This is a genomic window from Kitasatospora sp. NPDC088134, from assembly GCF_044741705.1.
GTDB lineage: Bacteria > Actinomycetota > Actinomycetes > Streptomycetales > Streptomycetaceae > Kitasatospora.
The window spans coordinates 285,450-339,784 of sequence record NZ_JBIUTD010000007.1; the positions used below are offsets into that span (position 1 = coordinate 285,450).

Below are 54,335 nucleotides of genomic sequence, written 5' to 3' on the forward strand. Positions count from 1 at the left end.
GGCGGCCACTGCCTGCTGCGTCACACCGCGCACCACGCCGCACGCCACGCCGCACGTCCGTCCCACCGGGGCGGGCCCACTCCGGCGGCGGGCCGATTGCGCAGGTCACGGCGGTCCGGGCGGCGCGCGGGGGCGGGTTCCGGACAGCGTCGCAGGTCACACTCCCCCGGCGGCCGATCACCCCGTACGATGCTGGCGGGCACCCCTGGGGTGTCCGCTGCCAGCGACGGCACAGCGGAGGAAGTCCGGTGCGAATCCGGTGCGGTCCCGCCACTGTGACCGCGGCTCAGTGAGCCGCGGGAGCCAGGAACTCCGGCCGTCCTCCACTGCCCGGGGCGAGGACCCCGAGGAAGGTCCGACCCGTGCGCTGTCGCATGTCCGGCCCCGGCCGGTCGCCCGGGGGCCCCGCGCCCGCCGGGCCCGTTCGCGTTCCCGGCGCCCGTCGCGGCGCCCGCCCGACCGGCGTTTTCCCGCCGCACTCGCCGCATCTGCCGCACCTGCCGTCCCCGCCCGCCGAGACGCCCGGGAGGGCCTCCGCATGATCCTGCTGCTGTCCACGTCCGACACCGACCTGCTGAGCGCCCGCGCCTCCGACGGCCCGGTGCCGTTCCGGCTGGGCAACCCGGCCCGGCTGTCGCCGGAGGAACTGCCCGAACTGCTGGCGGGCACCGAGCTGGTGGTGGTGCGTCTGCTGGGCGGCCGCCGGGCCTGGCAGGAAGGGCTGGACGCGCTGCTCGCGGGGCCCCGTCCGGTGGTGGTGCTGACGGGCGAGCAGGCGCCGGACGCGCAGCTGATGGAGCTGTCGACCGTCCCGGCGGGCATCGCCGCGGAGGCGCACGCGTACCTGGCGCACGGCGGCCCGGCGAACCTGGCGGAGCTGGGCGCGTTCCTGTCCGACACGGTGCTGCTGACCGGCCACGGCTTCGCGCCGCCCGCCTCCGCCCCGGCCTGGGGGCCGCTGGAGCGCGCGGCGCGGGACGGCGACGGCACCGGCCCGACCGTCGCGGTGCTGTACTACCGGGCGCACCACATGAGCGGCAACACCGCGTTCGTGGAGACGCTGTGCCGGGCGATCGAGGACCAGGGCGCGCGGGCCCGCGCCTACTTCTGCGCCTCGCTGCGCGGCGCCGAGCCGGAGCTGCTGGCGGAGCTGGGCGCGGCCGACGCGATCGTCACGACGGTACTGGCGGCGGGTGGCACCCGCCCGGCCGACGCGCAGGCCGGCGGGGACGAGGAGGCGTGGGACGCGGGCGCGTTGGCGGCACTGGACCGGCCGATCCTGCAGGCGCTCTGCCTGACCTGGTCGCGGGAGAAGTGGGCGGGCAGCGACGACGGCCTGTCGCCGCTGGACACCGCGACGCAGATCGCGGTGCCGGAGTTCGACGGCCGGCTGATCACCGTCCCGTTCTCCTTCAAGGAGGTCGACGAGGACGGGCTGACGGTGTACGCGGCGGACCCGGAGCGGGCGGCCCGGGTCGCGGGCATCGCGGTGCGGCACGCCCGGCTGCGGCACACCCCGGCGGCCGAGCGCCGCCTCGCCCTGGTGCTGTCGGCGTACCCGACCAAGCACGCCCGGGTCGGCAACGCGGTGGGCCTGGACACCCCGGCCTCGGCGATCCGGCTGCTGGAGCGGCTGCGCGCCGAGGGCATGGACCTGGGCGACAGCCTGCCGGGCCTGGACACGCAGGTCGAGGACGGGCAGCACGAGGGCGACGCGCTGATCCGGGCGCTGATCGACGCGGGCGGCTACGACCAGGCGTGGCTGACGGAGGACCAGCTGTCCCGCAACCCGGTGCGCATCCCGGCGGCGGACTACCGGCGCTGGTACGCGACGCTGCCGGCGGCGCTGCGCGAGCAGGTCGAGGAGCACTGGGGCCCGGCGCCGGGCGAGCTGTACGTGGACCGTTCGCACAACCCGGACGGCGACATCGTGCTGGCGGCGGTGCGTTCGGGCAACCTGCTGGTGCTGATCCAGCCGCCGCGCGGGTTCGGCGAGAACCCGGTGGCGATCTACCACGACCCGGACCTGCCGCCGAGCCACCACTACCTGGCGGCGTACCGGTGGATCGCGGCCGCGCGGCAGGACGGCGGCTTCGGCGCGCACGCGGTGGTGCACCTGGGCAAGCACGGCAACCTGGAGTGGCTGCCGGGCAAGACGGCGGCGCTGTCGGCGGAGTGCGGCCCGGACGCCGCGCTCGGCGACCTCCCGCTCGTCTACCCGTTCCTGGTGAACGACCCGGGCGAGGGCACCCAGGCCAAGCGCCGGGCGCACGCCACCCTGGTCGACCACCTGGTGCCGCCGATGGCGCGGGCCGACTCCTACGGCGACATCGCGCGCCTGGAGCAGCTGCTCGACGAGCACTCGAACATCGCGGCGATGGACCCGGCGAAGCTCCCGGCGATCCGGGCGCAGATCTGGACGCTGATCCAGGCCGCGAAGCTGGACCACGACCTGGGCCTGGACGAGCGGCCCGAGGACGACGGCTTCGACGACTTCCTGCTGCACGTCGACGGCTGGCTGTGCGAGATCAAGGACGCGCAGATCCGCGACGGCCTGCACGTGCTCGGGCAGGCCCCGACGGGGGCGGACCGGGTCAACATCGTGCTGGCGATCCTGCGGGCCCGGCAGATCTGGGGCGGCGTCAGCGCGCTGCCGGGCCTGCGCGAGGCGCTGGGCCTGGACGAGTCGGCGCCGACCCTGGGCGCGGCGGACGCGGCGGAGGAGCAGGCCCGGGCGCTGGTCGAGGCGATGGAGGCGAAGGACTGGGACCCGGCGGCGGTTGCCGGGGTCGCGGCCGACTTCCCGCCCGCCGTCGCCGAGGTGCTGACCTTCGCCGCGACCCAGCTGGTGCCCCGACTGGCGTCCACCACCGACGAGTTGGACGCAGTGCTGCACGCCCTGCAGGGCGGTTTCGTCCCGGCCGGGCCGTCGGGCTCGCCGCTGCGCGGCCTGGTGAACGTGCTGCCGACGGGGCGGAACTTCTACTCGGTGGACCCGAAGGCCGTCCCGTCCAAGCTGGCCTGGGAGACCGGGCAGGCGCTGGCCGCGTCCCTGGTCGAGCGCTACCGGGCCGACAACGACGGCCAGTTCCCGCCCTCGGTGGGCCTGTCGCTGTGGGGCACCTCGGCGATGCGCACCGCGGGCGACGACATCGCGGAGGCGCTGGCGCTGCTCGGCGTCCGGCCGGTGTGGGACGACGCCTCGCGCCGGGTCACCGGCCTGGAGTCGATCCCCCTCGCGGAGCTGGGCCGGCCCCGGATCGACGTGACGCTGCGGATCTCCGGCTTCTTCCGGGACGCCTTCCCGCACGTGGTGGCGCTGCTGGACGACGCGGTGCGGCTGGCGGCCCGCCAGGAGGAGCCGGACGCCGACAACTTCGTCCGGGCCCACGTGCGGGCCGACCTGGCCGAGCACGGCGACGAACGCCGGGCCACCGTCCGGGTGTTCGGCTCCCGCCCGGGCACCTACGGCGCGGGCCTGCTCCAGCTGATCGACAGCCGGGACTGGCGCACCGACGCGGACCTGGCCGAGGTGTACACGGTGTGGGGCGGCTACGCGTACGGCCGCGACCTGGACGGGCGGCCCGCCCGGGAGGAGATGGAAACCGCTTACCGGCGGATCACGGTGGCGGCGAAGAACACCGACACCCGCGAGCACGACATCGCCGACTCGGACGACTACTTCCAGTACCACGGCGGCATGGTGGCCACGGTGCGCGCCCTGACGGGCCGCAACCCGGAGGCGTACATCGGCGACTCGACCCGCCCGGAGACGGTCCGCACCCGCACCCTGACCGAGGAGGCGGCCCGGGTCTTCCGCGCCCGGGTGGTCAACCCGCGCTGGGTCGCGGCGATGCGCCGGCACGGCTACAAGGGCGCGTTCGAGATGGCCGCGACCGTCGACTACCTGTTCGGCTACGACGCGACGACGGGCGTGGTCGCGGACTGGATGTACGAGAAGCTGACCCAGGAGTACGTGCTCGACCCGGTGAACCGGGAGTTCTTCGCCGAGGCCAACCCGTGGGCGCTGCACGGCATCGCCGAGCGCCTGCTGGAGGCGGCGGGCCGCGGCCTGTGGGCGGAGCCGGACGCGGCGCTGCTGGACGAGCTGCGCCAGGTGTTCCTGGAGACGGAGGGCGAGCTGGAGGGCGAGTGACCCCGGGCCCGGGGGCGGCCACGGCCCGCCCCCGGACGTGCGGCGGCCACGGCCCGCTCCCCGGGCCCGGGTTGTGGCGGGCGGGTGTCGGCCGGGCGAAGGCTCGGCGGCGTTGACATGCCGGTGGCCGGATAGGAGTGCCTCCGGCCCCGCCCGGGCGGACAATCTCCGCATGAGCCTGCGAAACGCCCTCTCCCGTCCGGCCCGTTACGGCGCGCTGCTCGCGGGCGCGCTGCCCGTCCTGACCTTCCCCGGCGCGGGCCTGGCCGGGCTGGCCTGGGCGGCGCTGGTGCCGGGGCTGCTGGCGATGCGGGCGGCGGGTTCGGCGCGCGAGGCGGCGGTGCGCGGCTGGTGGTTCGGCGCCGGGTTCATCCTGACCGGCATGTACTGGCTGGTGCCGTCGATCGGTCCGGCGCTGCCGCTGCTGGCGGTGGTGTTCGGCGTGCTGCTGGCGCCGTTCGGCCTGGCCGCGCACCGGCTGCTGGCCGGGGAGCCGACGCCCCGTCGGGCGGCGGCGGCGCTGCTGGTGCTGCCCGCGGTGTGGGTGAGCGCGGAGTTCGCCCGGTCCTGGCACGCGCTGGGCGGGCCGTGGGCGCTGCTGGGGGCCTCGCAGTGGGAGCATCCGGCGGTGCTGGGGCTGGCCTCGGTCGGCGGGGTGTGGCTGGTGAGTTGGGCGCTGGTGGCGGTCAACACGGCGCTGGTGCTGCTGGTGGGTGCGCGCCGGGTCCGGGTGCGGCTGCTGGCGGGGGCGACGGCGGCGGTGTCGGTGCTGGCGGGGCCGCTGCTGTTCGCGGTGCAGGCGGCGCCCGCGACGTCGGGGTCGGCGTCGGTGGCGCTGGTGCAGGCGGGGCAGACCGCGGACGAGCGGGCCCGGCTGGAGGCGAACGTGCGGATCACCCGGTCGCTGGCGGGCCGCCCGGTGGACCTGGTGGTGTGGGGCGAGAGCTCGACCACGGCGGACCTGGACCGGGAGGGCGCGACGGTGGACCGGCTGGCGGCGCTGTCCCGCGCGACGGGCGCGCAGCTGCTGGTCGGCGAGGACGCCCGGAAGGCGGACGGGCGGATCTCCAAGGACGCGGTGCTGGTGGACCCTTCGGGCGTGCTGGCGCGGTACCGGAAGATCCGGCTGGTGCCGTTCGGCGAGTACATTCCGCTGCGGCCGCTGCTGGGCTGGATCGCGGGGGTGAGCGCGGCGGCGGGCGAGAACCGGGTGCCGGGCAGTGCGGTGCACCTGCTGCCGGTGGTCGGGCGGGACGGGCGGCCGCTGCCGGTGGGGACGCTGATCTGCTTCGAGTCGGCGTTCCCGGACATGTCGCGGGTGGCGGCCCGTCAGGGCGCGGAGCTGATCGTCTACCAGTCCTCGACGTCGACCTTCCAGTCGACCTGGGCGCCGGCCCAGCACGCCTCGCTGGGGGCGCTCCGGGCGGCGGAGACCGGCCGGCCGGTGGTGCAGGCGGCGCTGACGGGCGAGTCGGTGGCGTACGACCCGCAGGGGCGGCGGCTGGCCCGGATGACCACGGGCGGGTCGGGGGCGCTGACGGTGGAGCTGCCGCTGGCGGTGCCCTCGGCGCGGACCTGGTACGTGCGGCTGGGCGACTGGGTGCCGCTGACGGCGGTCGCGGTGGCGCTCGGCGCGCTGGCGGCGGGCGCGGGGCCGCGGCTGCGGGAGCGGCGCCGTCCGGACGCGCCCGCGGCGGCGCCCGAGCTGCCGTCGGCGCGGGTCTGACGTTCCGTCACAGGGGGGCGTGGATGCCGAGCACCGCGCCGGCCGGGTCGTGCAGGACGGCGAGGCGCGGGCCGTCGGGGACGTCGGTGGGCGGCAGGGTGACGGTGGCGCCGAGCAGGGCGGCGCGTTCGGTGCTGAGGTCGACGTCGACGACCGTGAAGTAGGGCATCCAGTACGGCGGGGTGTCGGCGGGGAACTGGTCGGCCATGTCCGTCATGCCGCCGAAGTCCCGTCCGCCCAGGCCGAATTGGGTGTACGTCTCGCCGGGGGCGACGCTCCAGCCGAACAGCCGGGCGTAGAACGCGGCGACGGTGCGCGGGTCGCGGGCGGCGAGTTCGACCCAGCCGAGCGCGCCGGGTTCGTCGCGCCGGTCGAGGCGCCGGGCGGTGGGCGACCGGACCTCGAACGCGGCGCCGCCGGGGTCGGCGAGGACGGCGGACCGGCCAGGGGCGGGCAGGGCGGCCGGCGGGCGGAGCAGGGCGCCGCCGGCCGCGACGGCCTCCGCGGCGGCGGCGTCGACGTCGGGGACGTGGAAGCCGAGCGTCCAGGCGGCGGGGCGTCCCGGGTCGGCGGGCGGGGCGAGGGCGGCGACCAGGTCCTCGCCGAGGTGCATCCCGGTCCGGCCTCCAGCCCCCTCCTCCCGCTCGGCCCGCCAGCCGAAGAGTTCGTGGTAGAAGGACTTCGCGACGACCGGGTCGGCGGTGGCGAGCTCGACCCAGCAGGGCGCCCCGGGGACGGCTTCGGTGGTCTTCACGGGCGGGTCGCCTCCAGGGTCGGTCGGGCCTCGGCACCCTCCAGCCTGCCGGGATACCGGCGGGTATCCCCGGGACTGGTGGGCCGAACGGGACGGCCGGGGCAACCGGGACGGTGGTTGTTCAAATTGGAACCACGGTGTAGCGTCGGGCGGGCACGATCCGGTTCGAATTTGAACGACCCGCAGGAGCGGGACGCCCCGACCACGTGACCGGACCGCAGGCGACACCCCCTCGCGGCCCCCGGAGGACCCGACATGACGACGCAGCCCGCCACCGCCCCGACGCAGCCCGCCACCGTGCGCTCCCGGGTCCGCATCCCGCTGACCTTCGCCGACGGCTACCGCGTCGAGGCCGACGTGCACACCTTCCACGGCCTGGCCGACGGCGCCGAACACCTCGCCCTCGCCCTCGGCGACCCCACCGCGTCCGCCGCCCCGCTGGTCCGCCTGCACTCCGAGTGCCTGACCGGCGACGTCTTCGGCTCCGCCCGCTGCGACTGCGGCCCCCAGCTGCGCGAATCCGTCGAGCGGATCGCCGACGCCGGCGGCTACCTGCTCTACCTCCGCCAGGAGGGCCGCGGCATCGGCCTCTACAACAAACTGGACGCCTACCGCCTGCAGGGCGCGTAACCAGGCTGACACCTCTCCAGGTGCGGGTGCGCGCCGCTGACCGGAGAGTGAGAACATGGCGCGCAAGACCGACGGCCAGATCCGTTACCTGGACCTCCTCCTGCGGAAGTCGCAGATCGTCCGGGGGACGGCAGCCCGCGACATCCTGTCCCTGAAGGCCCAGGAGACCCGGGGCATCCGCTGGGGCAAGCGGAACGGCTACACGATTCGCCGGATCTTCCGCGAGAACCTGTCGGCGTACAAGCCGGGCGTGAAGCGCCCCGACTTCGAAGAAGCCGTTCACGCACTGCTCGAAGGCGAGTCGGATTGCCTGTGGGCCTACGACTCCTCGCGGTTCAGCCGCAAGGGCGCGGGCGACGTGCTGAAGATCCTGGACGTGCCGGGCAAGCGGCTGGTCTTCGACATCAACGGTCTCGACACGGAGCGCCCGGAGGATCGTCGCCGGATCATCGAGGACGCCGAGCGCGACCGCGAGTACAGCCGTGTCCTGTCCGAGAAGATCCGGGACACCAAGGCCGAGCAGCGCGACGAGGGCAAGTGTCTCGCCACAGCGCCCTACGGCCTCAAGGCCACGAAGAAGCGGAAGCTCAAGGGCAACAAATGGTGGCCGGTGGTGGAGCGCATCCACTACGAGGCGGCCGGAGGGAAGTCGCACCGGAAGATCGCATCCGACCTCACCGCAGACGGGTTCACCGCGCCCCGGGGCGGCCCCTGGCGGGCGACCACCGTCGGGAAGATCCTGCGGAACCCCGTCTACCTGGGGTGGCAGGTGGTCACCGTGAAGGGTGCCCCCACGGTCTACCTCAACGCCAAGGGGAAGAAGGTCCGAGTCTTCGCCAAGGGTTTCAACGGCATCCCGCAAGCGGTCTGGGACGCCCACCGCAACATCTCAGCCGGCCGACCGCAGGTACCAGGGTTCGGCGGGGCACCCCGAGCCGAGGACCAGGCCCCTGCCGAGAACAACCCTGTGGCCGGGCTGACCTGGTGCGAGGGCGGCGGGTTCGAGGAGGCAACAGGCCACCGTGCGATATCGAACGGGCACTCCTTCCGGTGCGGGGCCCACATCGCGGGTGTCCCCTGTTCCGCGCCGTGCTCGGCCACCCGCAGCGGTGTCCTGCGCGTCGTCCTGGCGGAGTGGAAAAAGCGGCTGGAAGCAGCGGACCCGCTGGACCCCACCATGTTGGCCGTGAGCGAGCGGTGGGTCGCCCTGTCCCACCCGGAGGAGAGCCAGGCCGAGAGCGAAGCCCGTGGGCAACTCAAGGTGGCCGAAGACGCCGTCGCCAGGCTGGATCGCCTCAACACTGCTGGCGCTTACGAGGGCCTGGACGGGGAGACCACTTTCGTCAAGCTCCGCCGGGCGGCGGTGTCCGACGTCGAGACGGCGAAGAAGGAGTGGGAGAAGGTGGCCCAACCGGTGGGGGACATCTCCGTGCTGACCGACCCCGACCGCTGCGCCCAGCTCTGGGAAACCTCCAGCGACACCTACCGGGGTCAGCTCTTGCGGCTCGCTATCGATCGGGTCTTCATCCGGAAAGCGGACTACTCCGGCCAGCGTGTGACGCCGGACCGACTGACTATCGAGTGGGCGAAGCCACGGGGGCGGGCGTCGTCACAGAAGGAGTCGAAGCCGCGTAAGGCAGCCGCAGCCTGAAACACAAAAAAGGCCCCCGGTCAGCACTGTTCAAGCAGTGCCGGCCGGGGGCCTTAACGCAGGTGGGGATCACCAACCTGCGGAGTCGATGTCGGTAGCGAGGTCGAGGGCGACGTGTTCGGGCAGGGGGATGGTCGTGCGGGTGAGCTGAACGGGCGAGGAGTGCTCGGTCTCGATGACGATCACTCGTTCGCCCGCCGGGGTGCGGGCTTCGTAGGCGCGGGCGGCCTGGTGGACGACAGCGTGAACGACGGGGAAGGTCACGTCGCACCCTTCAGCAGGTAGTTCGCCATGGCGATCTTGGAGGCCACTCCAGCGTCGGGGCCGAGGAGTTCGGCCGCGCGAAGGAATGCCCGCTCCCGATCGGCGGTGGTGTCGTTGGCGGGCAGCATCACGTCGGCGAACGTCGGCGGCTGCGAGGCCGCGGGAGCGCCCTCCGGGGCGGGCGCCAGGGTGAGGGTGTTCGACGGCAGTTCGGCGGGCAACGTCGAGCCGCCGGCCACCAGGTAGGGCTGCCCCTCCTGGCGTGCCTGCTCGGCCTGGCGGGCGGCGTCCAGTTCGCCGACGCGCAGGGCGGCGGCCTCCTCCTCCGCGCGGACGCGCTGGATCTCGTGGACGGTGTCGCGGGAGCGCACCGCAGCCTGGGCCAGCGCGGTGCTGAGCAGCTCGGCGATCTCCGGGTTCAGGTAGATCGACGCCGTGGTGGTGCCGGAGCGCACCAGCAGGCCGATGTCGCCTTCGGCGTCCACGTGGAGCCGGGCGTAGTCCTGGGGTCCGTCGTACTTGCAGGGGAAGCGCTGCTCATCCGGGCGGATGGTCTCAGTTGCGGTGGTCATCGGTGCTCTCTGTGGTCGGGGCGAGGAAGTTGGCGATGCGCAGGACAGCGCTCACCCGGGCGTCGAAGGGCTGGTCCTGGTAGCCACGGGCGTTGGTGGACATTGCGGTGACGGTCTTCTCGGCGAGGGCCAGGGCCTCGGTGCGGGTCACCGCTTGTCCCAGTGGGAGTCGATGCCGGCCAGCGGGCGCGGAAGGGGGCGGTCGTACAGGCCGGGGAGCTTGTGCGCGGCCTGGGCGGTGGCGCGGTCGGCTTTCGTGGCGTTGTCCAGCGCGCCGGCCTGGCGGATGAGGTAGGCGGCCAGGGTGCGGCACTGGTCGGCGGTGAGCCGGGCGGGTCGGGTGGTCTCCGCGCCGACTGTCAGCGCGAGCACGCCGCCCAGCCGTTCGTTGCGGATGCCGACGACGGAGCCGTGGCGGGCGGTCAGAGTGGCCTTGTGCTCGGTGGTTTCGATCATGGTCTTCTCTCTCCTGAGTCAGGTGAACAGGCCCAGAAATGCCTGGACTTCGCGGATGGAGTGGCCACCGTCGTAGCGGACGGTCTGGCCGTCGCGGGTGATCTCCAGGCGGTAGCCGTTGCCGTCGTCGGGGGTGACGCACAGGGTCGCGCCGCCGCGCAGCTCGTAGGTACCGACCGGGGATGTCATCGCGGTGTCCTTCCGTGGGGGTCGGAAGGGTTGAGCGGGGGCGGTTAACAGCCCGGCGGGTTCACGCGGCGGTCCGCAGCTTCTTCAGGGCGCGGGACCAGGTGGCCTTGACGGTGCCGGGGGTCTTGCCGAGGGTTTCGGCTATCGCGGTGGCGTCGAGCTTCCCGGCGTCGGTGAGCATCGGGGGGTTGCCGTCGAAGCCGAAGGCGCAGCGCGCGATGGCGGCCTCCGTCGGGGACATCGCGGCCAGCAGCTCGGCGGCCTTCACCTCGGCGGCGGCGGTGAAACGGGCGGAGGACTCAGCGTCGGCGTCACGGTCGATGATCGCGCCGGTGGCGTGCTTGCCGCGCTTGGCACCTGTAACCCGAACTCCCTTGCAGCGCACGGCATCCCGGCTGATGGCGATGGGGTTGTGTGCAAGGGATGGCTGGAGGTCGGTGCACCAGCCCTCGGTGGTGGCCGCGCCGACGACCGGCCGGCCGTTCTTCACGGCCAGGTGGAGGCGGGCGGCGCGCGGGGTGGCGCCGAGTGCGGTGGACTCGACCAGACGGTCCGGGTCCTGTGCGGTCGAGGCGTCGAGGACGTGCTCCGGGACGCTGTCGACCGGTACGGGGCGGGCGAAGGCGGCGGCTACCAGGTCGGCCTGCTCGGGCGAGAAGCGCCGCTTCGAGTCGGGGTGGCCGGTCAGCTCCTCCTTCGCGGCGGTGAAGTCGCCGTGCGTGCGGGCGAGCGCGCCCATGAAGGAGGCGGCGGCATCGCGGGCCACGCCGGGGGCGGCCTCGCGGGTGGCCGCTGCGCGGCCGTCCATCTTGGCGCGCTGGAAGGCGTAGGAGGTGAACTCGGCGGTGTTCTCGCCGTCGACGTCCCAGGAGTGGATGGCACGCCAGAAAGAGAGCCGCATCTCCTGTGCGATGTCCTGGGCGGCCTGGTGGCTGTCGCCCTCCATCTGGGCGGCGCGCTTGCGGGAGACGGAACGGGCAATGCCTTCCAGGTCGTTCAGGATCTCCTCCGTGGCGACCCGGCCCCGGTCGAGCTTGCCCACGCCGATCAGTGCGGGCAGGGGCTTCGGGGTCTGGGCCTGGCGGATCAGCGAGGAGGGGATGCAGGGGGAAGGCATGGGTATTCCTTGACGTGTACAGATCAGATGGAGGGGTGCGACTCATCGCGGAGCGGCGCGGTGCGCAGGGCATGAAAAAGCCCCGTTCGGCGGGCAGCCGGATCGGGGCACAGAAAAGCCCCTGCCGTGGTCGTGAGCCGGACGGCAGGGGCCTAGGGAAAACCGCCTGGGCGGTCGATGTAATTAGGCTCCGGGTGCACTCCGGCGGGGCCGATGGTCGGCCAGCGCAAGGGTGCGGGTATAAAGAGCCATGTGGTGAGCAAGGTGGAAGTCGGGGAGGCGCCGGTATCCGGCGCGGGCCCACTCGGGACTAACGGCACGGTGGGTATGGGTGTCCGCTAAGGCGCGCAGTGCCTCCCAGAAGAAATCTTGATCATCCTCGCGTTCGGTCCGCTCGTGCGGGTCGGAGGAACCCTGACGGGTGACGCCCATCGCCCGAAAGACCATCACAGCCGCTTTGCGACTGATGGTTTGGGCGATGGATCGCCGGGCAGCCGCAAGGCGCGCGAGCAGTCGACGGCAACCCGCCACACCCGCCCAGCCTCCGCTGTTCATTGCGTTCCTTCGGTTCTGAATGGCCGCCTTCATTGGCGCTTTACCTGAACTTTAAAAAACAGGCATGACCTTCGCAATCGGTCGAGCGGGACCTTTTCCTTAAGGACTAGGTCCTTTGTAGCTCATTAACCAGCGCTTCTCACGCAGAGTCATCGAAAGATGTGACCGGCTTCACTTGCCGTGGCCGCGCAGATACGCAGCGCCTTTTTCGAGTCGACAAGAAGAATCGCCGAAATGACCGAGCGCACTGTTCTCTCCCCGGCACAACAGCCTCCTGACGGCCTGTCCGTGCGGCTTGTCGTGGTCGTGGTCGACCACCAGGCGGTCCCCGACAGCAGCCTTCTGCCCGCAGATCGCGCAGCGCCAGCGCTGCTGGCGCCCCATCCGCTCGTAATCGGCCAGCGTGATCCCGTAGACCCGGCGCAGCCGGGCGTCGCGGCGCTTGCGGACCACGGCCGGGTCGCGGTTGGCCTTCTGGTTGGCGGCCTTCACGCACGGCCGGCAGACGTTCGCCCGCCCGGTGAGGGCCCGCTTGCGCTTGCCGAACTGTGCGAGGGGCTTCTCGTCATCGCACACCTCGCAGAACTGGGTGTGCGCGCTCTCCGGTTCACGCCGCATAGGCCCACTCCTTCGGCAGGCCGTAGCCGTCGGCCCAGCTCGGGCCGTAGACCTCGGCGTCGGTGTCCAGCGGCACCCCGAGCAGGTTCATCTTCATGGCCTCGGCGCACGCGCGGGCAACGTCCGCGGCCTCCTCCTTCGGGGCGGTGCCCACCACCTCGTCGTGCACCCACATGGTCAGGTACGGGGTGAGCCCCTGCTTGTCCATCGTGATCAACGCCTGCCCCATCGTGTCTCGGGCGGTCGACTGGCAGGCGTAGGCCACCGACTTGTAGAGCTTGTCCCGGTCCAGGTGCAGGCGCCGGCCGGTGACGGTGGTCATCGTGCACTTCTCCGCCAGTGCGGTGCGCTGCATCTTCCGCGCCCAGCGCTTGATGCCGGGGAACGCTCGGCTGTAGCGCTGGAGGGTGTCGCGCATGACGTCCACCGGCTGGCCGGTCTGCTTGGCCAGCGTCGCGGCCCCGCCCTGGTAGGCGGTGCCGAGTCCGGCGATCTTGGCCAAGGTGCGCTGGGCCTTCGAGTAGCCGGTGCCGAACATCATCTCGGCGGCGAATCCGTGCAGGTCCGCGCCAGAGGCGATGGCCCGGATCATCCGGGACTCCCCCGACAACGCGGCCAGCACCCGCAGCTCGACGGCCTGCTGGTCGACCGAGAAGTAGACGTGCCCCGGCTCGGCGACCACACTGCGACGGATCTCCCAACCGTGGGAGGGGAGTTGAGCCATCGCAGGATCGGAGTGCGAGGCGCGTCCGGTCTGGGCGCCCAGCGGGTTGATCTTGGGGTGGATGCGGTCGAAGGCGTCGCGGTTGGCCAACATCGCCTGGGCATAGCTGGTCGACCACTTGCCCGCGCGCTTGGCTCGCAGGACGGCGTCAGCGAGCACGTTGGGCTCGCGCATGCCGAGGCGCTTCCAGTCCTGGTCGAGGTCGGCCAGCGGCAGCAGTACTTCCTTGGCGACCGACAGTGCGCCGCTGTCCGTCTTCTCCGTCAGCCGCTCGCCCATCCCGAGCAGCGCGCCGGCCACCTGGTCGGGCGAGTTCACGGAGTCCACGCCGAAGCGGGCGGCCACTGCGGAGTGCCGCTTCTTCTCGTCCGCGAGGCGACCGACCAGGCCCTCCGTGTACTCGGGGTCGACCAGCATGCCGGTGCGCTGCAACTTGGCGCACACCAGGGCGAGCTGGTGCTCGTACGGCAGCAGCGCCGAGCGCAGGCCCTCCGCCTTGTACCGCTTCAGCAGCTTGGGCAGCAGCCGGGCGACAAGCAAGGCATCGAGACCGGCGTACAGCTCGAAGACGGGGTGCGACAGGCTGATGCCCGCCCATCCAGTCGTCTTGGTCAGCCCGAGCCCGTTGAACACCTTCGTCAGGTCGCCCTGGGTGTCGGGCGCGGTGGGGTCGACGTACCAGGCCGAGAGCGGCTTGAGGCTCAGGCCGACGCCGCCTTCGTAGTCGTGGCGGCTGTCGAGGAGGTGGGCAGCCACCCGGGAGTCCTGCGCCCGGGGGTAGAGGTCTTCGAGCCGGATGCCGAACTCGTTGTCGACCTTCAGCGCGTCGAAACTCAGGTTGTGGGCGACGAGGTTGGGAAGCGTGACCAGGGCCTCGATCGCGGCCGAGCGGAACGGGTCGCCGAGTTCGACGGGGATCACCCACGCGGTGTGGGTATCGCCGATTTGGACGAGTCGTATTCGGTCCGTCCACCCGAGACCGGTGGTCTCGGTGTCGAAGCCGAGCAGGGTGCCGGCCGCCGCGTGGGCGGTCCACCAGGTGCGGAACTCCCGCAGGTCGGCCGCCCGTTCGGGGACCTTGATCTCGACCGGCTCTCCGGCCAGTCGGTACGGGTGTACCCGCATGTGCTCTTTTCCTAGTAGTCGGTGGTGGTGTCGAAGACGCCCGGCCCGGCGGCCTGCTGGTCGGCGAAGCGCACGCCCAGCAGCACCCGGCCCTTCGTCATGCGGTGCTGGCGGATACCGCGCTCGTCCAGTGCGGAGATGAATCCACGGCGGGTCCACGCCTTCTCGCCCTGGGCCTCGCACCAGTCGCGGTACGCGGTGTAGGCGTCCTGGCTGGGGACGTGGCTCTTGTCGCTGTCGACCTTCACCAGGATGTCCGTCAGGAACTCCGCCAGCGCGTCCGAGTTCTCCTTGAAGTTGCTGGTTGCGGTCTTGATGCAGTCGGGCTCCTTCAGGCCCTCGGCGTACCACTCGACCGCGCCCGCGACCGCCCACGCGGCGATGCCCTCGGCCTCCCCGCGCAGCGTCTCGAAGATCGAGTGGTCCCGCTCGTCCGGCTTGAAGAAGCGGTCGAACTTGATCAACTTCACGCGCCGCCACAGGCCGGCATCCTGCGAGCGGAAGGCCGGGGTGTGGTTGGAGGCCAGCCACAGGAGGAAAGTCGGCTGGTAGGTGAAGAAGTTCTCCCTCATGAAACGCGCCGTCAGCTTGTCGCTGCCGGTGGCGCGTTTGAGCACGGATTCGCTCATCGGCTTCCCGGCCTCGCCCTCGCTGGCCATCACCATCCGGGCCCCGCGCAGCGCGGCCAGGTCGGCGGGGATCGAGCTGCCCCGGTCCTCGAAGGTCTCGAAGCGGGTGGTCTCGCTCAGCGCGTCGAAGACGTACGACAAGGTGTCCAGGAAGACACTCTTGCCGTTCGCGCCGACACCGACCAGCACGGCGAACGCCTGCTCCGCGGTGCTGCCCGTGATGCCGTACCCGCACAGGCGGTGAATGTAGGCGGGCATCAGCGGCTCGGTGGGGAACACCTCGTCCAAGAAACGCAGCCAACGCGGGGCCTTCGCCTGGGGGTTGTAGTCCCACGGCAGCGACTTCGTCAGCATGTCCGCCGGGTCGTGTGGGCGGAGGCGGCCGGTGCGCAGGTCCACGGTCCCGTTGGCGAACGACAGCAGGTGCGGCTGGTGGTCGAAGTCGTCCACCGAGCAGTTCACGCCGCGCACCGACGCCAGCTCGCGCATCAGGTCGTCAATGCGCCTCGCCATCGTGAAGCCCTTCGCGGCCTTGGCCAGTGGAAGCGCCTGCACCTGCTTCTCGTACTCGGCCTCCAGCGCGTCCCCGGCGAGCTTGAGCGCCAGCGCCTCGCGGATGATGGCCTTCTCCCTCGCGAGGGTCTCGACCATCGCCGCGCCGAGGTCGTGGGCGGCCTGGCGCACCAGCACCTCCGAGCGCACCCAGTGCGTCCCCGACCAGCAGTGGAACCCGACGCCGTCGGCGTAGCGGATGCCGTTCTTGGTGTACTGCACCAAGGCGTGGGCGTTGACGATGTCGCTCGCCCCGTACCGGGACGCCGCCTCGCGGTAGGCGGCCACCGCCTCGGCCGGCGGCAGCGTCAGCGCCGCCTTCTGCGGCATGTAGGGGGCGGTCAGGCTGTCGATGGCGTACGCCGTCATCGGGTCTCTCTCCATACTGCGTAGTCCTTGAAGCCCTCGGGCAGCGTCAACTGCCGGGCGGTCACCTCCCGTTGGTGGAGGGCGGCGAGGATGGTCCGGGTGAACTCCCGGCCGGAGCGGTCGTTGTCGCCGCACACCCGTACGTCACGGCCAGCCAGTCCGGCGGCCAGCGCGTCCAAGGTGGTCGGGTCGTTGTTGAGCAGCGCGGCCCCGCGCACGCCGACGGCGTTGTAGCCGTCCGCGACGATCGCCAGCGGGTCCGACAGGCCCTCGGCGACGATCCACGGCGCATCCGGGTCCGGGCCGGGGAACGCCCCGAACCGTTGCCACTCGTAGCTGCCGGGGTTGGCGAGCGAGATCCACCGGCCGGGGCAGCGCCCCGTCAGGTCCCGGCCTTGGGCGCCCCTGGCCACTCCCGCGAAGTCGGCCGTCGGCACGACGAGGCGGGGATACCGGACGAACGAGGTCGGAACCCACTCGGGGCACGGTTGCGGGCCGGGCCACCAGCGCAGGCCCAGCCGGTCCTGCTCGGCCGCCGACAAGCCGAAACGTTTCTGCGCGTAGTCGATGGCCGGGGTGGCGTCGCCCCCGGCCGGCAGGCTGTCCAGCCACACCCGCAGTGCCGCCGTCAGGAACGGCGAGGCGGGCTCCGGCCGGGCCTCGGCGACGACGGCCAGGCCCTCGGGGTCGACGTTGAACAGGTGCCTGGGCAGCAGGCCCATTCCGGCGACGATGTCTTCGAAGCGGCACCCGGCGCGGCAGGCCAGGCCCACCATGCCGGACGTCTTCAGGTTGATCCACAGCGACGGCTTGCCGTCGTCGTGGGCCGGGCAGCGGGCGACCCATTCGCCGCTCTGGTAGTCCCGCCACTCCTCCAGGCGGTCCAGGATCGCCGACATGCGCACGGCTCTCTCCTCCTCTGTTAGTAGCCGGCCTCCCGCAGCGCGCGGACGATCGCGGCGTGGGTGCGGATGGACGTGACGGCGTACCCGTCCTCGGTCCGGGCGCGGGGGCGCTTTACGTAGGCGACGCCGAACGGCATCCCGGCGTTGACGGCCTCGGCCTCGGCCTGGCGGACGTACCCGGCCAGGTCGTACGACTTCTCGGCCTTGCACTCCCCCGCGAACGGACGCACCTGGAGGTCGCCGATGTCGGCCGTGCCCTCCTGGACGTTGCGGCGGATGTTGTCCGGGTCGAGCGGGTCCTTCCAGCGCACCGAGCGGTCGCTGTCCTTCCACAGCTCGCGGTACTGGCCTAGCTGTTCGTTCAGGTAGTCGGCCACCGCGGTTTCCCAGCCGGTGCCCTTCGCCTTGTTGCGGTTGGCCACTAGGCGGTCACCACCGCGAGGGCCGCGCCCCGGAAGACGGCCAGGCCGGCGGCCTCCCAGTAGCGGGAGAAGTCCGGGCGCTGGCGGGCGTCGTGCAGGAACAGCAGCCGATCGCCGGGGCCCGCGCGGCGCAGGTCGCCGAGCGCGGGGGCGATGCCCAGCCCGATGCGGTAGGTCACGTCTCCTCCGGCGGCCGGGCCTCGCGGAAGTCGACGGTGTGCGCGGCGTCGGAGGCGCGCAGCAGTCGGCGCGGGTGGGCGCCCTCGGCGGCCAGCACCCGGGTGCGGGCGTGCAGCGCGGTTCGGCGCTGGTCGGGCGGTATCCGCCACAGCGGCGTCATGGTGTTGTTCACCGGCTCAGCCCTGCTCGGGCAGGTGCGACCACGACGTCCGGTCGGCGATGTGCCGACAGGCCCGTTCGCTGATGCCGAACGCCTCGGCCAGTGCGGCGAGGTTGGCGCCCAGGTCGGCGGCGCGGCGGATCGCGGCGACCTTGCGTTCGGTCAGCTTGGCCTGCGAGTTGCGGGTGCCGCTCTGCGGCCGGGGCGGGGTGTCGCGGAACGCGGAACGCATGATCTCCTGCGCGCGGTCGGTGGCGGCCAGCGGGTTGATCAGGCGGGCCGGGATCGGCTCCGCGTGGGTCGGGGTGTGCACGGGGTTCTCTCTCCGGGGAAATGGGAGCGGGACCGGCCCCGAAGGACCGGTCCCGCTGGTGGTGCTGGGGGGGGGGAGCGCCGGTTAGAACGGCGGCTCCTCCTCAATGGCCGCGGCCGGGGTGTCGGTGATCGCGTCGCCGTACGGCTTGATCACCTTCACGGTGGCCTTCTGGTAGTCGACATCGCGGCCCGTCTTCTTGCTCGTGTACTGCACGCGCTCGTTGATGAGGTAGGCCAGCGACGGACCGCCCGACTTGGCCAACGTGCCCTTCAGCACGGGGAGTTCGGGGATCAGCGACCAGCCCGAGGACTTGTAGCGGAAGCGGCCCAGCTCCAGGGCGTGGGGCAGGGTGAAGTCGATCTCGATACTCGGCTTCGGGCCGCGCTCGGCCGTGGCGCGGCTCTTCAGCTCGGCGATGGTGCCGGGGCAGCGGCACGGTGCGCCGACGTCCTCCGGCGGCGACAGGAAGGTGCGGGTGTCGCAGTGGTGCGCGAGCTTGCCGTTCACCCACTGCTTGAAGTCCAGCCGCACGGCCTCGGGCCCGTCGATGACGACCTCCACCCGGTCGGCGTCGGTCTTGACCGCCATGGCGTCCTCCGCCTCGGTCTCCCGCTCGTACGGGGTGCCGCCCAGCAGCTCGGCCACGGCCTCGGCGGTGGCCGGCAGGGCGGTGGTCACCATCCACTGGTGCTGCGGGATCGGGAAGCCGCCGTCGGGGTCGGCCTCGTAGTTGCGGAAGACGCCGGCCAGGTCCGGGCGGGCGTTCGCCTCGGCGCGCTCCGCGCGCTCGGCCAGCTCGGGGTCGCTGGCGAAGATGTTGTCGAGTGCGTTGCTCAAGGTCTCTCTGTTCTCTCGGGGACGGCGGGCCGGGCGGTCCGCCGGGCTCACTGGTGTTGAGCGGGGGCGGTTAACAGCCGGGTCAGGCGGCGCGGCGGGCGGTGCCGGTCAGGTGGCCGGCCTCGTGCTTCCAGGCGACACGGCCGATGATCCCGGCATCCGAGGCGCGGTCGTCCGCGAAGCGCTGGCGCAGGGTCAGGAACCGATCGAAGACCGGCCGGTCGATCGTCACCGGGCGGAACTCGGCCCGGGTCGGGGTGACGTGCAGCACCGCCCCGGCGTCGACCTTCGGGAACGGGACGATCTTGCGGTCCACCGTGATCAGGTCATCCGCATGGGCGTAGGCCGCGAGCTGGTAGGCGACCGACAGATACACGCTCTTACTGGTCTTCAGGTCACCCAGGACCGTCCTGCCGTTGATCTTCACCATGAAGTCGAACGACCCGGCGTAGCCGTGCTCCCGCGACCAGGCGACGTCTTCCGCGTGCAGCAGCTCCGGCTGGTAGCGGTCGAGCCACGACTCGATCGCCGGGACGTACGGCTCGACGTCGTGGTGCGGGTACGGCACCTCGTGGCCGCGCAGGCGCAGCTCGAAGTAGTCGTGGACCAGGCTGCCCACGTCGGCGCGGACCTTGGTGTAGCGCTTGGCCGCGTACTTCAGGAAGTCGACGGCGGCCTGGCGGTCACGGGCGGCGATGCGCTGGACGACCTCCAGGTCGGTCACCGCCGCTTCGGCCGCCATGCCGGCCGACCAGTCCTGAAGGAAGGGCTTCGCCTCCATGTTCAAGATGGAGGTGACCGAGGGGGCCAGCTCGGAGCTGACGGGGTGGATGTAGTAGCGGGAACCCCGCTGGTGGACCGTACGGACACCTTCGGACATGCGTTCCTCTCTCGTTTGGGCATGCAAAAGCCCCGACCATCCGAAGGACGGTCGGGGCTGACGTCGGGGAGATAAGTAACTAGATGACCTCATGAAACCGCAGGTCAGCAGCCCTAGGGACTTACTTACTTACCTCCCCCATCGTTCTTTCACTCGTTCTTTCGTAGCTTCAGGCGTCGCCGCGCGGCCTACGCCGCAGCAGCTCCCACGTCACCACACCGGACAGGCCGACCGCTGTAGCTGTCGAGGTCGGCCAGCCGACCTGGAGATGGAGAGACGTGGCGGTCAACGCGCCGTGACCATAGACCACCGCATCCCGCCACGTTACGGGGCGGTCGAGTGGGGCGTCGCCAGGAGATGACGACTGGGGGTGTGTCATGATTGGACCTCTTCCAGCTCTTTCCGAGAGTGCGAGGAAACGCGGGCCGCCCCCCTGCATGGGGGCGGCCCGTCTCGCTTGGATCGAGGGTACCGCCACTTCTGATGAATCATCAAACATGCACCGCCACAGCGCGTTTCCGATCGCAAGCGGGTTCGGATTTGCACTATGGAGCGAGGGGCGATCCAGAGGTGGAGGCCAAAAGGCTAAGTTCTCATGGGAAGTTATATATCTTCCACAAGATGCAGGTCAGGAGCACTTTTGTCATGCACCTGTTTGTAGTGTCTGAAACATGAAACGGCTGAACTTCCACACCTTCAGGGGCCAAGAGAGTGTCACTCTTTTGGCCTCAGCGCTGGGTCAAAGCGAAGCGTCTAGATGCGGAAGAACCGGCCTTATTGCATTGCATTTGTGCAACGCAATGCAATACATTCTTGCGCTGCACGGTAGCGGTTCCGAGCGGTTTGCCAACCCGCCCGGGCGCGGTCGCACAGGGTCATCCAGCCTCCAGGGCTTCGCGGATTCGGGCATGGAAGTCGGAGAGCGAGCCGATGTTCGGGACGACGCGGTCGGCGTGCTCGGCCCCAAGCTGCTCGCTCGGGTGGTCGCCGTCGACACCGCCCCGGTCGATGAACCAGACGGCGAAGCCCGCCTTCCTCAGCGTGTTCACCTCGTTCAAGAAGCGGACGTCGGTCACCACGACCGGCCCACCGATCGTGGCGGCGGCCCGGCGAACCTGCTTGATCCAGAAGTCCGCGGTGACGTGGCGTCGGATGCCTTCGGTGCCGAGCCGCTGGAGAAAGCGTCTCGCCTCCGGGAACCGGTCCTTCACGGCCTCCCAGCCGTAGCGGTCCACCGCCTCGGCCAGGTGGACGGGCGTCGGGGCTTGAACGCCCAGCAGCTCGAAGCCCACCACCGGGTCGACGTCGTACGCCATGCGCTTCAGCGGGTCGGCCAGCGCGAGCCGGGTGAACCCGTACTCCCGCAGCAGGCCGGCCGCCGTGTCCTTGCCGGATCTCGCCCGGCCGATCAGGGCTATGCCGTGCACTCGTGTCTCCTCTCTCCGTGGTCACCGGGGTTGAGCCGGTGCGGTTAACACGGTGCAGAAACACGACAAGGCCCCGCCCTCCCTGGCCGGGGAAGACGGAGCCTGGTGCCGGGCTCAGCCCAGCTTGTTGTCGAGGTCGAGCAGTACGGCGGCGGTCTCGCGGAGCGTTTCGCGGAGCCCGTCCAGGCTGTCCCGGTCGAGTTCCGCGAAGGACGCGGGGCTCAGGGCTTCGGCGAGGGTGTGAAGCCCGTCAACTGCTCGTCGGCAGTCGGCCGGCTGGATCGGGTCGCCGTTGAACATGGCGGCCCCGAGTACCTGCTGCGCGGCTCGGCGCTGATAGTTCGCGCTTCGTACCTCGCGCTGCGCCTTGGGAATGATCTTGTAGTACGCGAAGACGTCGTCCGGGGTTGCCATCTCCGGGAAGGTCGCGGCCAGCTCGTCCGGCCGTCCACCGAGCGCGCGGACGTATTCGACGCGTACGGGCGAGATGGCTTCCCGGACGGACTGGAGGAGACTTTGCCGCTCCTTCTTGACGGCTTCCCGTACTTCCAGGGGAGACCTCGGGGGCGCGACGAGACCGGCGGCGTCCAGGAGGGAAGTCATCCACTGTCGAGCGGCATAGGTCTCGCGTCGCAGGTCCGGCAGTCCGTCAGCGTTCTTGAACAGGAGGGCGGTCTCGAAGACCACTGCTGCGAGGGCCCCGAAGTCGCGTGACGCCTGGGCGGGCCGCACAAGAGGCACGGCCCGATCCAGCACGTCCTGTGCGCCGGGGGTGTCCTGCCAGTTCGGCCCAGCCTTCCTCTTCGGGGGCATGGGGTCCTTTCGGATTGCAGGGTGGAGCGTTGTGCAACCAACGCTCCCTCCCTCTCATTCCACCACGGGCGCCGGCCGCAACGAGAAAAGGCCCCGACCCGCCCGAAGGCAGGCCGGGGCCCGGGTTCACCGCTTGGCCTTCATCTCGTCGCCGAGCGCGGTGGGATCGGCGACTTCGGCGTGTGGGCATGCGCAGCACTCGGCGAGCGCTTCGGCGCGGGCCGCCTCGCTGTTGGCGGCGTCGGTGGCGTGGGTGACCACGCGCTTACCCGCGGAGTGGCCGCCGGCCATCGCGGCGACCGCAAGCAGCAGGCCGACCACGGCCTCGTTGCTCTCGATCCCGGCGAGCTTCGGCACGACGGTGCCGAGCACGGTCAGCACCGCGACGACGACCGAGCGCGCCCGCACGGGGTTGTCGGTGATCCAGTTCTTCAGGTTGTCGATGGTGTTCAGCCCTTCAGGCGTACGACGACGTCGGTGATCAATGCGGTGCCGCCCGCGAGGCCGGAGGCCACGACGCCGTAGCGCCAGACCTCCAGCGCGCGGACGCGGTCCTCGTGGTCACGGAGGGTCTTGTCCACGGCGTCGCTGCTCTGGGCCAGCGAGCGGACGTCCTCCCGGACGCCCACCAACTGGTCGTAGATCTCCCTCGGGCCGATCACGACGCCGCCCAGGTGCTCGTTCTCGTCGGGCATCAGTAGCCGCCTTCGTTCCAGGCAATCGACTCGAACGAACCGTAGGTCGCGTTCGCGTAGCGGACTCCGGCGATGATCGAGTCCACCGGGTCAAGGATGTCGCGGTGACTGGGCAGCGAGTAGGCGTCGAAGGTGGGGCGGATGGTCTGGAGCAGCCCGTAAGTCCCGCCGTACAGCGCCTCGTTGCTATCCCAGTGGTTTTCGGCGCGGGGGTTGCCGCTGGATTCGACCATGGCGCGGTGCTCGATCGCCTCGGCGCTGGGGACGAGGTCGCCGTTCGCGCGCAGGATGTCCCGCGCCTCCTCGATCCAGCCGGGAAGGTCGTTCGAGTAGCCGGTGCTCGGGGCGGTCGGCTCGTCGGCGGCCGGCAACTTCACGGGGGCAGCCGGTTCCTTCACCGGAGCGGACGGCTCGGCGGTCGGGGCGGTCGGCTCGCTGGGCGCCACCGGCTCCGGGACGGGCCCCCCGACGGCGCACGGCGCGGGGGCCGGTGCCGTGGCGCTGGCGTCGGGGATCACGAGCTGCTGGCCGGGGAAGATCAGGTCCGGGTTCGCGGCAGTGGCCGGGTTCGCGGCGATCAGGGTTTCCAAGGTGACGCGGTGGGCGCCCGCGATGGTCCAGAGGTTGTCACCGGGGGCGACGGTGTAGAGCCGCTGCTCGACGGCCGGCAGCTCCGGCTCCGCAACGGGGGCGGGCTCGGCCGGAGTGCTCTCCACCGGGTCGGGAGCGGTCGGCACCTCGGGGGTGGCCGCGGTGGCGGCCTGGGCCTGGTTGGGGACGCTGATCTGCTGGCCCTCGGTGATCCGGTCGGCGTCGCGGATCTGCGGGTTCAGCGAGAGCAGTCCGGCCACGGTGGTACCGAGCGCCAGCGCGATGCCGCCCAGGGTCATGCCCTGGCGGACGGTGAAGCGCCGGGTGGCCGGCGGCTGCGGCGCGGGGTCGGTGCCGAACTCGGCAAGCAGGCGGGCGAGCTGCTTCGGGCCGGGGATGCCGTCGGCGTCGGCGGTATCGCCGAGCTTGAGCTGCCAGGCGCGGAAGCTCTCGGTGTCCGCGCTGCCCCAGACCGGACCGGGGCCCTCCTTGTAGCGGGAGCAGCCCGCGCGGACGAGGGCGCGGCCCATCACGGTGACGTAGTCGCCGACCGCGCCGGGGCCGTAGAGCTTGCCGTTGATGGTGACGGCCTGGCCGGTCGACGGAGTAGAGGTGCCGGTGCCGCCGTTGGTGGAGTAGGCGGGGCGGCCGACGCCCAGGACGCTGGAGCGGGGGCGGACCTTGCGGGCGACGCATCCGCCGGAACCCTGGCCCGCGCCCGAGGTCCGGGCGGTGTTGCCCTCCACGGTCTTCACGCTCTGGCCGGGGGCGGAGTCCTCCAGGACGATGCCGACGTGGTCAGCAGTCGGACCGCCGTCCCAGCTGAAGAAGATGATGTCGCCGCGCTTGAACGCAGCGGAACTGCCGTGCCACTGGCCCTTGTTGCGGAAGAACTGGACGTGCGAGGGGCAGTAGGCGAACCGGCCGACGGTCGCGGCTTCGCCGCCCTTGTCGGCACACCAGGAGACGAACATGTCGCAGAAGGGCTCGTGGTTGAAGCCTGGGGCGTACCACTTTCCGAATGGGGTGTCGTAGTACTTCCCCGAGGGGCTGAGGCCGCCCCGGTAGTTCTGGTCGGCCCACTTCAGGGCCTCGGTGATGACTGCTTCGCGGGAGATGGAGCAGGGTCCTTTCGGGCGTGCGGCGGGGGCACCTACTCACGTGAGTAGGTGCCCCCGCGAGGTCGAGGGGTCAGGCGTAGCCGGGCGGGATCGGCACGGCGGTCCAGGTGCCGGCCTCGGTGGCGGTGGGTGCCTGGTTGATCGGGAGGGCCATGGCCACGCCGGGGTCGACGGTGCCGCCTCCGGCAATGTCGGTCCTGGTCTGGAGCAGGAGGCGCTGCCACTCGCCGGGCTGGCCGCCGCCCATCGGCAGGACCCAGTCGAGGCGGACCCAGCCGTTGTTGAGCGAGCCGCCGGTGTACTTCCATTCGGTGGTGACGGCGCGGGCCTTGTCGACGTCGAACAGGCGCAGCCAGACAGTGGCGCCCGTCTTGGAGGAGACGCGGCAGTCCAGGCGGATGACGGGGTGGGCGATGCCGGCCGTCGGGATGGTGGCGGCGGCGCGCCAGGTGGTGACGACGTCGAGGCCGGGCCGGTAGGGGGTCATGGGCAGCACCGCGCCCAAGGCGGACGCGGTGCGCTCCATCGTGGACAGCCGGGTGCCGATGGTCTGGAACTCGTCGGCGAGGGTGGGGCGGCCGTAGACGGTCATGCGGTCAGCTCCAACTGGCCCTGGACCCAGTCGTCCACGCGCTCGAAGATCGTGACGGGGACGAGGGCGAGGGTGGTCTCCTCGCCGGTGCTGGTGACCTTGGTGTCGATCTCCTGGACGACGTAGTCGGCGAAGATGCCGGGCCAGTTCGCGGTGCGGGCGCGGACGCGGATCTTGTGGCCGACGCGCAGCTCGGCGACGGAGTACTCGCCGCCCGGGTGGAGGGTGACCTCCGGGACGACGATCGGGAACGCGCCGACGGCGGTCATGCGCTCGGCCTGCGCGGTCAGGGTCTCGACCCGCACCACGCTGTTGTTGGTCTCGACGGCGGCCAGGCGGGGGATGCGGCGGCCGTCCTCGGTCTCCAGCGGGCTGTTGTACCACCAGGATTTGAGCTGCGACCAGCCTTCGCCAGCGCCGTTGACGCCGGTCTCGGTGCACATCTTGTCGCCGTCGGACGTGACGGTGGTGACGGTGCAGTTGGTGCCGTGCTCCAGCACGATGCCGGTGTCCTGGCCGCCGGCCGGGTAGAGCCAGCGCATCCGGTTGCGGATCACGCGGGCGTCCACGTCCCAGTCGTGGTCGATACGGAAGTCGAAGCCCTTGATGACCGCGCCGAGCTGTTCGACGGCCTCACCCACCGACTTCCACTCGTACCAGGGGTAGGTGCGCTCGCGCTTCACGCTGTCCAGGTCGGGGTCGAAGGTCAGCGCGCCAGGGCCGTTGCTGCCCCAGTAGCCGGGCTGGCCGGGAGCGACCGGCGAGGGGTTGTCGGCGAACTGCTGGATCAGCTCGCGGGCGATCGTGGTCTGCTCGCGCGGGGTCGTGCCGGTGGAGTAGCCGAGGTTGATGATGTTGCGGCGGTAGTACTCCCACAGGCCCACGCAGTCGAGGGTCATCTCCTCGGCGGCCAGGTCGACCGACCAGGCCAGCAGCGGGCCGCCCCACAGGACGCGGCTGCCGCGCTGGACGTGGGCGATGATCCGCCACGGGGAGACGAGCGACCAGTCGAGTCCGGCGAGGGGTTCGGCAGCCAGCGGCACGGTGAAGCTCGCGGAGCCGGGGGCGTTGAGGATCGAGCGGTAGGTGATCGCGGAGACGGGCAGCTCGGCCAGCAGTCGGCCGCCCTTGAACTCGGAGAGGATCACGCGGTACTCGGGTATCTCGGGCATCAGGCGGCGACCACCACGGCGTCGGCCTGCGACGTCCACGCCACGTTCAACTTGCAGTTGTACCCGGTGGGGTTGTCGGACCCGATGGTCGAGGCGGCCGACAGCGGAGTCCCGGCCGGCACCCGGATGGTGGCGCTGCCGCGCACGTCCCGGGTGTCCCCGGCGCGGACGTACTGGAGGCGGCCGGCGCGGCGGCGCTCGCCGTGGCCGATGACGAGCGGGGTGTACCAGCCTTCGCCGAAGTCGCCCCGGTAGGTCACCTCGAAGGAGATGGTGATCAGCCGCGGGTACGGGGCGGCCGGTGCCGTGAACTGCTGCCACGCCTCACTTCCCCACGCCCCCTCCGGGGCCTGGTAGGCGATGTCGAGGCGCACCGCCCCCGGCACCAGCGGCGCGGTGGTGTTGGTTCCGGTGACCTTGTGCAGGGCAGTGCTGACCGAGTCGTAGACCAGGCTGCCGGCCGGAGCCCCGGCGGCGGTCTGGGCCACGCCCTGGGCCCCGGCGGTGCGCAGGTGGCGCAGCGGGGTGGTGTCGAGTTGCCCGGCGACGACGAAGCGGACGTCCTCGATGCCGGTGATGCCGGTCTGGGCGATGGACACCTTGGCCAGGCGCACGCAGTTGGACGGCACCGGCCAGTCCTTCGCCCCGGGGGTCGACTCGGCCAGGACTGCGATCGACCAGCCCTTCGCGCCTTCCCTGGTGACCTCCGCGCCGGTCGCGGCGGTCGCGTACGGGGTGCCGTCGGAGGCGTAGGCGACGGACTGCATGTACTGGTCCGCGGTGGTGCGGATGTCCATGAGCAGGGGCCCGGACGGGGCGCTGTCGGGGTCGGCGAAGGCCACGACCAGGTCGACCCGGGCGGCCTCGCCGGGCTTCGGGGTGGAGCACTGGAGCTGAATGCCGGCGTCCAGGTTGGCGAAGTGCACGGCCCCCTTGTGGCTGACGGCGACGTCGTCCGGGAGCCAGATCGACCCGGCCGCCACGGACACGCGGGGGGTGGGGTTGTCGACCTTCTCGACCAGCAGGGCGGTGGGTCCGGCGACGCCGACGTGGGCGCCCCGGGTTCCGCCGATCATGGTTCGAAGGTCGAGCGCGTCGTAGCGGCCCTGCTGGACGAACAGCGGGGCGCGGAGTTCAACTGCCAAGAGAACAGGGGTCCTTACATCCAGGCGGAGCGCCAGAGCACGTCCGCCGTGACCCCTTCGGGGCCTTCCAGTACGTCGAGTTGCAGGGTGTTCGCCCCGGGCGGGAGGGCGAACCAGGTGGAGGTCGGGTCGACCTGCCCGAAGCGGGAGCTGCCGTTGAGGGTGATCCGGCGGCGGGCCATGTCGATCACCAGGGCGTCACCGCGGCCGACCCGAAGTCCCCGGGTGGCGAGCCGCTTGCGGTTGCCGTTGTGGACGAGGGTCAGCGACGGGTCGCGGATCTCGCCGGTGGCCGGGGTGAGGCGGATGACCGGCCAGGTGTCGACCGACCCGGCGTTGGTGATGTCGGGTGCGCTCCGGGTGCCGGGGCCGTTGCCGAGGTCGAGGGGGAAGACCAGCGGGAAGAGGGGTTGCCCCTCGCGGGGGGCGGCCACCGCCACGGTCGCCCGCGCCTCGTCGGCGGAGTACAGGCGGGGGTCGGTGGCCACCAGCTCGACCGTCACACGGCGTCGGCCGGCGTGGAAGTCCCGGTCGACGGGGGCAGCGCGCTTGCGCACCCGGGCCGTGAGCCGCCCGTGGCCTCCGGCGATGCCGGGGAATGCGAACTCGAACTCCCGCTCCGGGCCGCCGGGCGCGAACGCGGCCAGCAGGGCGGGGAGTTCGTGGTCGTCCAGGGCGAGCATGGTGAGGGTGACGGTGCGGGCGCCCATGTAGTCGGTGCCCGGGGTGAGGCCGTCGCGCTGAAGCAGCTCGGCATCCGAGGTGCGTACTTCGGGCGCGTCCAGGAGGCCGCCCACCTCCTCCAGGACGACGGTGGAGCCCTCGCCGAGCAGCATCCCGCCCCACGTCGCCGTCCACGGCGCGGCCGTGTACGGGTTGTGGGCGCTGGGCTGCGGACCGATGTCCGGCTCTGCCGGCGGCGGGAGTTCCGGCAGCGTCCGGAACACCACCGGCTCCGACCAGAGGTCCAGGTCGGAGCCGGTGACGCGGTAGCGGACCCGGTATTCGGTGTCCGGTTCCAGCGGCGGGTCGTCCGCCAGCGGGCTCCGGTCGCCGACGAGCGCGGAGCCCGGCCAATCGGGGTCTTCGCCGTCGAAGTGGGCGGCCCCGGTAAGGGTGTTGACGGTTTCGACGTCCGTCCACACACCCGGCCGCTTCTCGAAGAAGATCCGGGCGGTGTGGGCGGTGACGTCGCTGACGAAGGGTGGGGAGAGAGCCCCGATGTTGCTACCTCCCCGAGGTCTTCAGCTCCCACGCGATGGCCTTGCCGATCTCGTGGGGGTCCGCGTCGGTGCGGGCGTTGACGGTGATCTGTGCGCCGTAGCGCGCCCGGCCGGCGTCCTTCGGGACGGTCTCCGGGTGGCGCAGGCCAGCGGCGGCGCGCTGGCCGTAGCCGTAGCTGTCCAGTGAGCGCAGCTCGGAGGCGACCGGGCGGAGGGCCTGCTCCAGTGGGCTCGCGTACGCGGCCGGCATGGCGGCGAACGCCATCGGCGAGACCATCAGGGCGCGCGGCGCGGCGGTCTGCGGGGCGGACGCGGGTGCGCTGGCCTTGAAGGGATTGATCTTGTCGATGATCCCGCCGACGACGTTGGGCACGCTGATCGACTTCATGCCGTTGATCAGCCCTTGGATCGCCGACTTGCCCTTCTCGTACAACAGCGAGCCCAAGTCGCCTATGGCACCCAGGATTTGGCCGGGCAGCGCGGCGACGAACTTGACCGTCTCGCTGATGCCGGTCGAGACCCCGGAGACGATGTTCGACCAAGCTGTGGCGACGGCCCGCACGCAGGCGTCCCAGGCATCGGAGGTCCACTGGCGGACGTTGCGCCAGGCCGTGGCGACCGCCGAGCCCGTGGAGCTGGCCGCCGACGACGTGGTGGAAGCCACCGACGACCAGGCCGACGCCGTCCACGACGTCACATCGGCCCAGGTGGACGCCGTCCACGAAGAAACGTTTCGCCAGGCTCCGGAGACGGCCGAGGCCGCCGAGCTGGCGGACTCGGAGGTCCACGACTTCACGGACGACCAGGTCTCGGACGTCCACGACTTCACGGACGACCAAGCCGACGCCGTGGCGGAGGTCACCCCGTCCCAGGCTGCCTGGATGCCGTGCCAGGCGGCCACGGCTCCGCTCGCCAGTAGGTCCCAGGCGCCCATCGTGACCGCGAAGGCGATCACGAGGGCGCGCAGGCCAATGTCAACTACCCGCATCATCAGGGCAGTTGCCTGCGCGTTGTCCCGGAAGACGCCGAAAAAATCGCGGAGGGTGTCGGCGAACCACGAGATCGACGCGGCGATCTCGGGTGCGAAGGCGACCGCCAGGGAGGCGACTCCCTGAAGGAAGGCGTCGAGCAGGCCGACCAGCGGGCCCAGGATGACCTGGAGTTGGGCGCCCCCGTTGGACAGGGTGAGGAAGAAGTCGCCGAGCGCGGCCCCGAGCGCGACCAGCGCGACGGGCAGCTGCTCGGTGAACGCCCGCATCCCGGGCGTGGACATCGCCGCCGTGAGCTTCGGCAGCAGGACGTCGGCGAAGTCGGTGATCGACGCCACCATGGGGCGTACGAACTGCGCCCCGGCGTCGAAGAACGCCTTGACTTCGGTCTGGGCCTGGCGGTACCAGCCGACGACGTCGCGTAGTGCTCCGCCAAGTTCCGTGCGGATGGCGGCAGTTGCAGGCTTCAGCGCCTCGCTGGCGGCCTGCATCGCCTCCTCGGCCTTCTTGCCGAGGGTGCGCATGTCGCCGGCCGCCGCGATGGCCGCGAGGCCGATCGGCAGGACCGGCAGCGCCGCCAGCGCGATGACGGCGATCAGCCCGGAGGCGACGACCGTCACCCAGGAGGCGATGGCGGTTACCGCTACCAGCAGCGGCAGAGCCGCAGCGGCCGACTGGGCGAGGCCGGCCGCGATGCCCAGGGTGCCCTGGGCGGCCGAGCTGATGCCCGACCCGATGCCCTCCAGCGCGGAGGCCGTCTGGCTGATCGAGAGGGTGAACAGCCGCCCGAAGTTGCGGGCGAACTCGGCGGCCCCCGAACCGATCTCTCGGAGCCCGCCCTTGACCCGGTCGACGCCGCCCCGGGCAAGGGCGAGGTTGATGCCGAGCCGCCAGCGACGGCCCCCGGTGAAGCGGCGGATCTCGCCTTCGGCGGGGACCGTGTCGACCTCGGCCCGGATGCGGACCGTTCGCTCACGGGTGAGCGCGGCGATCCGGGCAGCGGCCTCGCCGGTGTCGGCGACGACGTTGACCCGGGTGGTGCGGTCCTGCGTCAGCTCCCGCAGCCGGGCACTGACGCCCGTGGTGTCGAGGTCGAGCCGGACGGAGAGCTTGGTGTACTTCTCCAGCATCTCCAAGTACTGCTTGAGGCGCTGGCGGAAGTCCGAGGTGTCGGGCAGCACCCGGACGTGCACGCGCCCGGCTTCCTTGCCGCCGGGACCGGCCACAGGCTCACCTCCTACGTGAGTCGGACCGGCGCGGGCCGCTCAGGCGCGGCGGAGCGCGCGAGCACGGCCGCCGGAAGGCGGAACGTTTCTGCATGGGGGGGAAAGAGGCTCGGCGACGGCCGGGCCGCCACCCTCGCCGACCTCGCGCTGGAGCGCTGCGGAGAAGGGGTTGCTGGCGCCGGTCGGCCGGCGGGACTTCTTGGCGTACGGGCGCGGGTACGGCTTCGGCCGCTCGACCGTCCGCGGGTTCTTCGCGGCCTTGGCGACCTGGACGTGGGTGAGCGCCTGGACGGCGTCCACCAGGTCCGCCAGGACGTACGTCCCGGCGTCCCAGCCCAGGGCCTCGCGGCCCCCGCGCATCGCGGCGACCGTGGCAGAGTCGTCGGGGAGTGTCCCGATCAGGGCGAGGACGTAGCGGGCGGAGTGCCGGCCCCGGAACCAGTCCAGGACATCGACGCCGTAGAAGCGCCGCAGGTCGGCGGTGATCTCCGCGCCGTGCTCGTCCAGCAGCCTGATCAGGCCGCGGCTTCCCCCGGCGCGGCGTGCTCCATCCACCCCTCAAGGATCTTCATCTGCTCCGGCAGCGGCAGCGAGTCCACGGTCTCCCGCATCGCCTTCTTGTGGGAGGCGACCGCTACCAGCAGGCCGGAGATCGCACCAATCCGGCGCTCGTTGCTGACCTTCTTCGACTGCACGAGGTCCAGCAGCGCGAGCGCGGCGCTCAGGTCCGCGCCGGGCAGCGTCTCGATGGTCCGCAGCTTGATCTTCTTGCCGTTCTTGGCGACGAAGGGCAGGCCGGTGCCGTGCTCGGTCCGGCGCGCCTCGGCGTCCAGAGCCGCGTAGTTCAGGGTGGTCAAGCGGGGGTTCTCCAGGTGGTTTGACAGAGCTGACGGGAAATCAGGAAACTACGGGTGCGGGAGATGGCTACTCCCGCAAGTCGGACCCCTATCGCCGTTGGGTGCCCAGCAAGCACGCGCCCTCACAAGGGGCACTAGCCCGATAACCGGTGTTATCGGGAAGTGTCCCGTGAGGAAGAAGCACTCGACTCGAAGCACCAGAAGTTCCTGTGCCTGGCCCTTGAAGGCCAAGCGGTTGTACACGAGAGACCTGCACCGGCAGATCTCGACTGATGACTTATCCATTGGGGTAGGTCGGGTCGAGCCTGCCAAAGAACAGGTCAGCTCCCGATCTGCCTCTAGAGCAAGGGAGTTGTGGTGCAGGTTCCTGGTTGGCTGGCGCCTGTTGTCCTCGGTGCCGCCGGGTTGGTGACCGTTCTCCGGGTGGTGCTAAGGCGGTGGATTCCGTCGTTGAGCGAAGACACGATCATCTCGATTCGTGCGATCCGCAAGGTTCAGGCGGAACTGCGGAAGGGCCGGGTATCGGCTCGGCCGGCACTGCCGGACAAGGACGATCAGGCAGCAGTCTGAAGTCCGGCGTCGAGGTCGAAGACGGGCGTCACGGTGCCGAGCGGGGTGGACTGGTTGAGGGCCACGACGGTGGCCTTCACCGGCATCTCGCCGAGCGCGGCCGGGTCCATGGTCACGGAGTCCGCGCCGATGATGCTGGTCTTCGGGTAGTGCCAGACCACGGCCTTCGTGCCGTCCACGGCGGCGACCAGCAGCGCGCGGTTCTGCGCGGCCGGGCTGGTCGGGATGGAGAACAGGCCCTTGCTGTTCAGCCCCTTGTCGGTGCCGTAGTAGAGCTTGTACGACTCCGCGGTGAAGTCGGACAGGTTGATCGTCACCGCGTACGTCTTGCCGGGGTCGGTGGTCTTGAGGCTCTTGTTCTGCCAGCTTCCCAGCACCTCGGGCTCGTCGCCGTCGACCGACATCTCGATGCCGTTGTCCAGCGAGGTGTTCCCGATGGACTTCCACGGCAGGCCCTCGGGGCCCCACTTCGTGTTGTCCTTCGGGTCGAAACCCGGCTTGCTCAGATCCGGCAGCGCGGTGCCCGGCGGGGCGACGTAGATGTATCCGGTGCCCGGTACCAGGACCGGGGCGTCGTCAGCAGCCATCGCTGACTCCTTTCCGGCCCGCTAGCGGGGCCTCGTGGTGATCATGTAGTTGGCCGAGAACCGGTAGAACTCCGGTTGCGCCTCGGTCATCGGGTTGGTGGTCATGAACGGCCCGGTGGCCTCGCGGAAGCGGGAGAGGTAGCCCTCGGCGTTGCCGAACTGCTCGAAGCACAGGCGGACCAGGCCGGCGCGGGCGCGGCGGGCCAGTAGGGAGGCGTCGGCGCGGCTGGTGGCGTAGGTCTGGACGACGAACATCCCCTCGTCCACGTAGCGCTTGTCCTTCATCACCCCGCCGACCCGGCGGGCGATGACCAGGCCGCCGGTCTTGCGCAGCGAGGGCTGCCAGTCGGTGGGCAGGTAGACCGCGCACCGGTGCTCGGGTAGCACGGTGCGCAGGGCTTCCAGGACGAGGCGCTCGGAGTCGGGCATCAGGTACGGCTCGCGGGTCACCACAGGGCGGCCTCCATCGCGTGGATGCCGTCCACGTGCCGGTGCGCCCGCTCGTTGAAACCGCCCCAGTTCTTGTGGGCGGCGAGCGGGTCCTCGTTGACGATGGCGTAGCCCTTGGCATACCGCTTGATCTTCAGCCCGGCGATGAACTCGCCGGTGTCGACGTGCAGCGCGGCCTTCGCCACGACCCGGACCTTGCGCTCCTCGGCCTCCAGCTTGAGGGCGCCCATCACGCCGGGCAGTGCGGCGATCACGGCGTCGAGGTCAGGACGGATCTCCGCCACTCTGGCCGCCTCCCTCCACGATCACGGTGACGAACCGCATGCGGTCGGAAGCGCCGTGGTGGGCGCGCGGGGCGTCGACCACGGTCCAGCGGGTACCGGGGTCGCCCTCGTCGGCGAACTCCACGGCGGACCACTTGTCGATCACGGCGTGCGGCGGAAGGACGATCTTGCGGCGGATCGGCGGGGACCAGCCGACCTGGGCACCAACGGGGGCGCGCCAGCCTGCGGCGTCGCCGACCGGGGCGACCCACGCCGAGTAGGTGGCGGAAGGCCCGGCGGTCGGCCGACGGTCGCCGTAGCCGTCATCGACGTACCGGACGGTGTGGACGGTCACGGGGGTGCGGCCCCGCTCCAGCAGGCTCACGCGGCACCCCGCCAGTCCTCGGGGGACGGGAACGGGTAGCCCGTACGCATGCCGCGCGAGACGACCTCGCGGCGGGCCTGGACGGAGCGAAGCCCGCCCCGGCCGGCCACCCGCTCGATCAGCGCGACCTCGCCCCGGGTGAGCGCGAGGCCGATCGGAGAGCCGTCGGGCATGCGGTAGGACACCTCTCCGGCCTGCTCCTGCACGTACCCCTCGGGGTTGCGGAAGCGCCGGTCGGCGACGGCCAGGGCCAGGGTGCGGATCACGGGCGGGTGCCGCTCGGGCGACCACGCGGGGTGGCCGGTGGCGGCGATCACCCAGAACGCATCCTCCAGGGCGGCCGACGCCCGCGCCCAGTCCGGGGTATCCGGCGCGGGGGCGGGGCGGCCGAGCCGGGCGAACAGCGCGTCGACCGTCAGCCCGGCTGCCGTCACGCGGCCGGGGCGAGCTTCGGCTCGCCGGTGAAGGCGACCTTGATGCCGCGCACCTTGACGATGTTGGCAGGCTTCGACCAGTCGGTCTCGCCCTTCTTCAGGTCGGTGACCAGGGTGGCGCCCCAGTACGAGGAGAGGAACGAACGCTCCATCGCCGCACCGGAGTTGTAGTCCTTGATCCAGCGCAGCGAGAAGCCCTCGGCGCTGGTCCGGCCGCCCTTGGCGGACTCCGGGACGTTCGGCGCGCCGGAGACGAGCTGGATCGCGGAGCGGTGGAAGGCGTAGATGCCCATCGGGTTGAGGGTGTCCGAGGTGGACTCCACCAGGCGGAAGCCGTGGACCCGGCCGAGGGTGCTCTCCTTCAGGGCCGCGCCGCCGTCGGCGTGCTCGGCGGCGTTGAGGATGGAGGAGGCGTTCAGCAGGTAGAACGCGGCCTCGCTGCCGAGCACGGCGGTGCGGCCCTCGGCAGGGACGTTCTCCCGGTTGAGCTGGACGCGCAGGCGGGCGAGCGCCTTGCGGATCATCTGGCCGGCCGCCTCGTCGGTGGTGGCCTTGGTGAGGTCGACCGGGATCTTCGCGGAGGTGGCGACGTCCGGGAACTGCTCCATCGCCGTGGCGACCTTGCGCTCCAGGCGCTCGGTGATGGTGTCGATCTGCGGCACCATCACCTGCTCACCGAAGCTGAGGAGGTCGAGCGACAGCTCGGCGTCGGAGAGGTCCACCGCGGAGTAGGCGTGGGTGTCGAGCCGGACTTCGAGCAGGCCCTCGTTCAGGTTCTCCGACTGAATCCAGGTAGAGGTGTCGTTGAACTTGCGCTTGGCGTCGATGGCCTCCTCCGCACCCTTCAGGCGGGCGGGGCGGCGGATGCTGATGACCTGGCCGGTGGCGTTGACGAACTGCTCGGCCGGGCGGCGGTCGAACATGCCGGCCAGGACGACGGAGTCCTTCAGGTTGGCCAGGGCCACCTGGACCAGCTTGTTCGGGTTCTGGAAGGCGTTGGCACGTGCAGGGTTGAGAGAGATGGCGCTGTTCCTCGGGGAGACGGAAAGCCGCCCCGGGGGTAGGGCGGCTCAGGCGGGGGCGGGTGGGGTCAGATGCCGTAGCGGCGCTGGCGCAGCTTCTCGGCGAGGCCCTTGTACGGGTCGGGCTCGGCGTGCGGGGTCAGCCCGCCCGAGCCCAGCAGCGGCTTCGGGGCGGCGACGGCGGCCAACTGCTCGGCGTGGGCGCGGACGGCCGCCTCGTCGGCGCCCTGGACCAGGGCGGCAAGGACCGGCGGGAGCGCGTACTCGGCGGCGATCCGGTCGCGGAGCGCCTGCTCCTGGAGCTGGGCGACTTGGGCGCGCAGCTCGTCCGCTTCGACGCCGGCCTCGGTGGAGCGCTCGCGGGTGGCGTCCAGGTCGGCCTGCATCTTCTCGTACAGCGCCTTGTAGTCCGGTTCGACCGGGGCGGGCGCGGACGGGGCCTGCTCGCCGCTCTCGGCGGCCGGGACCTCGGGCTGCTCGGGCGCGGGCGGAGTGGCCGGGTTCACCACGCCGCCGGGGATTGCCTCGGCCGGGGTCGGGGTCTCGGGCGTGGGGGTCTCGGGCACGTCTCTCCTAGGTCTTCGTCGTCTTGCGGTAGTGGGTGCGCCAGTCGGCCAGCGACCCGCCCCCGAAGGTGCGCCACATCCGGGCGAACTGGTCGTTCTCCGAAGGGAGTTGGTAGCGGCGGGAGAAGATCGGGACGGCCTGGCAGTGGCAGTGCGGGTGCGCGCCGAACGCGGCCGTCGACCGGGACTTGTAGACCGCGCCCCGGGAGGCCATCAGCGCGCAGAAATAGCAGGGACTCGCGTCGGTCTTGCGGTAGTAGCCGATCGCCCCGGGGTCGTCCTGCAGCGCGTTGTGGATCATGTTCCGGCCGCCGTCCTGGGCGAGCATCCCGCCCGCCCCGCTGCTGCCGGTGCGCAGCGCGTCCAGGAACTCCTCCTCCCGGGCCAGCAGCTCGGCGTCGCCGAGGGCGGCCGAGCCCTGCCGGCCGCGTTCGCGTTCGTGGCGCTCGACCCGGGCGGTGACCTCTTGGCGGAATGCCTCCTCGGCTCTGCGGGCTTCGCGCGCCAGGTCGGCGGCGGGGAAGGGGTTGCGGGTGTCGACGGGCAGCACCTCGCGGGATCCGGTGCCGGTGCGCTTGCCGGTGGCACGGTTGAAGTCGGCCCACAGCGAGCCGAGCGAGGCGCCCGGACGGTGGCCGGGGCCGCCGATCACGCGGCCGGTCTCCAGCGCCCGCACCAGGCGGTAGAAGGCCACCGACAGGACGCGGGAGGCCACTGCGGCTTCGCGGATCGCCGCCGCGTACTCGGTCTCCAGCTCGGTCAGCGCCCCCGCGAGTTCGCGGGCTTCGACGGCGGCCAACACCTCCGCCCAGCGGGCGGCGAACTCAGCGGCCAGCGCTTCCTGCGCGAGCTGGTACGCGGCCACCGCCCGCAGGATCTCGGCAGTTTGGGGAGTCCAGGTCAACAGCCCCTCCAACACTCAGAACTGTCGTTACCGCCTTGTACGTTGGGAAGGTGACGACTCACATGATCAAGCACCCTTGCGGTCACCTCTCCTTTCCGTCCTATCCGGATGGCCAGTCCTGGGTTCAACACGCTGTACGCCGTGAGCAGGGCCGAGCGTGCTTGGCCTGCGTACCGCGCACCAGGCGAGTCCGAGACGCTGAAGACAAGCTGAGGACCGAGGAGTATGGAGGTCCAAACGACCCGCTCTACAACATGCCGGCGGGCTGGTGGCGTTAGGCGGACGACAGAGCAGCGGCCTTTGAGTGCTGCTGCCTCGTCGCCTCCTTCTGCTGCTTCAGGGCCTCGGCTTCGGCGGCCTCGGCCTTGCGGGCGGCTTCCTCGGCGGCCTTCACCGCCTCGTCAATGTCGGCCTGCGAGAAGCCGGGGATCTTGCGCAGCGCGACGGAGAGCGGGACGCCCTGCTGCATGAGCTTGACCATCGCGTCGGCGGCCTGGGCGAGGGAGCGGGTTGCCTTCTCGGCCCACTCGACCTGGCTCTCGTCCTGCTCGATCTCGCCCCGGCCGGCCGCGACGGCGCACAGCCGGAACACCGACTCCCAGGACTCGCCCAGCGAGTCCTGGAGGGTGGACAGGAACCGCTTGAACGAGGTCTCGGCTGCCGCGAGGGCATCCGCGGAGAGGTTCACGAGGTTCGACCCGGCAAGGTAGTGCGGGGGGACGTCCGCGAGGCCCATGATCTCTTCGACGGTCTGACGGCGGGAGGCCAGCAGATCGCCGGTCGGCATCGCCGGGAGCTGCCCGAACTTGGCGTCCGAGTTGGGCGCCATCAGCAGGGTGGAGGGGTCCAGCGAGGGGACGTCGTAGACGGGTTCGCCGGTCTCCGGGTCGCGGACCGGGTCGCCCGTCTCGGGGTCGAGGCGTTCGGCCGGCGCGAGGCCGGTAGCGAAGCGGATCGCGTGCGCGCCCCAGTGCTCGTTGAGCAGCAGCGAAAGCGTCTGCTGGTTGAGGCGGTCCTGCGAGACGATCAGCGGCTCCACCAGGCCCCGGGTGCGGCCCCGCAGGTCGACGGCCGGGGAGAACCGGACCACCGGGCAGACGTTCATGCCGTGCGGCTCGGTGGTGAGCACCGCGGATTCCGGCTCGGCCTCCAGGTCGACGGTGTACTTCGCCACGTCGTCCCACAGGAAGGCCAGGGTGCGGTGCTCGTCGGGCTGCTGCTCGGGCACGTGCAGCGCGTACACCGGATACTCGTCCCACGCCGGGTCGGTGTAGACGGCCACCGTGCTGAACGCGTCGTAGGCGCGGATCAGCGGTTCCTTGCGGCCCTTGCGCGGATCGGGGGTCACGACGACGTAGGCGGCCCCGCTGGTGAGCGCGGCGCGGTGTACGGCGTTCTGTCGCTCGTCCAGCCGGTTCTTCTGCCAGTACTTCCACTCGTAGGCGTTCTCGCCCGAGCCGGGCTTGCGGAAGCCCTGCACCCGCAGGGCGTTCAGCGGGGCTTCGACCGCGAGGGCGCTCACGTTGACGATCGAGCGCTTCACCAGGTCCTTGAACTCGCTGTTCGCCTTGGCCGGCATCCACGGGGCGCGGTGCAGGCCGCGGGCGTAGCGGTCGACCAGGTCCAGGCGCTCCTGGTCGCGGTCGACCAGGCCCTTCGCGTGCCGGGCACGCTGGAGAACTGCGGGGAGGGACATCAGAACCCTCCTCGGGTCTGTAGCGTTCCGGGCCGCTTCTGCGGCTTGAGCTTGCCGCTCTCGGTGAGGCGGCGGTGAGCGATCCAGGCCAGCACCATCGCGGCGTACAGGTCGACCTTCAGCTTCGACTCGCGGCTCTCCTTGCCGAAGCTGATGCCGTACTGGTTGGGCCGCTTGCGGGCGTTGAGGGTGTGGCGGGTCAGCGAGTAGTCGCGCACGTGCGGCAGCGCCGCCGTCTCGATCGCGCCCACCATCGCCATGTGCTCGGTGGTGATCTCACGCTGGTTGCCGCGCATGTCGAAGCCGACCGAGGAACGGCCGGACGCCTTGATCAGCAGGTGCTTGCCGTACTTCTCCGACCAGTCGGCGACGTACGACTCCCAACCCGCGATGTCGGCGAAGAAGCCGACCACGGTGTACTTCCGGAAGACGTGGGCCACCATGTCGTTGACCTCGGTGCCGTCGACTTCCCAGGTCTTGCCGGCCGGGCCGTCGGGCTTCTCCCACAGCGCGAGCTTCTGGACGAGCTTGTCTCTAACTCGCATTGCCAGCAGGCCGGTTGAGTCGTCCGTCTTGCCGCCGTCGAAGGCGAGCACGATGCGCTCGCCCGGCCTGAGGCCGTCGGCGGGCTCGACCGTGGCCAGGTCCCAGGTGTCGCGGTCGACCAGGGCGTCATCGTGGCTGGAGAGCTGGTTGAGGTACTTCCGGCGGCTCTCGTCCTCGGTGGTGGACGCCGACCAGATGTCCTTCATCACGCGGTCCGGGTTGATCCAGACCGAGTCGCCCCGCGCGCACAGGATCGCGGCGCGGAGCTGCTGCTCGTCGGCGAGGTCGACCCCGGGCGGGGCCTCCACCGAGTCGTAGTAGATACCGGCGTCGCGGTTGATCCCGTCGCGCTGCTTCTCGAAGGCGTACCAGGTGCCTTCGGCGACCGACTCTTCACCGATCACCGGGGCGTTCGTGATCTCCATCGTCCGCCCGCCCACCTTCGTGGCGTTCGGGCGGATCGTGGCCGCCAGGCGGGGGCCGTGGTTGCCCTCCACCCAGTGCCAGGTCTCGTTGAGCAGGGCGAAGCTCGGCCGGCCGCCCTCGGCGGCGCGGAAGCTCGACGCCTTCGCCTCCAGGCGGCACTGGCGGCCGTCGGTGTCGGTCTGCGAGGCGTAGCAGACCTCTTGGCCCAGCTTGATCGCGTACCGGTCGATGGCGGCCTGGCTGAAGATCGTGGACAGCGCCGACATGGTGTTGACGTTCTGGCCGGCCGCGGTGGCGAAGATCTGCACCCACGCCTCTTGCGGCGGGCCGCCGATCGGCGAGCCGTCGGCGCGGAAGCCGACCAGGCGGCACGGGCCGACGAACTCCATCGCGGCCACCGACGCCATCTTCGGGTCCTTGCCCCACCCCTTCAGGCGGCGCAGCGTGCCGGACTCCCAGCGGAAGGACCGGCCCCAGGTCTCGGGGTCGTTCGGGTCCTCGGGCACGGCGTCGTCGCGCAGCTCGTACCAGCGGGCCAGGATGCGGCACTGCTCGGGGGTGTACTTCCAGTCCGGCCGGAAGGCGTGCGCCGACCAGCGCAGCAGCTCGCCCGCGAGGGTGCGGTGCGGGTGCGGGACATCGTCCGGAATCGTGCGGACGGGCTCGTAGGTGAGCAGCGGTAGCCTCCCCGGTCCGAGCGTCAAAAGATCTTCGCCGTCACCGAGCACTGAATCAGCGAAAGTTGCACGGAACGCGGCGCAAACTCGCTAAACTCGCAGGTCAAGAAGCCTGCTCCCCGCACGCGCGGGGTTGGCCCCCCGAACCTGGTCACCGCGCTGAACGGCCTCGCCTGCTCCCCGCACGCGCGGGGTTGGCCCCGCCATGATCCAGGCTCAGACGGGTCTCAAGGGCTGCTCCCCGCACGCGCGGGGCTGGCCCCGACCGTGGCACGTGGAACCCGAGTAACGAGGACTGCTCCCCGTGCGCGGGACACGTCGGCGGCCCAGGCGTAGCTACACCTGGGCTGCCTCCCGGCGGGCGCGGGCTTCCAGCAGCCGGGCAGCGTCAGCGGAGACGTGCTCACCGGCTGCGAAGGGTGAGTTCATGTCGTGGGCCCACAGTTCGCGGGCAACGGCGTGCGGGACCTCGCGGTCGAGGCACGCCTCGTAGTAGACGATCGTCCGCGCGATGCGCAGCGACTCGTCCGAGGGGCCGGAGGCCCGGGTCTTGCGGCGTGCCACGGCGACCCCCTTCTCAGACTCGGTTGCCCCAGCGGGCGCCCACGGCGTCGCGGGCGTTGTGGCCGCGCTTCGGGCCGTCGCCCTCACCGCGGATCTTGGCGAGGTGGCCGGCGGCCTGGGTGCGGTTGGTCTGGGCCTGTGCGATGCCCGGGTGGAGGACCATCATCCCGGCGCGGTTGCCGCCGGGGATCATCTGGCCGTCGCGCTTCACCACGGCGTCGAGTTGGGCGGCACGGGAGAGCATCGGGGCGGCGGCGTCGATCAGCGCGAGATCGGTCGGCTCCAAGTCCAACTCGGTCTCGTACAGGGCGATCAGCGCGGCGCGGATCTTGCCCGCGTCCTTCTCTGTCGGGTCGATCAACGAACCTCCCCAGGGTGGCGACGGCGGTTTCGGGCGGGCTGCCAGCGGTCCGCGGCGGCCCGCTTGCGGGCTCGGCCGGCGTCGGCGGAGTCCTTGCGCAGGACGTGCCAGTCGCACAGGGCGCGGAGGTTGGCGGGGGCGTCGGAGCCGCCTTCGGAGGCGGGGACGATGTGGTCACAGTGGCGCGCGGGCTCGCCGCACAGCTCACCGGTGTCGTAGCGGACGTGCTGGCAGCGCCAGGCGTCGCGGCTCATCACCGCCCGGCGAAGGCGGGTCCAGTGCGGGGGCAGGGGCGCCACGCGGCGCGAACTCGCGTGCAGGCGGGCCTCCTTGAAGCGCGGGGCCCCGCCAGGTGCTCGACCTCGGCCGGGGAGAGAGTGCCGGCGGGGAGCGTTGCCCTGGCGGGGCTGCGGGAGGAGGCCGGCCGGGGTGCCGCAGCAGCGGTTTGCGCGCACGCGCGCGGAGCGGCCTCCACATGTATTAAGCGGGGGCGGTTAACACCGCCGACGCCCGCATCCTCACTCTCCGCAATCAGTGCGTGGCACTGAGTTCATTGCCGCTGGTCACGCTGCGTATATTGCCGGGAAGAAGGAGTCGGCCGGCGTTCGTATCGGATCTCGGCTGCTATGACGCCCCGGGCAGTGAAGGGACGCGCGCGGGAGTACCCCCCCCCCGGGTCACACCCGGTCAAGCTTTCGTCTTCGCCGTGATCGATACCTCAACTGCCTTTCTCACCTTGCTTTTGGCTCGCCTTCGCCTACTCGCGCACCCTTCGATCAAGTGCGGAACAAAGGTCGCCATAGTGTGATGACCGTCACGCAAGATGCGTTGGACAACCTACGCATCTGTGCCGCAGTGTTGTTCCTGCAAGCGAACGATCGACCGAAACGAGTGACCACTATGCGTAAGCACCTCACCCCCGCCGCCCTGGGGGTCACGATGCTGCTGGCCGGGTCTCCCTGGCAGACCGACAACTGGGGCGGGGGGCTCGCTGCGGCCCTCCTGACCGCCCTCCTGGCCCACTGGGTGGGCAAGGTGCCCGGACTGGTCAGGCAGGCCGCACAGGGGCCGTCCGAGTCCGTGGCGGAACCGGCCGCCGACGCCCCCGCGCCGATCAGCCCATACGACCGCGACCGCGCCGAGGCCGCGCGCCGTCCGCGCCGAGGCCGCCGTTCCCGTTGACCGCCCCGACTCGACCCTCGGAGAACCCGCAATGAACCCCCGCCGAGTGCTGGCCGTCCTTGCCCTGTTGGCCGCAACCGCCTTTGGCGGGTCGGCAGTTGGGTACTCCACCGCCGAACCGGCCGCGTCCGACTCCGGGCAGGTCGCCGCCTTCAACGACGGGTGGTCCGACGCGATGCGCGACGCCTGCGACCAGGGCAGCGCGTACGCCTGCAACTGGCTTGCCACTAAGGCCCGTTGACCTTCCCGACCCGCACCATCGCTAGGAACTGATCATGAGCGCGACCCTGACTGACGAACTTCTCTCCGCAACCGGCCAGCACTGCCACCGGTACGACTTCGTGACCCGCATGGAGTCGGAAGCGGACGCCCACGGGTGGGCCCGGATGGGCATGGTGCTGGACGGCACGGGGGCCCTGCTGGAGGACGGGGAGGGGTGGCACCAGCACGAGTCGGAAGCGCTCCGTGCACAGTCCAACTGGGCCGCCGCATGTCGGATCATGGGGGACGCCGCCGGGGCCTGCGGGACGCTGTGGGACGCGACCGGCGACGGGATCATGTACGACGCTGACTCGTTCCTGGCGAGCGACGCCGCGCGCCGGATCGCTGACGCGCTGGCCGGGTATCCCCTGTTGGACGACGAGGGCCACAGCGAGCGCGAACACGCCGCGATGGTGGACGAGATCGAAGGCTCACCGGTCGGGCTGCCGGACGGGGTCGACGGCGAGGACGTACTGCGCGAACTCGACTTCCCGTCCCCGGGCGAGATCACCATGACCATGATCGAAGACGCCCTGTCCGGCATGGGCTACGCGCAGTGCTCCGACTGTGAGGAGTGGCTGACCCCGATGGACGCCCGACCCGGCGAACCCCTGTGCCGTGACTGCGCGTTGGCGGAATCCTGCCCGCCCGTGCACTGGACGTCCGCGACCTTGGCGGGTGGCTCCGGCTGGACCGCCGGTGAACCGCTTACGGCCGTTCTCCAGCCCTACCTGGACGGCTACGCCACCCGTCAGGGAGCCGCCTACCGCGACGACGTCCGCGCCATCGTCCGGGGCAGCGCCGAAGGCTACAGCGCCGTGTACGGCCGGGCCGCGTAGGCACCAGGCCCCACCCCTCCCGGATTATCAACTCCCTTGCAAAAGAACGGAATTACCACCATGACCCGCGCCGACATGATCCGCCTGTCCGGCTACTGGCCGCGTCTCGCCCGACTCGGGATGGACCACCCGGACGACGTGTCCGCGATGTTCGACGCGTTCCGCGACATGCGCCACGACCCGGAGTTCGCCCGGGGCCTTGACCTCCTGCTGGACGAGCTGTTCGAAGGCCCCGACGCCGCCTGACACCAGGCCCCGCCCGCGCCCCCGCACCGATCCGAGAGAGAACCACCGTGAGCCGCACCGCCGAGTACCTGACCGACCTTGCCGAGGACGCCGGAATCATCGCCGAGCTGGAAGCCCTTACCGCCTACGCCGCACTCGTCGGCAGCGCCGAGTACGCCGTCGACACCTTCGAGGACGCCTACGAAGGCGAGTGGGACGAGCTGGAGGACTTCGCCCACGACAGGTTGATGGAGACGGACGACGAGTACCGCGCCGCGATGGAGAGTTGCCGGGGGTGGCGGCCCGCGCTGGACATGACCGCGTGGCACTGCGACTTCATGCTCACCGGCGGCTACGTCTTCCGCTCCGTCTGAGCTGTGCGCCCCTGGTGGCGGCCCGACGCCCGCCCGCCGGGCCCCCGCCAAGGGTGCACAGACACCAGACCCCACCCCGACCCCCGAGGAACAGCGCCATGACCGAGCACACCCCCAACCCGACCCCGGACGAGACGGCCGAGCAGTTCGCCGAGATCGTCGCCGAGTTCCCCAACCCTGAAGTCACCGCCACCACCGATGAGTTCGGATGCGAGTTGTGCGGCGGGAAGTTGGAGGCCGCTGCACCGCTCTGGTTCAACGTCTCCCGCCGCGAGGACGGCAGCCCCTACCTGGATGTGTACGGCGTCGGTGTCGAAGCGTCGACCGTCAGCTGTGCTGACTGCGGGCAGGCCGCTGGCGAGTACCTGGACCGTCTGATCACCGACGCCATGTGCCCGTTCGACAGCGCGCTGACCGGCATCACGGTCTGAGCCGACACGGTGGCGGCCGGACCCCCCTCCGGCCCCCGCCGTGCCCACTCAGGCACCAGGCCCCGCCCCCGCCCGTACCGAAGGAACAGAGCCACCATGCCCACCATCACCGACCCGCACCGCCTCCCCGAAGGCGTGGAACTGGACGTCTACACCTGCCGTTTCTGCGGCTACTTCATGGAAGCCGATGCCCGACTGTGGCTGTGCATCCGCCGACAGCCCGACGGCACCCCGCTGGTGTACGTCGACGGGTTCGCCACCGGAACCGCCGCCGTCCGCTGCGGCCGGTGCGGCTACGCGGCGGACGACGAGATCGGCAAGGCCGTGGCCGCGCTGGTCACCCGGGGCAGCCGCGAGGTTGCGGGGATCGTGCTGTGATCACCGAGCCCCAGACCCTCCGCTGCCCCTGCGGCGGAACCCTCGTGGTCACCGTCCCCGTGTTCCTGCGGGTCGTCCACCCGCACGACACCCTGCCCCCGGCCCTCTCGGTCCTCGGCCTGGACATCGAGTACGCCGAGACCGTGTGTAGCGCCTGCGAGGCTCCCGCCCCCGACCGGTTCGGCCAGCAGCTCGGAGAGCTGATCTGCGCGGCGGACACCCGGTTCAACGGCCACGGCGGCTGACACCAGGCCCCGCCCCCGGCACCAGGCCCCACCCTCCCCGCACCACCGAAGGAACAGCGCCACCGTGAACACCACCGTTGCCCGCCTCGAAGCCATCGTTACCCGTGTCTACCGCAACGAACAGGACTGGGAGGCCGCGTTCGGCGACATCCCGACCTACGACAACACCCGCTTCCCCGACCAGCCCGCCGACGACCGGCACATGGGCGACGTGGACGAGCTGGACGACGAACGCGCCCACGACAGCCGGGATCTGCTGCTCACCCTGACCGCCGAACTGGAAGCGCTCGTTGCCGAGCTGGAGTACACGCCGGGGGACCGTCCGTTGATCAGCGCCGAGGACTTCGCGCTCTTGTCCCACTGGGTCTTCGGCGACCGGATCGGGGCCAACATCGCCGACCCGGACGGTACCGCCACCGCCCGACTCGCCGAGGCCGGGTACCTCACCCCCGGAACCGTGCCCGGCGCGTGGCGGCTCAGCAAGGCCGGGCACACCGCCCGCGCCGACTACACCAGGGCCCACCCCGTCGGGCGCGTCGTCGGCCGCATCCCGCTCGGCTGACCGCCCCGCCCGGGGTGGCACCAGGCCCCACCCCGGGCGGCTGGCCCCAGGCCCCACCCCTCCCCGCACCACCGAAGGAACAGCGCCACCGTGAACCACCGCGACACCTATGCCGAACTCGTCCAGCAGCTCGGCGACCACGCCGCCGTCAACGGCGCAGGGGCCTACGGCACCGAGGACGACTCCCCGAGCACCAGCGCGTTCGCGCTCGCCCGGCGACTCGCCCGGCACGCACTCCACCACGGCGCGACCGTCACCCCCAGAACGGGCGGGGCTTTCACCGTCGAGTGGCCCCGGCCCGCCCGCACCGTCCGCGTGGTGTGGCGGCCGGTGATCCGCGCGAAGTGGGTCGACCTGTCGGAGCCCCTGCCCGAATGGACGCCCGACAGCCGCGCGTACGGCAAGGGAGCCCAGGACGCGAGCAAGCTGCACGCCTACCGGCTCAGCCGCGCGGGCTACCGGATGTGGGCCGAGGCCGCCGGGCTGAGCGGCGACGACGGCGAGTGGTTCGCCTACGACACCGGCTACGACGACTGGTGGATCTCCCACGAAGGCCGCTGACACCAGGCCCAGCCCCCGGCCGGCATCAGGCCCCCAGTCCGCACCACCCACAGGAGACCGCTGTGCCCCGCTACACCGTCCGCATCAACTACACGGAGACCTTCGAGTACGAGGTCGACGCCGAGGGCCCCGAGGAGGCCGAGGCCGAAGCGCTGGACATCTTCGACAGCGACGCCCGCGAAGACGGTTACAGCCACGGCCACGAACCCGAGGTCCGCGACGCCGAGCTGCTGCACGCGCTCGCCGCGTGACCGAGCACCGCTGACACCAGGCCCCACCCCCAGCACCACCGAAGGAACAGCGCCACCTTGAGCACCACCGCCGAACTGACCACCACTCTCCGCCTGCCCCGCGAGAACGGGCGCGAGACCGTCACCATCACCACCCCGGCCGGTCGCGGCGCGCAGGCCACGCACTCGAAGGCCGTGCAGACCGCGCTGGACCTGCCGACGCTCAGCAGCCCCGGCCGGGCCGTGAAGATCGGGCCCGGCCCCCGGCCCGCCACGAAGCCCAGCAGGACCCGCACGAAGGGGGCGGGTTGGCAGCGCTGGACCGAGCCCGACGGCCGAGTCCGGTACGGAGTCGCCAGCGACACCGACCCCAGCGTCCTCGGCCTGCTCCGCCCGTCCGTCCGCGACGGCGTCCGCGCCCGCTTCCGGGTCGTCGTCCCCGCCGACGGCGGGGAGCCGTTCGCCATCGCCACCGCTCCCGGCCACCCGTGGATGCGCGACCGCGACACCGAGATGTTTCCCGCCCTGCTCCAGGAGTGTCTGCCCGGCCTGCTCGCCGACTCCACTGCGCTCGCAGCCTGACCCGCCCCGGTGCGGCCCGGACCACCGTCCGGACCGTGCCGAGGCCCGGCCAGACCCCAGGCCCCACCCCGAGCAGCGCAGGAGAGAGCAGCATGACCCGCTACACCGTTCCCGTGGACCTCATCACCGTGCACCTGGTGAGCGTCGAAGCCGAGACCCACGCGGCAGCAGAAGCCAAGGCCGCCGAACTGGTCGCGGCCGACTGGGAAACCTACTTCCACCACGCCGTGGACCCTGTGGTCGGCGACGCCCACGACGAACAGGAATGGGCGACCGAGGCCGCCCACTGGGAAGGGCTGAAGAAGGCCGCCGAGGTCCGCGAGCGCGAGGGACACCAGACCTCCCCCCGGGCCCGCCGGCCGAAGCCGGACGTCGTCAAGCCGCACGCCCCCCGCACCGACCACCACGCGGACGGCTCCGAGTGCCCGCCGAGCCACAAGCACACCAGCTCGGGCAAGCCCCGCAACGAGGGCTGCCCCGGCCGGGCGTACTCCACCGCGACCTGCACGTGCGGGTGGACCACCCGCAGCGACACGAAGACCTACGTAGACGAGACCCGCAAGCGGCACCTCCGCACCGACCACGCCTGAGCGCGCCCGCTGGCACCAGGCCCCAGCCCGTCCCCGTAAAGGAACACCCGTGCACGCCGTCCCCGAGCCGCTGCGGGTCATGGACCTGCCCCGGCACCTGACCTTCGGCTACGCCAGCCCCGGCACCGTCCCGCACGTCACCACCGAGGACACGCCGCTGTCCGAGCGGCTGGCCCTGTGCGCACCGGACACCCCGTTGTTCTCCGACTGGGCGCTCAACGGCGACCCGCTCTGCCCGGCCTGCGCCGCGCTCGTCCAGCTCTGACACCAGGCCCCACCCCTCGCACCACCGGCAGGAGACATCAGTGCCCACCCCCACCCCCCTCGCCCCTTGGATTCCCGGGGGCGGCACCGCCCTGGAGTGGGGGCTGCACACCCCCTGTCCCGTCGGGGTCGGCCCCGGCGGAACCGCCCGGGTGCGGTGGTGGCTGGTCTGGTGCCTGGCCTGCGGCGACCGGTACGCCGGCCGCCCGGCCCAGATCGGCGACGAGCACACCCACCGCGACGACGCCCAGTTCGCCGCCCGGCTCCACGCCGACGAGCACGAAGCGGACTTCCGTCGGTTCACCGCCGCCCGGCGCACCGAGGAGGCCCGCCATAAATCCGGGTGGACGACCCGCGTGTACGACCTCGTCACGGCGGCCACCCGGGAGGACCCCGACGGTGGGGTCTGGTGGGACGGCACCGGCTACCGCCTCGTCCCGGCCGGAGCCCGGCTCGACGCGAAGGGACGCCGGGTGCGCCGCCGCGTAGTCGAGCTGGTGCTCGCCGCCGGGTTCCTCCGCCAGGACGAGCGCGGCGAAGTGTGGGCCACCGCCGACGGCCGCGCCATGCTCAAGATCTGGCAGCACCACCGTGCCGACCTCGCCGAGCCCTGGCCCGTCCGCCGCGAGCCCGAGGCCCTGCCCCCGCTGCCCGGCGGCCAGGAAGCCGCCCGCCGTCGAGAGGCCGCCCACCAGCGGCACATCGAGATGGAGCGGTGGCGGGCAGAGAACCGGGCCGAGGCCGAGCGGGTACGCGAACGCGCCGAACAGCAGCATCAGGCCGAGCTGGCGGCCAAGCGCCAGCGCGCCGCCGACGCGCAGGCCGAGCGCGAGCGCGCCGAACGAGCCCGCACCGGAGCGGACATCACCCTGACGTGGTCCGCGATGAGTGCCGGCCGCTGGAGCGTCACCGGTGCCGGCCACGACCGCCGCCTGGACGTCACCCTCAACGAACGCGACTTCGCCACGGACATGTACGAGATCCGGGAGAACGGCTGCTTCGTCTCCCGCCACCCCTACCAGCACCAGGCCGAGGCCGCCGTGCGGCAACTGCTCGCCGACGGAGTCGAGATCGGGGAGCGGGCACCAGGACCCACCCCCGCCGCCATCGGCCGGTCGACCGGCCGCGGCTTCGCCGACCGCTGGCACCAGGCCCCACCCCGCCCGACGGAAGGACCCATCCCTGACCATTCACCCGGACAACGTGCTGCCCGACGGCCGTTGGGACGACCGACTCTTCGAACTCGACTACGAGGGCCGCAGAGGGCACTACCGGGTCGTGCGCGGCTTGGGCGAACAGATCGGCACCGTGGAGAAACGCGGAGGCGTCTGGATGCCCAGGAACACCGCCGGGACGTGGGTGGGAGCCGCTGCCGGCCGCTCGGGCTACCTCACCCGCCAAGTGGCCGCCATCGAACTGTCCATCGCCGTCCCGCTCCCGCCGCCGGCCGACCTGGAGCAATACCGGGTGGCACCAGGCCCCGCCCCCTCCGTGCTGTCGGAATGCCGGGTGTCGGAGCCCGATTTGGGTTGAGTCCCACCGCTAGAGGCTTATGTATAGATATTTTTAGAATGTCACTAAAAAAGACATAATGACATCAACCACTCCGCCGTACCCCTCGGCTGACCAGCCCCAACGCCAGGCGCCCCTGACTCTCCAGGGAGTCAGGGGCGCTCAGACGGTTGAACAGCAGGTGCTACAGGCCGAGTTTCGTGCGGATGGCGTCGATCCCGCCCGCCATGGCAAGGAACTCGGCCACGGTGTAACGGACGCCGAGGAGATCAGGGTTCTGGCTGTCGCCCTGGTAGACCCCGATCAGGTCGCCAGCATCGTTCCGGATCGCTGCGAAGGTGGCGCAGGCACCATCCCCCTCGCTCAGGGGGGACTTGAACCTCTCCTCCACCGGCGGAGTGACGGCGTACAGGTCGGGCTTCTCCATCTAGATCACAGTTCCTTGCTAAGCGTCTCGATCAGTTCCAGCGACTCATCGGGAGTCAACGCGCTATGGGCCAGGTAGTCAAACCTCCGCCGACGTGCACGAATCTCCTTCGGATCTTCGAGGATCGCCACGCCAGTACCCGTGTCCATGGTGGCCACGCCCGGGTCGTTGGGACTCGGGTAATCCATCACGTTCAGGTTGACCTGGGTGGCCGCGGCAGCACCGGCCGAGAACGGGATGATCCTCAACGTGATGTTCGGCCGCTGCATAAACTCGACCAGGTGGTCAAGCTGGGCCTTCATCACCTCCGGGCCGCCCACCTGGGCCCGAATCGCTGCCTCTGAGCACAGCGCGTCCAGCTCGGCCGGGTTGTCCGGCCTGAAGAAGATGTTCTGTCGTCGGAGCCTCACTGCATGCTGGACGGAGGTCTTCTCGACCCCCTTCTCCCGCTCGTGGAACTCGTCCACGGCTTCCATGTACGGCGGAACCTGTCCCGGCCAAGGCACCAGGGAGCCGGTGGAGATACGCACCTTGCTGACCGGGTCTTCGAGTTCGATCAGACGAACCAGGCTGCGGGGAAGGTCGGCCAGGTACTCGTCCCACCAGACCGACTGCGATGCCCTGGCAGCCCTGATCTCGGCAAGTAGGTCGAGCCGAAGGGCTTCGCCAACGTCGTACAGGTCGAACATCACCACGAGCTGCTGGTCGGTGGGGAGCTGTCCGCCGTTCTCCATCAAGGAGACCAAGTCCTGGCTCTTGTTAAGCGCCCTGGCGACCATCTCCTGGGTCAGCCGTGGCCGCTTGGCCATGCGAAGCGCCTTCAGGCGCCGGCCGACAGCGACCATCGCGCGGGACGCTTGCGGCTTCGCCACGCCCTTCCTCCCTCTGACCAGCGTAGAAGTTTCCTGACCGGAGGGTATCGCGGGAAACGCTCAGCCTGCCTCGTACGGGTGACTTTTGACGAGGCATCACGAAGGGCTTGCGTACGAGCGGCTCGTACGAGGAAACTCAATTCCGCACCAACCGCTACGAGCCATCTGCGGAGTGTAGTGCGTCCGCGATGGCGCACGGCTCCCTCCGGCCGATCTGTGGAGGAGCTGTGCAAAGTCTGATCGCTCACGTTCACGTGAGTCCATATGTCATCTTGATCCGCTCGCAGATGTTCGAACCTGTCGCTGTCGAGGTTCCGGAGGTCCGCAGGTTCATCGAGAAGTGCTGTCTTGAAGTCGGCATCGACCCGAATGCGCCGGTGATTCTCGCCAGCGAGCTGGCCACGAACGTCGTCCGTCACGCCGGGACGCCGTTCAAGGTCACTTTCGCGGCCATGAACGACCGGCCGCCGTGGATCGAGGTGGAAGACGGTTCCATGCAGCTGCCGGAGCCCCGCACCGCCGGCCCGGACGACCTCGGCGGTCGCGGCTTCGAGCTGATCGAAGCCCTGGCTGCGGAGTGGCACACCGACTGCAACGTCAGTGAGGGCAGCAAGATCGTTTGCGTCACGCTCAAGGGGGACGAGGAAGATGGCTCCGACGGTTGGGACCACGGCGATACAGCCCGTGCCGAAGGACAGCACGCCGCTGCGGCAGGGCAGCCGGATCTACATCGAGGCGCTTTCCCCCGAGCAGTTGCGGCACCTCGGCCAGCCTGAGCTTCCCATCCGGCTGACGATCAGCGGCATCATCCCCGACCCCACCGGGGAGCGGCCTCCACCGGTCCTGGAGCTGCGGTTCGATGAAGCGATGTTGGCGGACATCGAGCAGCAGATTCAGGGGCTCCGACCCCCGGCCGAGCCTGCGCCGACCGACACCGAGCCTCCCCCGGAACCCCTCGCCCGCAGGACTCCCGGCAAGGCTCTGGAAGCCGAACTCTCCCCCACGCAGATCGCCGAACTTCGAGGGAGCAACCGAAGATCGGCGCTGTCCCCGGCAGAGCTGGAACGGTTTCTTGACGGGCTGAGACGGATGACGGTTAGCACCCCGTGACTGTCGTCGCAGAGCCCCCGGTGCAGCCCTCCTCGGACGCCGAGCCGCCCGAGGAAGTCACCGCGGCCTTCCCCTACGCGAACGAGTCGGCCGGCCAAGCTCGACGGTTGGTCCGGGACGTGCTCCACCGCTGGAAAATTGCCGACCTGATCGACAGCGCGGTGCTGGTCGCCAGCGAATTGATGACCAACGCCATACAGACGGGGTGTCGACGGCACATCGTGTTGACCCTCAAGCGACTTGGCGAGTCCGCGGTGCGGATCTCCGTCGAGGACGGGTCGTGCTACCCACCCGTCCTCATCCAGGCCAGCGTGCCCGCCAACCCCGACAGGGTGCCGGCGGGAGGTCACGGCCTGGTGATCGTGGACCAGCTCTCCCGCCGGTGGGGCCTTGATCTCCGCCCCCGGGGGAAGTGCGTCTACGCAGAAATTCACGGTCCACGCCGCCTCCCGCGCTGACCCCTATAGCTCCCGCCCCGGTTACTGATCTGCCAAGACCTCAGCCGGGGGCGGGTCCCACCGGGAACCCCCGGTGGGCGGTTGCACCACCCAGCAGGAAGGAACCGAGAGATGAACGAGCACATCGCCCTGGTCGACGACGACGAGGAGACCGTCGCCGTGATCGGTGACGCGGCGGCCCTCACCATGGGCGGCCAGTCGGACGGCGGCGAGAGCAAGCGGTACGTGTACCAGTACGCCGGCTGATCCTCCTCCAACGGCGGTGCGGCCCTCCGGGGCCGCACCGCTCCGCCTTCTGCCAGTGATTCGCCAAGGGGAGGGCCACGATGGCTTTCGGGGGCTTCAGCAGTTCTGCAACGGGCACACCACAGCCGTTGGGAGCGATACGGCTGCACCCGCAGTCGAGTGTGTGGCTGACCGGCATGACGTCGGTTCAGTTCTACGTCCCGGAGGGCGGCCAAGCCCCCCGGCTGTTCGTCCTCGGGCTGAGCGGTGCTCGGCCGGCGGATCTGAAAACGGTGAGCAACGGGCCGTTGCCAGCCGATCTGGCGTGGCGCTGGCCGGGGGCCTACGCGGTGGTGAGCGAGACCGAGCACGAGACGGTGGTCTTCACCGACCCGGCCGCCGCACAGCCGGTCTACGTCACCCGCTTCGGGGAGGGGTGGGCCTGGTCGTCGTCGGCGCGAATGCTCGCGGGACTCAACAAGGCCCGCGTCGACACGCGGCGCCTGGTGACCGCCGTGTTCACGCCACTGCACCCTGCCTTCGTGGCGGGCCGGTCGTTCTTCTCCGGGGTCGAGCAGTTACCGCCGGGTGCCCGCATCCGACTCATTCCGGGGACAGGCCCCCGAATCACTAACCTCTGGCTGCCCCAACCGGACATCGGGGCCGAGCCGACCGAGCGCTTCCGGACCGAGTTCGAGAAGTCGGTGGGTCTTGACCTGGACGACAACCCGTTCAGCACCGACCTGTCGGGCGGGCTCGACTCGTCGTCCATCACCCTGCTGGCGGCACGCCGGACACCCGACAGCGTGCGCGTCAACGCCGTCACGGTCCATCCGGACGGCGACGAGTCGGGGGCGGACCTGCGGTTCGCCCGGCTCGTGGCGGACTCGATGCCCGGCAGGATCAAACATCACCTCCTGCCCACCGGGCGTGAGCAGTTGCCGTACACCGGGATCACCCGCGTGCCGGCCGCCGACGAACCGGCTCCGTCCTCGCTGGCTTGGTCCGGGCTGCTGGAGCAGTTGGAGTGGATAGCCGAGCGCTTCGGCACCACGCTCCACCTGACCGGCGACGGCGGAGACAGCCTCTGCTCCCAGCCGCCTGCCCACATCGCTGACCTGGTCCGGCACCGCCGCTTCCGGGCCGCCGTCCAACAGTCCGCGGGATGGGCCCGGTTCCGGCACCTTCCGCTCTCTGCCGTTCTCCGGCAAGCGGTCGCGGCAGCCCGGATCTCACGGGCGGATGCGCTGGCCCTGCTTGCCGAACAGATCGCCCAGGGGCCTGCCTCGGCAGTCGGAACCGTTCACTGGTTCGCACCCGTCCAGCTTCCGGCGTGGGCCGGGGCCGAGGCCCTGCTGCACCTGCGGAGTGAGATCGAGCGGGTGGCCGCTGCCCCGAACCCGCTCACAGGACTCGACGCCAGCACCCACGCGGTCATTGACGAGATCCGCGAAGTGGCCCGGACTGCGCAGGCGGACGCCGCACTGGCGGAAGAAGTCGGTGTCCAACTCCGTAACCCGTTCCTGGACGCCAGCGTGGTCGATACCGTTCTGCGCGTCCCGCTGGATGCCCGGCCCCCGGTGTATGCCTACAAGCCGCACCTGGTGCAGGCGATGAGCGATCTGCTGCCCCCCGCACTCGCCGCCCGCACCACGAAGGGCTCGTTCAACGCCGACTTCTACACCGGTCGGCGGGCGAACCTGGAAGACCTGCTCGGCCTGGCGGACGGGTTCCTGTCCGCCCTCGGCCTGGTCGAGCCCCGGGCCGTTCGGCGTGCACTGAAGCAGGCTGCGATGGGCGCGCCTGTACCGATGGGGATTCTGGACCGGACGCTTGCTGTCGAGGCGTGGCTTCAGGCGCTCGACCGCGAGCCGGAACCGCAATGGGTTGAGGGAGCGGAAGACCGTGACTGACTCGC

General features: G+C 71.0%; 70 protein-coding genes, 1 pseudogene, 1 CRISPR repeat array and 1 riboswitch (1 of these 73 only partly in view). Of the genes and pseudogenes, 26 read left to right on the plus strand and 45 right to left on the minus strand.

The features are described from left to right. Window positions 1-237: 237 nt before the first annotated feature. A riboswitch (cobalamin riboswitch) is annotated at window positions 238-313 on the plus strand. Window positions 314-538: 225 nt separating this feature from the next. Then, a complete protein-coding gene (gene cobN / locus ACIOHG_RS14640; protein ID WP_400949787.1) occupies window positions 539-4,156 on the plus strand; it encodes a cobaltochelatase subunit CobN in 3,618 nt (1,205 codons plus the stop codon). A gap of 172 nt (window positions 4,157-4,328) precedes the next feature. Beyond that, window positions 4,329-5,882, plus strand: coding sequence for an apolipoprotein N-acyltransferase (gene lnt / locus ACIOHG_RS14645; protein ID WP_400949790.1), 1,554 nt, complete (start codon window positions 4,329-4,331; stop codon window positions 5,880-5,882). 7 nt (window positions 5,883-5,889) lie between these two features. On the opposite strand, the gene ACIOHG_RS14650 is transcribed toward lnt, so the two are convergent. Further along, window positions 5,890-6,636: a VOC family protein gene (locus ACIOHG_RS14650; RefSeq protein WP_400949791.1), complete on the minus strand. Its 747-nt coding sequence runs from the start codon at window positions 6,634-6,636 to the stop codon at window positions 5,890-5,892. 255 nt (window positions 6,637-6,891) lie between these two features. Between ACIOHG_RS14650 and ribA the strand changes: the two are divergent. Beyond that, a pseudogene (ribA, locus tag ACIOHG_RS14655) lies at window positions 6,892-7,257 on the plus strand (GTP cyclohydrolase II RibA); the annotation flags it as partial. Window positions 7,258-7,321: 64 nt separating this feature from the next. Continuing rightward, window positions 7,322-8,917 (plus strand): recombinase family protein, encoded by a 1,596-nt coding sequence (locus ACIOHG_RS14660; protein ID WP_400949793.1) that lies wholly within the window; start codon window positions 7,322-7,324, stop codon window positions 8,915-8,917. A gap of 69 nt (window positions 8,918-8,986) precedes the next feature. Here the strand turns inward: ACIOHG_RS14660 and ACIOHG_RS14665 are convergent, their stop codons facing one another. From ACIOHG_RS14665 to ACIOHG_RS14690, 6 genes are all read right to left on the minus strand, one after another. Beyond that, the gene (locus ACIOHG_RS14665; RefSeq protein WP_400949795.1) at window positions 8,987-9,181 is read right to left on the minus strand and encodes a hypothetical protein; all 195 of its coding nucleotides are present in this window, start codon (window positions 9,179-9,181) and stop codon (window positions 8,987-8,989) included. Next, complete coding sequence (locus ACIOHG_RS14670; protein WP_400949798.1) at window positions 9,178-9,753, minus strand: hypothetical protein; 576 nt, start codon at window positions 9,751-9,753, stop codon at window positions 9,178-9,180. The genes ACIOHG_RS14665 and ACIOHG_RS14670 overlap by 4 nt, the downstream gene beginning before the upstream one ends. After that, window positions 9,737-9,904 (minus strand): hypothetical protein, encoded by a 168-nt coding sequence (locus tag ACIOHG_RS14675; RefSeq protein WP_400949801.1) that lies wholly within the window; start codon window positions 9,902-9,904, stop codon window positions 9,737-9,739. Before ACIOHG_RS14675 ends, ACIOHG_RS14670 begins: the two co-directional genes overlap by 17 nt. Next, window positions 9,901-10,209 carry a hypothetical protein gene (locus ACIOHG_RS14680; protein ID WP_400949802.1) on the minus strand — a complete coding sequence of 103 codons (309 nt, stop codon included), beginning with the start codon at window positions 10,207-10,209 and terminating at the stop codon, window positions 9,901-9,903. Before ACIOHG_RS14680 ends, ACIOHG_RS14675 begins: the two co-directional genes overlap by 4 nt. Window positions 10,210-10,227: 18 nt before the next feature. Beyond that, window positions 10,228-10,398, minus strand: coding sequence for a hypothetical protein (locus ACIOHG_RS14685; protein ID WP_400949804.1), 171 nt, complete (start codon window positions 10,396-10,398; stop codon window positions 10,228-10,230). 61 nt (window positions 10,399-10,459) lie between these two features. Continuing rightward, on the minus strand, window positions 10,460-11,515 hold the full coding sequence (locus ACIOHG_RS14690; RefSeq protein WP_400949806.1) for a hypothetical protein: 1,056 nt from the start codon (window positions 11,513-11,515) through the stop codon (window positions 10,460-10,462). Window positions 11,516-11,884: 369 nt separating this feature from the next. Between ACIOHG_RS14690 and ACIOHG_RS14695 the strand changes: the two genes are divergently transcribed. Next, window positions 11,885-12,118, plus strand: coding sequence for a hypothetical protein (locus ACIOHG_RS14695; protein ID WP_400949809.1), 234 nt, complete (start codon window positions 11,885-11,887; stop codon window positions 12,116-12,118). Between the two features lie 123 nt (window positions 12,119-12,241). Here the strand turns inward: ACIOHG_RS14695 and ACIOHG_RS14700 are convergent, their stop codons facing one another. The 35 genes from ACIOHG_RS14700 to ACIOHG_RS14870 form a co-directional block, all read right to left on the minus strand. Then, window positions 12,242-12,688: an endonuclease domain-containing protein gene (locus ACIOHG_RS14700; RefSeq protein WP_400949812.1), complete on the minus strand. Its 447-nt coding sequence runs from the start codon at window positions 12,686-12,688 to the stop codon at window positions 12,242-12,244. After that, on the minus strand, window positions 12,678-14,537 hold the full coding sequence (locus tag ACIOHG_RS14705; protein ID WP_400949814.1) for a DNA polymerase: 1,860 nt from the start codon (window positions 14,535-14,537) through the stop codon (window positions 12,678-12,680). Before ACIOHG_RS14705 ends, ACIOHG_RS14700 begins: the two co-directional genes overlap by 11 nt. Window positions 14,538-14,548: 11 nt before the next feature. Continuing rightward, the gene (locus ACIOHG_RS14710; protein WP_400949816.1) at window positions 14,549-16,102 is read right to left on the minus strand and encodes a phage/plasmid primase, P4 family; all 1,554 of its coding nucleotides are present in this window, start codon (window positions 16,100-16,102) and stop codon (window positions 14,549-14,551) included. Beyond that, window positions 16,084-16,986: a toprim domain-containing protein gene (locus ACIOHG_RS14715; RefSeq protein ID WP_400949817.1), complete on the minus strand. Its 903-nt coding sequence runs from the start codon at window positions 16,984-16,986 to the stop codon at window positions 16,084-16,086. The genes ACIOHG_RS14710 and ACIOHG_RS14715 overlap by 19 nt, the downstream gene beginning before the upstream one ends. A gap of 23 nt (window positions 16,987-17,009) precedes the next feature. After that, window positions 17,010-17,414, minus strand: coding sequence for a hypothetical protein (locus ACIOHG_RS14720; RefSeq protein ID WP_400949820.1), 405 nt, complete (start codon window positions 17,412-17,414; stop codon window positions 17,010-17,012). After that, the gene (locus tag ACIOHG_RS14725; RefSeq protein WP_400949823.1) at window positions 17,414-17,593 is read right to left on the minus strand and encodes a hypothetical protein; all 180 of its coding nucleotides are present in this window, start codon (window positions 17,591-17,593) and stop codon (window positions 17,414-17,416) included. The genes ACIOHG_RS14720 and ACIOHG_RS14725 overlap by 1 nt, the downstream gene beginning before the upstream one ends. Next, entirely contained in the window at window positions 17,590-17,766 is a 177-nt protein-coding gene (locus ACIOHG_RS14730; protein ID WP_400949824.1) for a hypothetical protein, read from the minus strand. The genes ACIOHG_RS14725 and ACIOHG_RS14730 overlap by 4 nt, the downstream gene beginning before the upstream one ends. 4 nt (window positions 17,767-17,770) lie before the next feature. Then, window positions 17,771-18,067, minus strand: a complete 297-nt coding sequence (locus ACIOHG_RS14735; RefSeq protein WP_400949826.1) for a hypothetical protein — start codon at window positions 18,065-18,067, stop codon at window positions 17,771-17,773. 84 nt (window positions 18,068-18,151) lie between these two features. Then, window positions 18,152-18,907 carry a hypothetical protein gene (locus ACIOHG_RS14740; protein ID WP_400949829.1) on the minus strand — a complete coding sequence of 252 codons (756 nt, stop codon included), beginning with the start codon at window positions 18,905-18,907 and terminating at the stop codon, window positions 18,152-18,154. Between the two features lie 82 nt (window positions 18,908-18,989). Further along, window positions 18,990-19,787: a hypothetical protein gene (locus ACIOHG_RS14745; protein ID WP_400949832.1), complete on the minus strand. Its 798-nt coding sequence runs from the start codon at window positions 19,785-19,787 to the stop codon at window positions 18,990-18,992. A gap of 875 nt (window positions 19,788-20,662) precedes the next feature. Further along, on the minus strand, window positions 20,663-21,214 hold the full coding sequence (locus ACIOHG_RS14750) for a hypothetical protein (protein WP_400949834.1): 552 nt from the start codon (window positions 21,212-21,214) through the stop codon (window positions 20,663-20,665). Between the two features lie 114 nt (window positions 21,215-21,328). After that, a complete protein-coding gene (locus tag ACIOHG_RS14755; protein ID WP_400949837.1) occupies window positions 21,329-21,901 on the minus strand; it encodes a hypothetical protein in 573 nt (190 codons plus the stop codon). Window positions 21,902-22,153: 252 nt separating this feature from the next. Beyond that, window positions 22,154-22,435, minus strand: a complete 282-nt coding sequence (locus ACIOHG_RS14760; protein WP_400949839.1) for a hypothetical protein — start codon at window positions 22,433-22,435, stop codon at window positions 22,154-22,156. A 41-nt stretch (window positions 22,436-22,476) separates the two neighbouring features. Beyond that, entirely contained in the window at window positions 22,477-22,722 is a 246-nt protein-coding gene (locus ACIOHG_RS14765) for a hypothetical protein (RefSeq protein WP_400716388.1), read from the minus strand. Beyond that, a complete protein-coding gene (locus tag ACIOHG_RS14770) occupies window positions 22,722-24,287 on the minus strand; it encodes a LysM peptidoglycan-binding domain-containing protein (RefSeq protein WP_400949841.1) in 1,566 nt (521 codons plus the stop codon). The genes ACIOHG_RS14765 and ACIOHG_RS14770 overlap by 1 nt, the downstream gene beginning before the upstream one ends. A 217-nt stretch (window positions 24,288-24,504) precedes the next feature. Further along, a complete protein-coding gene (locus ACIOHG_RS14775; protein ID WP_400949843.1) occupies window positions 24,505-25,026 on the minus strand; it encodes a hypothetical protein in 522 nt (173 codons plus the stop codon). Further along, complete coding sequence (locus ACIOHG_RS14780; RefSeq protein WP_400949845.1) at window positions 25,023-26,198, minus strand: hypothetical protein; 1,176 nt, start codon at window positions 26,196-26,198, stop codon at window positions 25,023-25,025. The genes ACIOHG_RS14775 and ACIOHG_RS14780 overlap by 4 nt, the downstream gene beginning before the upstream one ends. After that, entirely contained in the window at window positions 26,198-27,343 is a 1,146-nt protein-coding gene (locus ACIOHG_RS14785) for a hypothetical protein (protein ID WP_400949847.1), read from the minus strand. The genes ACIOHG_RS14780 and ACIOHG_RS14785 overlap by 1 nt, the downstream gene beginning before the upstream one ends. A 14-nt stretch (window positions 27,344-27,357) precedes the next feature. Continuing rightward, window positions 27,358-28,488, minus strand: coding sequence for a phage distal tail protein (locus tag ACIOHG_RS14790; protein WP_400949849.1), 1,131 nt, complete (start codon window positions 28,486-28,488; stop codon window positions 27,358-27,360). A gap of 82 nt (window positions 28,489-28,570) precedes the next feature. Beyond that, window positions 28,571-30,781 (minus strand): hypothetical protein, encoded by a 2,211-nt coding sequence (locus ACIOHG_RS14795; protein WP_400949850.1) that lies wholly within the window; start codon window positions 30,779-30,781, stop codon window positions 28,571-28,573. A 39-nt stretch (window positions 30,782-30,820) separates the two neighbouring features. Next, a complete protein-coding gene (locus ACIOHG_RS14800) occupies window positions 30,821-31,336 on the minus strand; it encodes a hypothetical protein (RefSeq protein ID WP_400949853.1) in 516 nt (171 codons plus the stop codon). After that, complete coding sequence (locus tag ACIOHG_RS14805) at window positions 31,297-31,638, minus strand: hypothetical protein (RefSeq protein WP_400949856.1); 342 nt, start codon at window positions 31,636-31,638, stop codon at window positions 31,297-31,299. Before ACIOHG_RS14805 ends, ACIOHG_RS14800 begins: the two co-directional genes overlap by 40 nt. 554 nt (window positions 31,639-32,192) lie before the next feature. Continuing rightward, complete coding sequence (locus ACIOHG_RS14810) at window positions 32,193-32,795, minus strand: hypothetical protein (protein ID WP_400949859.1); 603 nt, start codon at window positions 32,793-32,795, stop codon at window positions 32,193-32,195. A gap of 21 nt (window positions 32,796-32,816) precedes the next feature. Next, complete coding sequence (locus tag ACIOHG_RS14815) at window positions 32,817-33,248, minus strand: hypothetical protein (protein ID WP_400949861.1); 432 nt, start codon at window positions 33,246-33,248, stop codon at window positions 32,817-32,819. Next, entirely contained in the window at window positions 33,242-33,529 is a 288-nt protein-coding gene (locus ACIOHG_RS14820) for a DUF5403 family protein (RefSeq protein WP_400949862.1), read from the minus strand. Before ACIOHG_RS14820 ends, ACIOHG_RS14815 begins: the two co-directional genes overlap by 7 nt. Beyond that, on the minus strand, window positions 33,510-33,893 hold the full coding sequence (locus tag ACIOHG_RS14825; RefSeq protein ID WP_400949864.1) for a hypothetical protein: 384 nt from the start codon (window positions 33,891-33,893) through the stop codon (window positions 33,510-33,512). The genes ACIOHG_RS14820 and ACIOHG_RS14825 overlap by 20 nt, the downstream gene beginning before the upstream one ends. Beyond that, a complete protein-coding gene (locus ACIOHG_RS14830) occupies window positions 33,890-34,327 on the minus strand; it encodes a hypothetical protein (protein WP_400949865.1) in 438 nt (145 codons plus the stop codon). Before ACIOHG_RS14830 ends, ACIOHG_RS14825 begins: the two co-directional genes overlap by 4 nt. Then, entirely contained in the window at window positions 34,324-35,349 is a 1,026-nt protein-coding gene (locus ACIOHG_RS14835) for a P22 phage major capsid protein family protein (RefSeq protein ID WP_400949964.1), read from the minus strand. The genes ACIOHG_RS14830 and ACIOHG_RS14835 overlap by 4 nt, the downstream gene beginning before the upstream one ends. A 68-nt stretch (window positions 35,350-35,417) precedes the next feature. Continuing rightward, the gene (locus tag ACIOHG_RS14840) at window positions 35,418-35,915 is read right to left on the minus strand and encodes a hypothetical protein (RefSeq protein ID WP_400949867.1); all 498 of its coding nucleotides are present in this window, start codon (window positions 35,913-35,915) and stop codon (window positions 35,418-35,420) included. Window positions 35,916-35,922: 7 nt separating this feature from the next. Then, window positions 35,923-36,819, minus strand: coding sequence for a hypothetical protein (locus ACIOHG_RS14845; RefSeq protein ID WP_400949868.1), 897 nt, complete (start codon window positions 36,817-36,819; stop codon window positions 35,923-35,925). A gap of 274 nt (window positions 36,820-37,093) precedes the next feature. Next, a complete protein-coding gene (locus ACIOHG_RS14850; protein WP_400949870.1) occupies window positions 37,094-38,515 on the minus strand; it encodes a phage portal protein in 1,422 nt (473 codons plus the stop codon). Beyond that, window positions 38,515-40,191 (minus strand): terminase, encoded by a 1,677-nt coding sequence (locus ACIOHG_RS14855; protein ID WP_400949872.1) that lies wholly within the window; start codon window positions 40,189-40,191, stop codon window positions 38,515-38,517. The genes ACIOHG_RS14850 and ACIOHG_RS14855 overlap by 1 nt, the downstream gene beginning before the upstream one ends. An 83-nt stretch (window positions 40,192-40,274) precedes the next feature. Next, window positions 40,275-40,480: a CRISPR direct-repeat array (repeat unit 21 nt; unit sequence CTGCTCCCCGCACGCGCGGGG). 20 nt (window positions 40,481-40,500) lie between these two features. Beyond that, complete coding sequence (locus ACIOHG_RS14860) at window positions 40,501-40,728, minus strand: hypothetical protein (RefSeq protein WP_400949875.1); 228 nt, start codon at window positions 40,726-40,728, stop codon at window positions 40,501-40,503. A gap of 13 nt (window positions 40,729-40,741) precedes the next feature. Beyond that, window positions 40,742-41,089, minus strand: coding sequence for a hypothetical protein (locus ACIOHG_RS14865; RefSeq protein WP_400949877.1), 348 nt, complete (start codon window positions 41,087-41,089; stop codon window positions 40,742-40,744). Continuing rightward, on the minus strand, window positions 41,086-41,343 hold the full coding sequence (locus tag ACIOHG_RS14870) for an HNH endonuclease (RefSeq protein ID WP_400949879.1): 258 nt from the start codon (window positions 41,341-41,343) through the stop codon (window positions 41,086-41,088). The genes ACIOHG_RS14865 and ACIOHG_RS14870 overlap by 4 nt, the downstream gene beginning before the upstream one ends. A 646-nt stretch (window positions 41,344-41,989) precedes the next feature. Between ACIOHG_RS14870 and ACIOHG_RS14875 the strand changes: the two genes are divergently transcribed. The 14 genes from ACIOHG_RS14875 (at window position 41,990) to ACIOHG_RS14940 (ending at window position 47,814) form a co-directional block, all read left to right on the plus strand. Then, on the plus strand, window positions 41,990-42,271 hold the full coding sequence (locus ACIOHG_RS14875) for a hypothetical protein (protein WP_400949881.1): 282 nt from the start codon (window positions 41,990-41,992) through the stop codon (window positions 42,269-42,271). Between the two features lie 31 nt (window positions 42,272-42,302). Continuing rightward, window positions 42,303-42,512: a hypothetical protein gene (locus ACIOHG_RS14880; protein WP_400949883.1), complete on the plus strand. Its 210-nt coding sequence runs from the start codon at window positions 42,303-42,305 to the stop codon at window positions 42,510-42,512. A gap of 34 nt (window positions 42,513-42,546) precedes the next feature. Next, a complete protein-coding gene (locus ACIOHG_RS14885; RefSeq protein WP_400949886.1) occupies window positions 42,547-43,371 on the plus strand; it encodes a hypothetical protein in 825 nt (274 codons plus the stop codon). Window positions 43,372-43,431: 60 nt separating this feature from the next. Then, window positions 43,432-43,617 carry a hypothetical protein gene (locus ACIOHG_RS14890; protein WP_400949888.1) on the plus strand — a complete coding sequence of 62 codons (186 nt, stop codon included), beginning with the start codon at window positions 43,432-43,434 and terminating at the stop codon, window positions 43,615-43,617. A 47-nt stretch (window positions 43,618-43,664) separates the two neighbouring features. Next, on the plus strand, window positions 43,665-43,970 hold the full coding sequence (locus tag ACIOHG_RS14895) for a hypothetical protein (protein ID WP_400949891.1): 306 nt from the start codon (window positions 43,665-43,667) through the stop codon (window positions 43,968-43,970). Window positions 43,971-44,068: 98 nt separating this feature from the next. Then, the gene (locus tag ACIOHG_RS14900; protein WP_400949893.1) at window positions 44,069-44,401 is read left to right on the plus strand and encodes a hypothetical protein; all 333 of its coding nucleotides are present in this window, start codon (window positions 44,069-44,071) and stop codon (window positions 44,399-44,401) included. Between the two features lie 96 nt (window positions 44,402-44,497). Next, window positions 44,498-44,779 (plus strand): hypothetical protein, encoded by a 282-nt coding sequence (locus ACIOHG_RS14905; RefSeq protein ID WP_400949896.1) that lies wholly within the window; start codon window positions 44,498-44,500, stop codon window positions 44,777-44,779. Beyond that, on the plus strand, window positions 44,776-45,024 hold the full coding sequence (locus ACIOHG_RS14910) for a hypothetical protein (RefSeq protein ID WP_400949898.1): 249 nt from the start codon (window positions 44,776-44,778) through the stop codon (window positions 45,022-45,024). Before ACIOHG_RS14905 ends, ACIOHG_RS14910 begins: the two co-directional genes overlap by 4 nt. Before the next feature lie 64 nt (window positions 45,025-45,088). Then, window positions 45,089-45,586 carry a hypothetical protein gene (locus ACIOHG_RS14915; protein WP_400949900.1) on the plus strand — a complete coding sequence of 166 codons (498 nt, stop codon included), beginning with the start codon at window positions 45,089-45,091 and terminating at the stop codon, window positions 45,584-45,586. A gap of 90 nt (window positions 45,587-45,676) precedes the next feature. Next, a complete protein-coding gene (locus tag ACIOHG_RS14920; protein ID WP_400949903.1) occupies window positions 45,677-46,147 on the plus strand; it encodes a hypothetical protein in 471 nt (156 codons plus the stop codon). A gap of 62 nt (window positions 46,148-46,209) precedes the next feature. After that, window positions 46,210-46,398, plus strand: coding sequence for a hypothetical protein (locus tag ACIOHG_RS14925; RefSeq protein ID WP_400949905.1), 189 nt, complete (start codon window positions 46,210-46,212; stop codon window positions 46,396-46,398). Window positions 46,399-46,455: 57 nt separating this feature from the next. Further along, window positions 46,456-46,959: a hypothetical protein gene (locus tag ACIOHG_RS14930; RefSeq protein ID WP_400949908.1), complete on the plus strand. Its 504-nt coding sequence runs from the start codon at window positions 46,456-46,458 to the stop codon at window positions 46,957-46,959. A 92-nt stretch (window positions 46,960-47,051) separates the two neighbouring features. Further along, entirely contained in the window at window positions 47,052-47,549 is a 498-nt protein-coding gene (locus tag ACIOHG_RS14935; protein ID WP_400949910.1) for a hypothetical protein, read from the plus strand. A gap of 49 nt (window positions 47,550-47,598) precedes the next feature. Beyond that, on the plus strand, window positions 47,599-47,814 hold the full coding sequence (locus tag ACIOHG_RS14940; RefSeq protein WP_400949913.1) for a hypothetical protein: 216 nt from the start codon (window positions 47,599-47,601) through the stop codon (window positions 47,812-47,814). Between the two features lie 37 nt (window positions 47,815-47,851). Here the strand turns inward: ACIOHG_RS14940 and ACIOHG_RS14945 are convergent, their stop codons facing one another. Continuing rightward, on the minus strand, window positions 47,852-48,961 hold the full coding sequence (locus tag ACIOHG_RS14945) for a hypothetical protein (protein ID WP_400949916.1): 1,110 nt from the start codon (window positions 48,959-48,961) through the stop codon (window positions 47,852-47,854). Between the two features lie 55 nt (window positions 48,962-49,016). Here ACIOHG_RS14945 and ACIOHG_RS14950 point away from each other — a divergent pair, with 55 nt between their 5' ends. After that, the gene (locus ACIOHG_RS14950; RefSeq protein ID WP_400949918.1) at window positions 49,017-49,346 is read left to right on the plus strand and encodes a hypothetical protein; all 330 of its coding nucleotides are present in this window, start codon (window positions 49,017-49,019) and stop codon (window positions 49,344-49,346) included. 163 nt (window positions 49,347-49,509) lie between these two features. Here ACIOHG_RS14950 and ACIOHG_RS14955 read toward each other — a convergent pair whose 3' ends face one another. Together ACIOHG_RS14955 and ACIOHG_RS14960 are read right to left on the minus strand one after the other, a co-directional pair. After that, window positions 49,510-49,752 (minus strand): hypothetical protein, encoded by a 243-nt coding sequence (locus ACIOHG_RS14955; RefSeq protein ID WP_400949921.1) that lies wholly within the window; start codon window positions 49,750-49,752, stop codon window positions 49,510-49,512. 5 nt (window positions 49,753-49,757) lie between these two features. After that, on the minus strand, window positions 49,758-50,624 hold the full coding sequence (locus ACIOHG_RS14960) for a helix-turn-helix domain-containing protein (protein WP_400949923.1): 867 nt from the start codon (window positions 50,622-50,624) through the stop codon (window positions 49,758-49,760). 227 nt (window positions 50,625-50,851) lie between these two features. Here ACIOHG_RS14960 and ACIOHG_RS14965 point away from each other — a divergent pair, with 227 nt between their 5' ends. The 6 genes from ACIOHG_RS14965 to ACIOHG_RS14990 form a co-directional block, all read left to right on the plus strand. Next, window positions 50,852-51,400 (plus strand): ATP-binding protein, encoded by a 549-nt coding sequence (locus ACIOHG_RS14965; protein ID WP_400949926.1) that lies wholly within the window; start codon window positions 50,852-50,854, stop codon window positions 51,398-51,400. Next, complete coding sequence (locus ACIOHG_RS14970; RefSeq protein WP_400949929.1) at window positions 51,309-51,734, plus strand: hypothetical protein; 426 nt, start codon at window positions 51,309-51,311, stop codon at window positions 51,732-51,734. Before ACIOHG_RS14965 ends, ACIOHG_RS14970 begins: the two co-directional genes overlap by 92 nt. Next, the gene (locus ACIOHG_RS14975; RefSeq protein WP_400949931.1) at window positions 51,731-52,192 is read left to right on the plus strand and encodes an ATP-binding protein; all 462 of its coding nucleotides are present in this window, start codon (window positions 51,731-51,733) and stop codon (window positions 52,190-52,192) included. Before ACIOHG_RS14970 ends, ACIOHG_RS14975 begins: the two co-directional genes overlap by 4 nt. 111 nt (window positions 52,193-52,303) lie before the next feature. After that, on the plus strand, window positions 52,304-52,438 hold the full coding sequence (locus tag ACIOHG_RS14980) for a hypothetical protein (RefSeq protein ID WP_400949933.1): 135 nt from the start codon (window positions 52,304-52,306) through the stop codon (window positions 52,436-52,438). Between the two features lie 80 nt (window positions 52,439-52,518). Next, window positions 52,519-54,330, plus strand: a complete 1,812-nt coding sequence (locus tag ACIOHG_RS14985; protein WP_400949935.1) for an albusnodin/ikarugamycin family macrolactam cyclase — start codon at window positions 52,519-52,521, stop codon at window positions 54,328-54,330. Next, on the plus strand, window positions 54,323-54,335 hold the beginning of the coding sequence (locus tag ACIOHG_RS14990) for a lasso peptide biosynthesis B2 protein (protein ID WP_400949937.1). The gene runs 719 nt beyond the window's last position; only the first 13 of its 732 coding nucleotides appear in the window; it begins with the start codon at window positions 54,323-54,325; its stop codon lies off the right edge, out of view. The genes ACIOHG_RS14985 and ACIOHG_RS14990 overlap by 8 nt, the downstream gene beginning before the upstream one ends.

What these genes read in the sequence shown, in the direction of transcription:
- ACIOHG_RS14715 (WP_400949817.1), bottom strand. Translation starts at nt 16,986, where the DNA reads ATGTCGGCGATCCTGGACCGCCTGGAGGAGTGGCGGGACTACCAGAGC.
- ACIOHG_RS14765 (WP_400716388.1), bottom strand. Translation starts at nt 22,722, where the DNA reads ATGCCCGACGAGAACGAGCACCTGGGCGGCGTCGTGATCGGCCCGAGG.
- ACIOHG_RS14885 (WP_400949886.1), top strand. Translation starts at nt 42,547, where the DNA reads ATGAGCGCGACCCTGACTGACGAACTTCTCTCCGCAACCGGCCAGCAC.
- ACIOHG_RS14705 (WP_400949814.1), bottom strand. Translation starts at nt 14,537, where the DNA reads ATGCGGGTACACCCGTACCGACTGGCCGGAGAGCCGGTCGAGATCAAG.
- ACIOHG_RS14955 (WP_400949921.1), bottom strand. Translation starts at nt 49,752, where the DNA reads ATGGAGAAGCCCGACCTGTACGCCGTCACTCCGCCGGTGGAGGAGAGG.
- ACIOHG_RS14685 (WP_400949804.1), bottom strand. Translation starts at nt 10,398, where the DNA reads ATGACATCCCCGGTCGGTACCTACGAGCTGCGCGGCGGCGCGACCCTG.
- ACIOHG_RS14900 (WP_400949893.1), top strand. Translation starts at nt 44,069, where the DNA reads ATGACCGAGCACACCCCCAACCCGACCCCGGACGAGACGGCCGAGCAG.
- lnt (WP_400949790.1), top strand. Translation starts at nt 4,329, where the DNA reads ATGAGCCTGCGAAACGCCCTCTCCCGTCCGGCCCGTTACGGCGCGCTG.
- ACIOHG_RS14890 (WP_400949888.1), top strand. Translation starts at nt 43,432, where the DNA reads ATGACCCGCGCCGACATGATCCGCCTGTCCGGCTACTGGCCGCGTCTC.
- ACIOHG_RS14660 (WP_400949793.1), top strand. Translation starts at nt 7,322, where the DNA reads ATGGCGCGCAAGACCGACGGCCAGATCCGTTACCTGGACCTCCTCCTG.
- ACIOHG_RS14980 (WP_400949933.1), top strand. Translation starts at nt 52,304, where the DNA reads ATGAACGAGCACATCGCCCTGGTCGACGACGACGAGGAGACCGTCGCC.
- ACIOHG_RS14780 (WP_400949845.1), bottom strand. Translation starts at nt 26,198, where the DNA reads ATGCCCGAGATACCCGAGTACCGCGTGATCCTCTCCGAGTTCAAGGGC.
- ACIOHG_RS14905 (WP_400949896.1), top strand. Translation starts at nt 44,498, where the DNA reads ATGCCCACCATCACCGACCCGCACCGCCTCCCCGAAGGCGTGGAACTG.
- ACIOHG_RS14875 (WP_400949881.1), top strand. Translation starts at nt 41,990, where the DNA reads ATGCGTAAGCACCTCACCCCCGCCGCCCTGGGGGTCACGATGCTGCTG.
- ACIOHG_RS14670 (WP_400949798.1), bottom strand. Translation starts at nt 9,753, where the DNA reads ATGACCACCGCAACTGAGACCATCCGCCCGGATGAGCAGCGCTTCCCC.
- ACIOHG_RS14680 (WP_400949802.1), bottom strand. Translation starts at nt 10,209, where the DNA reads ATGATCGAAACCACCGAGCACAAGGCCACTCTGACCGCCCGCCACGGC.
- ACIOHG_RS14745 (WP_400949832.1), bottom strand. Translation starts at nt 19,787, where the DNA reads ATGTCCGAAGGTGTCCGTACGGTCCACCAGCGGGGTTCCCGCTACTAC.
- ACIOHG_RS14710 (WP_400949816.1), bottom strand. Translation starts at nt 16,102, where the DNA reads ATGGAGAGAGACCCGATGACGGCGTACGCCATCGACAGCCTGACCGCC.
- ACIOHG_RS14935 (WP_400949910.1), top strand. Translation starts at nt 47,052, where the DNA reads ATGACCCGCTACACCGTTCCCGTGGACCTCATCACCGTGCACCTGGTG.
- ACIOHG_RS14810 (WP_400949859.1), bottom strand. Translation starts at nt 32,795, where the DNA reads ATGGCTGCTGACGACGCCCCGGTCCTGGTACCGGGCACCGGATACATC.
- ACIOHG_RS14690 (WP_400949806.1), bottom strand. Translation starts at nt 11,515, where the DNA reads ATGCCTTCCCCCTGCATCCCCTCCTCGCTGATCCGCCAGGCCCAGACC.
- cobN (WP_400949787.1), top strand. Translation starts at nt 539, where the DNA reads ATGATCCTGCTGCTGTCCACGTCCGACACCGACCTGCTGAGCGCCCGC.
- ACIOHG_RS14985 (WP_400949935.1), top strand. Translation starts at nt 52,519, where the DNA reads ATGGCTTTCGGGGGCTTCAGCAGTTCTGCAACGGGCACACCACAGCCG.
- ACIOHG_RS14770 (WP_400949841.1), bottom strand. Translation starts at nt 24,287, where the DNA reads ATGTTCGTCTCCTGGTGTGCCGACAAGGGCGGCGAAGCCGCGACCGTC.
- ACIOHG_RS14870 (WP_400949879.1), bottom strand. Translation starts at nt 41,343, where the DNA reads ATGAGCCGCGACGCCTGGCGCTGCCAGCACGTCCGCTACGACACCGGT.
- ACIOHG_RS14700 (WP_400949812.1), bottom strand. Translation starts at nt 12,688, where the DNA reads ATGCGGCGTGAACCGGAGAGCGCGCACACCCAGTTCTGCGAGGTGTGC.
- ACIOHG_RS14775 (WP_400949843.1), bottom strand. Translation starts at nt 25,026, where the DNA reads ATGACCGTCTACGGCCGCCCCACCCTCGCCGACGAGTTCCAGACCATC.
- ACIOHG_RS14850 (WP_400949870.1), bottom strand. Translation starts at nt 38,515, where the DNA reads ATGTCCCTCCCCGCAGTTCTCCAGCGTGCCCGGCACGCGAAGGGCCTG.
- ACIOHG_RS14880 (WP_400949883.1), top strand. Translation starts at nt 42,303, where the DNA reads ATGAACCCCCGCCGAGTGCTGGCCGTCCTTGCCCTGTTGGCCGCAACC.